General features: G+C 74.2%; 52 protein-coding genes (2 of these 52 running past the window's edge). 16 read left to right on the top strand and 36 right to left on the bottom strand.

Features of this window, described 5'->3' with window-relative positions:
• From ACIBW6_RS23065 to ACIBW6_RS23055, 3 genes are all read left to right on the top strand, one after another.
• Positions 1-909 carry the 3' portion of an ATP-binding protein gene (locus ACIBW6_RS23065; RefSeq protein WP_399062473.1) on the top strand. Its footprint begins 1,329 nt before the window's first position, so 909 of the gene's 2,238 nt are visible here — the last part of the coding sequence; its start codon lies beyond the left edge, outside the window; its stop codon occupies positions 907-909.
• Positions 910-1,138: 229 nt separating this feature from the next.
• The gene (locus tag ACIBW6_RS23060) at positions 1,139-1,342 is read left to right on the top strand and encodes a cold-shock protein (protein ID WP_363193868.1); all 204 of its coding nucleotides are present in this window, start codon (positions 1,139-1,141) and stop codon (positions 1,340-1,342) included.
• Positions 1,343-1,557: 215 nt separating this feature from the next.
• A complete protein-coding gene (locus tag ACIBW6_RS23055) occupies positions 1,558-4,365 on the top strand; it encodes a LuxR C-terminal-related transcriptional regulator (protein ID WP_399062471.1) in 2,808 nt (935 codons plus the stop codon).
• Positions 4,366-4,402: 37 nt separating this feature from the next.
• Here ACIBW6_RS23055 and ACIBW6_RS23050 read toward each other — a convergent pair whose 3' ends face one another.
• Positions 4,403-7,234, bottom strand: a complete 2,832-nt coding sequence (locus ACIBW6_RS23050) for an AAA family ATPase (protein WP_399062469.1) — start codon at positions 7,232-7,234, stop codon at positions 4,403-4,405.
• 93 nt (positions 7,235-7,327) lie between these two features.
• Positions 7,328-7,759, bottom strand: coding sequence for a hypothetical protein (locus tag ACIBW6_RS23045; RefSeq protein ID WP_399062467.1), 432 nt, complete (start codon positions 7,757-7,759; stop codon positions 7,328-7,330).
• 230 nt (positions 7,760-7,989) lie between these two features.
• On the opposite strand from ACIBW6_RS23045, the gene ACIBW6_RS23040 reads away from it, so the two are divergent.
• Complete coding sequence (locus tag ACIBW6_RS23040; protein WP_399062465.1) at positions 7,990-8,565, top strand: TetR/AcrR family transcriptional regulator; 576 nt, start codon at positions 7,990-7,992, stop codon at positions 8,563-8,565.
• A 55-nt stretch (positions 8,566-8,620) separates the two neighbouring features.
• On the opposite strand, the gene ACIBW6_RS23035 is transcribed toward ACIBW6_RS23040, so the two are convergent.
• The 4 genes from ACIBW6_RS23035 to ACIBW6_RS23020 form a co-directional block, all read right to left on the bottom strand.
• Entirely contained in the window at positions 8,621-9,631 is a 1,011-nt protein-coding gene (locus ACIBW6_RS23035; RefSeq protein ID WP_399062607.1) for an alpha/beta fold hydrolase, read from the bottom strand.
• Between the two features lie 145 nt (positions 9,632-9,776).
• Complete coding sequence (locus tag ACIBW6_RS23030) at positions 9,777-9,959, bottom strand: hypothetical protein (RefSeq protein WP_399062463.1); 183 nt, start codon at positions 9,957-9,959, stop codon at positions 9,777-9,779.
• Between the two features lie 47 nt (positions 9,960-10,006).
• Positions 10,007-10,642 (bottom strand): HAD-IA family hydrolase, encoded by a 636-nt coding sequence (locus tag ACIBW6_RS23025; RefSeq protein WP_399062461.1) that lies wholly within the window; start codon positions 10,640-10,642, stop codon positions 10,007-10,009.
• A gap of 165 nt (positions 10,643-10,807) precedes the next feature.
• A complete protein-coding gene (locus ACIBW6_RS23020; RefSeq protein ID WP_399062459.1) occupies positions 10,808-11,677 on the bottom strand; it encodes a Bax inhibitor-1/YccA family protein in 870 nt (289 codons plus the stop codon).
• 341 nt (positions 11,678-12,018) lie between these two features.
• Between ACIBW6_RS23020 and ACIBW6_RS23015 the strand changes: the two genes are divergently transcribed.
• The gene (locus ACIBW6_RS23015; protein WP_399062605.1) at positions 12,019-12,507 is read left to right on the top strand and encodes a TetR/AcrR family transcriptional regulator; all 489 of its coding nucleotides are present in this window, start codon (positions 12,019-12,021) and stop codon (positions 12,505-12,507) included.
• A 69-nt stretch (positions 12,508-12,576) separates the two neighbouring features.
• Here ACIBW6_RS23015 and ACIBW6_RS23010 read toward each other — a convergent pair whose 3' ends face one another.
• Positions 12,577-13,125: a CGNR zinc finger domain-containing protein gene (locus ACIBW6_RS23010; protein WP_399062457.1), complete on the bottom strand. Its 549-nt coding sequence runs from the start codon at positions 13,123-13,125 to the stop codon at positions 12,577-12,579.
• 444 nt (positions 13,126-13,569) lie between these two features.
• Here ACIBW6_RS23010 and ACIBW6_RS23005 point away from each other — a divergent pair, with 444 nt between their 5' ends.
• Both ACIBW6_RS23005 and ACIBW6_RS23000 read left to right on the top strand, forming a co-directional pair.
• Positions 13,570-15,033, top strand: coding sequence for a catalase (locus ACIBW6_RS23005; RefSeq protein ID WP_399062455.1), 1,464 nt, complete (start codon positions 13,570-13,572; stop codon positions 15,031-15,033).
• Positions 15,034-15,142: 109 nt separating this feature from the next.
• Positions 15,143-15,526 (top strand): ankyrin repeat domain-containing protein, encoded by a 384-nt coding sequence (locus ACIBW6_RS23000; RefSeq protein ID WP_399062453.1) that lies wholly within the window; start codon positions 15,143-15,145, stop codon positions 15,524-15,526.
• 28 nt (positions 15,527-15,554) lie between these two features.
• Here the strand turns inward: ACIBW6_RS23000 and ACIBW6_RS22995 are convergent, their stop codons facing one another.
• Positions 15,555-16,433 carry a Bax inhibitor-1/YccA family protein gene (locus ACIBW6_RS22995; RefSeq protein WP_399062451.1) on the bottom strand — a complete coding sequence of 293 codons (879 nt, stop codon included), beginning with the start codon at positions 16,431-16,433 and terminating at the stop codon, positions 15,555-15,557.
• Between the two features lie 189 nt (positions 16,434-16,622).
• Between ACIBW6_RS22995 and ACIBW6_RS22990 the strand changes: the two genes are divergently transcribed.
• Positions 16,623-16,814: a hypothetical protein gene (locus ACIBW6_RS22990; protein WP_399062449.1), complete on the top strand. Its 192-nt coding sequence runs from the start codon at positions 16,623-16,625 to the stop codon at positions 16,812-16,814.
• 160 nt (positions 16,815-16,974) lie between these two features.
• Here the strand turns inward: ACIBW6_RS22990 and ACIBW6_RS22985 are convergent, their stop codons facing one another.
• Positions 16,975-17,289: a WhiB family transcriptional regulator gene (locus tag ACIBW6_RS22985; protein ID WP_399062447.1), complete on the bottom strand. Its 315-nt coding sequence runs from the start codon at positions 17,287-17,289 to the stop codon at positions 16,975-16,977.
• 161 nt (positions 17,290-17,450) lie between these two features.
• Between ACIBW6_RS22985 and ACIBW6_RS22980 the strand changes: the two genes are divergently transcribed.
• Positions 17,451-17,633, top strand: a complete 183-nt coding sequence (locus ACIBW6_RS22980) for a DUF5302 domain-containing protein (protein WP_399062445.1) — start codon at positions 17,451-17,453, stop codon at positions 17,631-17,633.
• 98 nt (positions 17,634-17,731) lie between these two features.
• Here the strand turns inward: ACIBW6_RS22980 and ACIBW6_RS22975 are convergent, their stop codons facing one another.
• The 4 genes from ACIBW6_RS22975 to ACIBW6_RS22960 all read right to left on the bottom strand — a co-directional run bounded on the left by ACIBW6_RS22975 (position 17,732) and on the right by ACIBW6_RS22960 (position 23,414).
• On the bottom strand, positions 17,732-18,526 hold the full coding sequence (locus tag ACIBW6_RS22975) for a SigB/SigF/SigG family RNA polymerase sigma factor (protein WP_399062443.1): 795 nt from the start codon (positions 18,524-18,526) through the stop codon (positions 17,732-17,734).
• A 19-nt stretch (positions 18,527-18,545) separates the two neighbouring features.
• Positions 18,546-18,725: a hypothetical protein gene (locus ACIBW6_RS22970; protein WP_399062442.1), complete on the bottom strand. Its 180-nt coding sequence runs from the start codon at positions 18,723-18,725 to the stop codon at positions 18,546-18,548.
• A gap of 127 nt (positions 18,726-18,852) precedes the next feature.
• Positions 18,853-22,449 (bottom strand): DNA polymerase III subunit alpha, encoded by a 3,597-nt coding sequence (dnaE, locus tag ACIBW6_RS22965; RefSeq protein ID WP_399062603.1) that lies wholly within the window; start codon positions 22,447-22,449, stop codon positions 18,853-18,855.
• Between the two features lie 230 nt (positions 22,450-22,679).
• Positions 22,680-23,414, bottom strand: coding sequence for a helix-turn-helix domain-containing protein (locus ACIBW6_RS22960; protein WP_399062440.1), 735 nt, complete (start codon positions 23,412-23,414; stop codon positions 22,680-22,682).
• 260 nt (positions 23,415-23,674) lie between these two features.
• Between ACIBW6_RS22960 and ACIBW6_RS22955 the strand changes: the two genes are divergently transcribed.
• Genes ACIBW6_RS22955 through ACIBW6_RS22945 form a run of 3 tightly spaced genes read left to right on the top strand, consistent with a single transcriptional unit; the run spans position 23,675 to position 26,143 of the window.
• A complete protein-coding gene (locus ACIBW6_RS22955; RefSeq protein ID WP_399062438.1) occupies positions 23,675-24,343 on the top strand; it encodes a DUF4097 family beta strand repeat-containing protein in 669 nt (222 codons plus the stop codon).
• A gap of 46 nt (positions 24,344-24,389) precedes the next feature.
• The gene (locus ACIBW6_RS22950; protein ID WP_399062436.1) at positions 24,390-25,370 is read left to right on the top strand and encodes an ATP-binding cassette domain-containing protein; all 981 of its coding nucleotides are present in this window, start codon (positions 24,390-24,392) and stop codon (positions 25,368-25,370) included.
• Positions 25,367-26,143 carry an ABC transporter permease gene (locus ACIBW6_RS22945; protein WP_399062434.1) on the top strand — a complete coding sequence of 259 codons (777 nt, stop codon included), beginning with the start codon at positions 25,367-25,369 and terminating at the stop codon, positions 26,141-26,143. The genes ACIBW6_RS22950 and ACIBW6_RS22945 overlap by 4 nt, the downstream gene beginning before the upstream one ends.
• A gap of 117 nt (positions 26,144-26,260) precedes the next feature.
• Here ACIBW6_RS22945 and ACIBW6_RS22940 read toward each other — a convergent pair whose 3' ends face one another.
• The 9 genes from ACIBW6_RS22940 to ACIBW6_RS22900 all read right to left on the bottom strand — a co-directional run bounded on the left by ACIBW6_RS22940 (position 26,261) and on the right by ACIBW6_RS22900 (position 36,747).
• Positions 26,261-26,650, bottom strand: coding sequence for a type II toxin-antitoxin system death-on-curing family toxin (locus ACIBW6_RS22940; protein ID WP_399062433.1), 390 nt, complete (start codon positions 26,648-26,650; stop codon positions 26,261-26,263).
• Positions 26,647-26,841, bottom strand: a complete 195-nt coding sequence (locus ACIBW6_RS22935; RefSeq protein ID WP_399062431.1) for a hypothetical protein — start codon at positions 26,839-26,841, stop codon at positions 26,647-26,649. The genes ACIBW6_RS22940 and ACIBW6_RS22935 overlap by 4 nt, the downstream gene beginning before the upstream one ends.
• 64 nt (positions 26,842-26,905) lie before the next feature.
• A complete protein-coding gene (locus ACIBW6_RS22930; RefSeq protein WP_399062429.1) occupies positions 26,906-27,481 on the bottom strand; it encodes a transcriptional regulator in 576 nt (191 codons plus the stop codon).
• Positions 27,482-29,431 (bottom strand): helix-turn-helix domain-containing protein, encoded by a 1,950-nt coding sequence (locus ACIBW6_RS22925; RefSeq protein WP_399062427.1) that lies wholly within the window; start codon positions 29,429-29,431, stop codon positions 27,482-27,484. It abuts the gene before it with no gap.
• The gene (locus ACIBW6_RS22920; RefSeq protein WP_399062425.1) at positions 29,428-29,673 is read right to left on the bottom strand and encodes a hypothetical protein; all 246 of its coding nucleotides are present in this window, start codon (positions 29,671-29,673) and stop codon (positions 29,428-29,430) included. The genes ACIBW6_RS22925 and ACIBW6_RS22920 overlap by 4 nt, the downstream gene beginning before the upstream one ends.
• 160 nt (positions 29,674-29,833) lie before the next feature.
• Positions 29,834-30,265 carry an XRE family transcriptional regulator gene (locus tag ACIBW6_RS22915; RefSeq protein ID WP_399062423.1) on the bottom strand — a complete coding sequence of 144 codons (432 nt, stop codon included), beginning with the start codon at positions 30,263-30,265 and terminating at the stop codon, positions 29,834-29,836.
• A gap of 606 nt (positions 30,266-30,871) precedes the next feature.
• Positions 30,872-31,564 carry an RES domain-containing protein gene (locus ACIBW6_RS22910; RefSeq protein ID WP_399062421.1) on the bottom strand — a complete coding sequence of 231 codons (693 nt, stop codon included), beginning with the start codon at positions 31,562-31,564 and terminating at the stop codon, positions 30,872-30,874.
• Between the two features lie 268 nt (positions 31,565-31,832).
• On the bottom strand, positions 31,833-34,247 hold the full coding sequence (locus ACIBW6_RS22905) for a WD40 repeat domain-containing protein (RefSeq protein ID WP_399062420.1): 2,415 nt from the start codon (positions 34,245-34,247) through the stop codon (positions 31,833-31,835).
• 328 nt (positions 34,248-34,575) lie between these two features.
• Positions 34,576-36,747, bottom strand: a complete 2,172-nt coding sequence (locus ACIBW6_RS22900; RefSeq protein WP_399062418.1) for a hypothetical protein — start codon at positions 36,745-36,747, stop codon at positions 34,576-34,578.
• Positions 36,748-36,767: 20 nt separating this feature from the next.
• On the opposite strand from ACIBW6_RS22900, the gene ACIBW6_RS22895 reads away from it, so the two are divergent.
• A complete protein-coding gene (locus ACIBW6_RS22895; RefSeq protein WP_399062415.1) occupies positions 36,768-38,252 on the top strand; it encodes an esterase/lipase family protein in 1,485 nt (494 codons plus the stop codon).
• Here the strand turns inward: ACIBW6_RS22895 and ACIBW6_RS22890 are convergent, their stop codons facing one another.
• Together ACIBW6_RS22890 and ACIBW6_RS22885 are read right to left on the bottom strand one after the other, a co-directional pair.
• Positions 38,253-38,819, bottom strand: coding sequence for an NADPH-dependent FMN reductase (locus tag ACIBW6_RS22890; RefSeq protein WP_399062413.1), 567 nt, complete (start codon positions 38,817-38,819; stop codon positions 38,253-38,255).
• Positions 38,816-39,415, bottom strand: coding sequence for a cupin domain-containing protein (locus ACIBW6_RS22885; protein WP_399062411.1), 600 nt, complete (start codon positions 39,413-39,415; stop codon positions 38,816-38,818). Before ACIBW6_RS22885 ends, ACIBW6_RS22890 begins: the two co-directional genes overlap by 4 nt.
• 314 nt (positions 39,416-39,729) lie before the next feature.
• Between ACIBW6_RS22885 and ACIBW6_RS22880 the strand changes: the two genes are divergently transcribed.
• Positions 39,730-39,939, top strand: a complete 210-nt coding sequence (locus ACIBW6_RS22880) for a DUF6059 family protein (RefSeq protein WP_399062409.1) — start codon at positions 39,730-39,732, stop codon at positions 39,937-39,939.
• A gap of 100 nt (positions 39,940-40,039) precedes the next feature.
• On the opposite strand, the gene ACIBW6_RS22875 is transcribed toward ACIBW6_RS22880, so the two are convergent.
• The 5 genes from ACIBW6_RS22875 to ACIBW6_RS22855 form a co-directional block, all read right to left on the bottom strand.
• Positions 40,040-40,804: an SDR family oxidoreductase gene (locus ACIBW6_RS22875; protein ID WP_399062407.1), complete on the bottom strand. Its 765-nt coding sequence runs from the start codon at positions 40,802-40,804 to the stop codon at positions 40,040-40,042.
• A gap of 95 nt (positions 40,805-40,899) precedes the next feature.
• Complete coding sequence (locus ACIBW6_RS22870) at positions 40,900-42,366, bottom strand: FAD-dependent monooxygenase (protein ID WP_399062405.1); 1,467 nt, start codon at positions 42,364-42,366, stop codon at positions 40,900-40,902.
• A gap of 152 nt (positions 42,367-42,518) precedes the next feature.
• A complete protein-coding gene (locus ACIBW6_RS22865; RefSeq protein ID WP_399062403.1) occupies positions 42,519-43,322 on the bottom strand; it encodes an ABC transporter permease in 804 nt (267 codons plus the stop codon).
• Between the two features lie 2 nt (positions 43,323-43,324).
• The gene (locus tag ACIBW6_RS22860; RefSeq protein WP_399062401.1) at positions 43,325-44,368 is read right to left on the bottom strand and encodes an ATP-binding cassette domain-containing protein; all 1,044 of its coding nucleotides are present in this window, start codon (positions 44,366-44,368) and stop codon (positions 43,325-43,327) included.
• 45 nt (positions 44,369-44,413) lie between these two features.
• Complete coding sequence (locus ACIBW6_RS22855; RefSeq protein ID WP_399062400.1) at positions 44,414-44,812, bottom strand: cupin domain-containing protein; 399 nt, start codon at positions 44,810-44,812, stop codon at positions 44,414-44,416.
• Between the two features lie 237 nt (positions 44,813-45,049).
• Between ACIBW6_RS22855 and ACIBW6_RS22850 the strand changes: the two genes are divergently transcribed.
• Positions 45,050-45,832: an alpha/beta fold hydrolase gene (locus ACIBW6_RS22850; protein ID WP_399062398.1), complete on the top strand. Its 783-nt coding sequence runs from the start codon at positions 45,050-45,052 to the stop codon at positions 45,830-45,832.
• A 106-nt stretch (positions 45,833-45,938) separates the two neighbouring features.
• Here ACIBW6_RS22850 and ACIBW6_RS22845 read toward each other — a convergent pair whose 3' ends face one another.
• The 5 genes from ACIBW6_RS22845 to ACIBW6_RS22825 all read right to left on the bottom strand — a co-directional run bounded on the left by ACIBW6_RS22845 (position 45,939) and on the right by ACIBW6_RS22825 (position 52,340).
• The gene (locus ACIBW6_RS22845; RefSeq protein ID WP_399062396.1) at positions 45,939-46,676 is read right to left on the bottom strand and encodes an SDR family oxidoreductase; all 738 of its coding nucleotides are present in this window, start codon (positions 46,674-46,676) and stop codon (positions 45,939-45,941) included.
• Positions 46,669-48,192 carry an FAD-dependent monooxygenase gene (locus ACIBW6_RS22840; protein WP_399062394.1) on the bottom strand — a complete coding sequence of 508 codons (1,524 nt, stop codon included), beginning with the start codon at positions 48,190-48,192 and terminating at the stop codon, positions 46,669-46,671. Before ACIBW6_RS22840 ends, ACIBW6_RS22845 begins: the two co-directional genes overlap by 8 nt.
• The gene (locus tag ACIBW6_RS22835) at positions 48,179-49,615 is read right to left on the bottom strand and encodes an adenylosuccinate lyase family protein (RefSeq protein ID WP_399062392.1); all 1,437 of its coding nucleotides are present in this window, start codon (positions 49,613-49,615) and stop codon (positions 48,179-48,181) included. Before ACIBW6_RS22835 ends, ACIBW6_RS22840 begins: the two co-directional genes overlap by 14 nt.
• Positions 49,612-51,585 carry an FAD/NAD(P)-binding protein gene (locus ACIBW6_RS22830; RefSeq protein WP_399062390.1) on the bottom strand — a complete coding sequence of 658 codons (1,974 nt, stop codon included), beginning with the start codon at positions 51,583-51,585 and terminating at the stop codon, positions 49,612-49,614. The genes ACIBW6_RS22835 and ACIBW6_RS22830 overlap by 4 nt, the downstream gene beginning before the upstream one ends.
• 338 nt (positions 51,586-51,923) lie before the next feature.
• On the bottom strand, positions 51,924-52,340 hold the full coding sequence (locus ACIBW6_RS22825) for an enediyne antibiotic chromoprotein (protein WP_399062388.1): 417 nt from the start codon (positions 52,338-52,340) through the stop codon (positions 51,924-51,926).
• A 263-nt stretch (positions 52,341-52,603) separates the two neighbouring features.
• On the opposite strand from ACIBW6_RS22825, the gene ACIBW6_RS22820 reads away from it, so the two are divergent.
• On the top strand, positions 52,604-53,674 hold the full coding sequence (locus tag ACIBW6_RS22820) for a ParB N-terminal domain-containing protein (RefSeq protein WP_399062386.1): 1,071 nt from the start codon (positions 52,604-52,606) through the stop codon (positions 53,672-53,674).
• Between the two features lie 71 nt (positions 53,675-53,745).
• Here ACIBW6_RS22820 and ACIBW6_RS22815 read toward each other — a convergent pair whose 3' ends face one another.
• Together ACIBW6_RS22815 and ACIBW6_RS22810 are read right to left on the bottom strand one after the other, a co-directional pair.
• Positions 53,746-54,498 (bottom strand): response regulator transcription factor, encoded by a 753-nt coding sequence (locus ACIBW6_RS22815; protein WP_399062384.1) that lies wholly within the window; start codon positions 54,496-54,498, stop codon positions 53,746-53,748.
• A gap of 178 nt (positions 54,499-54,676) precedes the next feature.
• Positions 54,677-54,781 carry the 3' end of a GNAT family N-acetyltransferase gene (locus ACIBW6_RS22810; protein WP_399062382.1) on the bottom strand. The gene runs 300 nt beyond the window's last position, so only the last 105 of its 405 coding nucleotides appear in the window; its start codon lies beyond the right edge, outside the window — the gene reads right to left on this strand; the stop codon is at positions 54,677-54,679.

The raw sequence follows: 54,781 nt of genomic DNA, 5'->3' as shown, positions 1-54,781 counted from the left end.
CCCGGTCTCGACCTGCCCGACCCGCCGGCCGAGGGCGTGATCCGGGTCCCGGTCACCAGCCGCGAGGAGGCGCTGGAGTGGTTCGGCCAGGAGGAGCCGACGGTGGCCGCCGCCCTGCGCTCCCCCGAGGACCCGCGGCTGCTGCGCTACCGCATGAACCTCACCCGGGACTGGGTGAGTTACTACTCGGTCCTCGGCCGCTGGGGCGACGAGATCTCGGCCAAGCGGCGGGACCTGGAGGCGGCCCTCCTCCTGGACGATCCGGCCGCCATCACCAAGAACAGCGCGAACCTGGCCCGCGCGCTCGCCGAGACGGGCCGGCTCGACGAGGCCGAGGAGCAGATCACCCTGCTGCTCGGCCAGTTGGACCGGCTCTCCCCGGCGCTGCGGGCGCTCGCCGAGCGCAGCATCGGCTGGGTACGGGGCCGCCAGGGGCGCCACACCGAGGCCCTCCACCACGCGCGGCGGGCCCTTGCGCTCTTCCAGGAGCTCGGGGACCGCGGCAGCGCGGCGCGGGAACTGAACGCCGTCGGCTGGTACCTGACCCTGCTCGGCGAGCACCGGCAGGCGATCGGCATGTGCGAACAGGCACTGCCGATCCTGCGTGAGACCGGCAACCGCCGCAGCGAGGCGGCGACCTGGGACAGCATCGGCTACGCCCGTCACCGGCTGGGCGACCTGGACGCCGCGATCGAGGACTACGACCGGTCGCTGCGGCTGTACGAGGAGGCCCTCGACGCCTACAACCAGGCCGACGTCCTGGACCACATCGCCGCGGCCCGCCTGGCCCAGGGGGACACGGAGCGGGCGCGGGCGAGCTGGACGCGGGCCGCGGAGCTGCTCGACGGGATCGGCGACCCGCGCGCCGCACGGCTGCGGGCCCGGGCGGAGGAACTGCCCGCCCCCTGACCTCGGCAGGCGTCGGGCGCCCGGTGCCGCCGCCCCCGTCGACGGCGTAAAGGGAACAGTTGCGGATCGAGCGATCCTTAACGGACGGTTCTGTTGTCAACGGCCTGTGGGGCTGGTGTGTGCACACGTCGTCGGGGTAGAACGGTGCTGGGCCCGCCCGTGATCGTCGGGCGGTGCCTTCGGCATCCCAGCCCGGCACCTCGCCGGGCGTCAGTCAAAGGACAGCAGTATGGCCAGCGGTACCGTGAAGTGGTTCAACTCCGAAAAGGGCTTCGGCTTCATCGAGCAGAGCGGCGGCGGACCCGACGTGTTCGCCCACTACAGCAACATCTCCGGCAACGGCTACCGCGAGCTCGTCGAGGGTGAGACGGTCACCTTCGACATCACCCAGGGCCAGAAGGGCCCCCAGGCCGAGAACATCGTCCGGGGCTGAACCACCCCCCGCGACAGCAGGACCAAGGGCGGGCCCGACCTCCACCGGTCGGGCCCGCCCGGTCTGTTCCCGGCCCGTGCCGGCCGGGCGGCGGGGCCAAGCTGCATGCGAACTGCCTGTTGCCGCGGACCGCTCTCCGGTGGGATGGACACCGGCACGAGGGCGCCCCGGGGGCCGGGAGGGGACCGCTCGACGTCCCGGACCAGGGGGCACTGATGAACACTCGGAGCGAGGTCTCCGCCTTCTCCGTCGTGACGTGGGGCCGCGGCCCCCTGCGGCCCACCGCTGCGCCCCGCAGGCCGGCGGGGCGCAGGGAACTCGTCGGCCGGGGCGAGGAGCTGCGCCTGCTGCGGGCGTTCGTCCGGGACGCCGCGACGCACGGTGCCACCCGCGTCGTGTCCGCGGACCCCGGAGCGGGCAAGTCGGAGCTACTGGCCGCGGGTGTCGAGCTGGCGTCCGCCGCCGGGACGGGTGTGCTGCGCTGCGCGGGCAGCCGCGACGGCGCCGCGGGCGAACTCTCCGGCCTGGCGCAGATCTTGTGGCCCCTCCTGGGGTCCGCGCGGGTCCCGCCGGGCGACCGGGACCTCTCTGCCCTGGAGACGCTGCTCGTCGGCGGCGCCCCCGGCCCCCACGAGCGGGCCGCACTGCCCTACACCGTGCTGCGGGTACTGGAGTCGGTCAGCGCCGCACGGCCCCTGCTGATCGCCGTCGACGACTGGGACGCGCTGGACGCGGCCAGCGCGGAGGTACTCGCGTTCGTCGCCCGCCGCACGGCCGGGCACCGCCTCGGCCTGCTGCTGACCACGCGCCCGCACACCCGCCGTACGCCGCTGACCGGCCTGCCCGCACTGCCGCTGCGCCCGCTGACCCCGGCCGAGTCCGCCGCCCTGCTGGCGGCGCGGCGCCCCGGGCACGACCCGCACACCCTGCGCGACTTGATGGCGAGCGCCGCGGGCAACCCCCTCGCCCTGCTGGAACTGCCCACCTGGACCGAGGCCCGTGTCCCCTGGCTGCCGCCGTCCTCGTCCCGGCTCGCGGCCGCCCTCGCGCCCGGGGCGGACCGGCTGCCGGCCGCGACCCGGGACCTGCTGCTCGTGGCGGCGCTCCACCCGACGGCGGACCTGACGCTGCTGCTCGCGGCGGCCGCCCGGCTCCAGGGCGGCGCGCCGGACGTCGCCGCCCTGGAGCCCGCGGAACGCCAGGGCCTCGTCGTCCTCGACGGCGTGCGCCTGGTCTTCAGCCACCCCGCCGGGGCGGGCGCCGTGGTCCGCGGCACCGGCGCCCGGCGCTGCCGGTCCGCCCACGCCGCTCTCGCCGCGGAGCTGGCCGAGGGCTCCGTGCGGCAGCTGTGGCACCTCTCCCAGGCGGCGGAGGGCACCGACGCGGAGCTCGCCGCCCGCGCGGAGGACGCCCACCGTCTCGCGCTGCGGCAGGACGATCCGGCCCTCGCCCTGCGGCTGCTGCGGCGCGCGGCCGATCTGCACGGCCGCCCCGAGGACCGGGGACGCTGTCTGCTGCGGGCGGCCCAGCTCGCCGGGGACGTGGGCTGGGGGCGCACGGCGCGCGCCCTGGCCCGCCGGGCGCTCGCGCATCCGCTGGGGCCGCTCGGCTCCCTGTACGCGCGCACGGTGACGCGGGCCGGCACCCCGGCCGCCCGGCTTCCCGCGGAGCCCGCCGGCTGGCCCGCGCCCGTCGGGGATGCCGAGATCGACAGCGCCCTGGAACTCGCCGGGTCGACGGCGCCCGCCGTCGCCGCCGACACCCGGCGCGCCGACGCGCTCCTCGCCTACCTCGACGCGCTGCCGCCCCGGACCGCGCACGATCCGCGGCTGCTGCACGCGATGGCCACGGCGGCGCCGGTGCGCCGGGCCGGCACCGTCCTCGCGCGGCTGCCCGCGGCCGGCCGGCCTGACAACGTTGCCCTACGCGACCTCGAACGGCTCGGCGAAGCGGCCCTGCGCAGCGGGGACCCGCTGCGCGCCCTGGAACTGCACCGGCAGGCGGAGCGCCGCTGCCACTTCCACGACCTGCCCGCACGGCTGCCCGTCGTCCTGCTCCGGCAGGGTCTCGCGCACCTGGTGACGGGCGACTGGGGGCAGGCCGGAACCGCGTTCCGGCGCTGTGGCGAACATGCCGGGGAGCAGGGGCTCACCGGCGAGGCGACCGCGGCGGAGCTGCTCGCCGGGCTCACCCGCGCGCTGCGGACCGGGACGGTGCCGGCCCCGGCCGACGCCCACGCCGTCGAGGCCGCCCGGCCATCGGTGAGCGCGATCAAGGAAATCATCGCCGTGGGCACCGGCTGGGCCCAGGTGGAGAGCGGCGACGCCGCCGCCGGCCACGCCACGCTCGCCCGGCTGCTCGCCGATCCCGGGCGCTGCACCGCGGTCCTGTTCGCCCTGGTCCCCTTCGCGGAGGCGGCGGGTGCCGTGCACGCGGCGGAGCCGGCCCGGGCCCGGCTGCGGCTGCTGGCGCGGGAGCTGGGTCCGCAGCGGGCCCCGCTGGTCTCGGTCGCGCTCGCCGTGGCCGAGACCGTCCTCGCGGACGACGAGGACGCCGGGGCCCACTTCGAGCGGGCCCTCGCCCTCGGCGTCGACCAGCACCCGTTCCTGGAGGCGTCGTTGCGGCTCGCGCACGGGCGGCGGCTGCGCCGGTGGCACGAGTTCACCGACTCCCGCGTCACGCTGCGCCAGGCCGCGGCCACCTTCACCATGATGGGCGCCGACGCCCGCGTCACGCGGATCACCGAGGAGCTGCGGGCCTCCGGGGAGCGCGCCGACACCGTCACCGCGGGCACGCCCCGCGCCGACGGCACCGGCGGCGCCGCGGGCGTCCTCAGCTCGCAGGAGCTGCGCATCGCCCGGCTCGCCGCCCGCGGCCTGTCGAACCGTCAGATCGGCGCCGAACTGGGGCTCTCCCCCCGCACGATCGGCGCCTACCTGTACCGGATCTTCCCCCGCCTGGGGGTGACGGCGCGGGCGCAGCTGGCCGGGGTGCTCGGAGCGGACGGCCGGCCCCCCGCCTGACACCGTGCCGGGCGGGGCCACGCGGGCCGTACGTACGTCACTGGAGGTCCCTGCGGCCTGCGAGCTGGGCCCGGGAGGTGACGTCGAGCCGGGGGAAGATCTGGTAGAGGTGCGAGGCCACCGTGCGGGCCGACAGGTGGAGTTGTTCGCCGATGGCCCGGTTGCTCAGGCCCCGGGCCGCGAGCCGGGCGATGGTGAGCTGCTGCGGGGACAGGACGCGGGCCGCGGTCTCCCCGGCGGGGGCGGTGGCCGCGCGGCGCGCGGTGTCCGCGCGGCCGGCCGCGCGCAGCTCCGAGGCCGCCAGTTCCGCGCGGGAGGCGGCGCCGAGGGCCAGGAAGAGGGCCTCAGCCGTGGCGAGCGGCCCGCGGGACTCGACGACGCGGCGGCGCCGGCGCAGCCGCACCCCGTAGTTCAGGTGGGTCATCGCGTGCAGCAGCGGCCAGCGCGCGGCGTCGTCGCGGAGCGCGTCCTGGTAGCGGGCCTCGGCTTCGTCGTCGGGGGCGAGCGCGGCGTCGGCGTAGGCGAGGACGCGCCGGAGCATGGGCGCCCGGCCGGTGCGCGTACGGCGCGCGACCTCCTCGACGACGGCCCGGACGTCGTCTCTCTCGCCCGCGGGCAGGGCGGCCTCGACGAGGAAGGCCAGACCCCAGAACTGCTGGAAGGAGTACGGGGTCAGCAGGTCGGTGAAGGACGAGCGCAGCTGCGTGTACGCCTCCGCGTAGCGGCCGGTGCCGGAGGCCGTCAGCACCCGGGTGAGGGTGGCGAGGTTCAGGTGCTGGTCCTGGCCGAGGCGGCGGGAGGCCTCCTCGGTCTCCGCGGCGCGTTCCAGGGCCTTGTCGTGGTGGCCCTGGAGCGCCTCGATGACGCCGAGGGCGCCGATCGCGCGGGCCGCGTAGTCGGCGTGCCCGAGTTCGGCGGCGATCTGCCGTGCCTCGGTCGCCCGGGCCCGCGCGGTCTGCCACTCGGTGCCCAGCCAGATCCCGCCCAGCGCCCTGGCCTCCAGGATCTGCGGCAGCCGTCCGGTGCGGCGGCCCGCGCGGGCGGCCCGCTCGGCGTCCGCGAGGAAGTGCGCGGCCTGTTCGAGGTCGCCGGTGAGGTGGGCGGCCTGGCCGAGGAAGAGCCGCTCGTCGGGGGCGGGCGGTTCGGACAGGCGCAGGGGTTCGTGGCTGATCGACAGGGCGTCGGCCAGCGCCAGGGTGACGAGGTCGCGGGCGCTCCACGGCGGGGTTCGCAGCTCGCGCACGGTGCGGGCGACCCGCTCCCGCTCGGCGTCGTCGGTCTGCTGCCACCAGCAGCGGCCCGCGGCGGTGTGCAGGAGTTTCTGCGCGAGGAGCGGGTGGGTGGCGGCGACGGACCTGGCCGCCGAGCAGAGCTGGCCGATCCGCTCCTGTCCGGCCGGGGAGCCGCCGGGCAGCACGTCGTGCAGCCACAGCAGCATGGCGCGGCCGAGGTCGCCGAGTTCGGCGGGGTCGATGCCGCGCGCGTACCGGCGGGCCTGGGTGTCCAGGCCGTGGTGGCAGGCGAGTTCGGCGGCGCGCAGCAGGCGCTCGGCCCGGCTCCGCGGGTCCGGGGAGAGGCGCGCGGCGCCTTCGAGCGCGGAGAGGGCGACCAGCAGGGTGGTGCCCGGCCAGGGCCCGGCGGCCCGGGCCGCCAGGCACCGCGCGCGCTCCTCGTCGGCGCCCGCCGCGCGCTGGGCGGCGTGCCAGGCGGCGTGCGCGGGGTCCGTGGCGCTGCGTTCGAGTGCCGCGTGGGCGGCCATGCGACGCGCGGTCGGCTCCCGGTGCAGGACCGCCACGCGGATCAGCGGCTGGGGAAAGTACGCGTGTCCGACGGGGGCCCTCACGGCGGGGGCCTCACCCTCAAGGGCCTGCCCCTCGGGGGCCCGCTCGGCGATGAGCCCGTGGGCCATGGTCTCGGTCAGCCCGGTCCGTGCGTCCTGTGCGGTGCCGAGCAGCCGCTCGCCGGCGGCCAGGATCTCTCGCAGCGTCGCGGAGGTGCTCAGCGCGGCGACGAGCAGCATGCTGGTGCCGCGGGCGGACAGGGCCTCCAGCTCCTCCTCGTACGCCTCGGCGAGCCGTGCGGAGGCGGGGAGCAGGCCGAGGCCGGCCGCTTCGCCGAAGCCGGTGCCGTTCACGGACAGTTCGGTGAGCGCGAGCGGGTTGCCCCGGGCCACGGCGAGGACGAGTTCCTCCTCCGTGGGCGCCGCGGCCAGGCCGTGCCGCCGCATCAGTTCACGGGCCTCGGCGGCGGGCAGCGGCCGGAGGACGGTGGCGTACGCGGACGCGGGGAGCCAGCCGGCGGGGGCGGCCCGCTCGGCGACGGCCATGCGCACCTCGCTGTCGCCGCACAGGTGGGCCATCGCGCGCAGGGTGGCGCGGCTCGCGCCGTCGAGCCGGTCGAGGTCGTCGACGCAGAGCAGGACGGGACCCGGGGCGGCCCGCAGCAGCCGCAGGGCGGCGCGGGCCAGGTCGGGTGGCGTCGGTGCAGTGTGCGGGGTGGGTGCGGGGCCGTTACCAGGTGTAGGCGTCGGTGCGGCAGCGGTTGTGCCGAAGGCCGCTTCCAGGAGGGCGCGTTCCTCGGGGGGCAGGGTGCCGAGCCGGGGCAGGCAGGAGTGGAGCAGGCCGTGCAGCGCGGCGTGCGGCAGCATCCGTTCGGCCGGGGCCCAGGACGTCGACAGGACCGCGACGCCCCGCCGGGCCGCGGTGTGCGCGGCGAACCGCAGGACGGCGCTCTTGCCCGTGCCCGGGCCGCCACCGAGGTGCAGGACGCGGCTGCTTCCGGGCGGACCGGCCAGGAGCGCGGCGACCAGGTCCCGTTCGTGCGCGCGGCCGATCAGCTCATCGTCGTCGGGCCGCATGTGCGTATCCATGTCGTTCTCCCCCGCCAGGCCCGGCGCGTGCTCACGGGCCACACGTGCACCCCACCCGGTGCACACCCCGGACCGGGTCCGGGATCGAGAACTTTAACATTCAGGTTTCTCTGCCGGGCGACTCTCGCCCTGTCCGGCCTGCGCGTACAGGGCGAGAATGCTGACGCCGGGGCCCTGTTCGAGGCGGCGGAAGACCCAGTCGATCGGCGAACACCGGCCCGCGCCGGGCACCTCCACGACCAGCGGGACGGTCCGGGCCCCGCCCGGGGTGTGCCGCCAGGCCCCGCCGCCGTGCCGGATCAGGACCTCACCGACGTAGCAGCCGAAGGAGACGAGCGACTCGGCCACCTCGCCACCGGTGACGCCGTCGCTGCGGAAGCCGTCGACGATCTCCTCGACCAGGCCGATGCTGTCCGGGCTGTAGTCGAGCTCCGCGTCGCTGATGTCGGATGCGGCCGCGACGACATCGGCCGCGAGCCGCGGCGCACTGGCCGGCTCCAGCAGATATTTCATGTGCAGCTGCATGTTCGTCCTCGGACCGTACGTGTCATCGACGCTGTCGAGGCTAGCCGCAGATGTGCCGCCGGACGGGCTCACGAACATAAGTATTTGGTCACTGCCCGTGCGGCGCCCGGGCGTGCCGCCCCGGCCGCGCGGCCGCCTCGTCGCGGACCGTGCAGTCGATCGACTCATGCCTGCCGCCCGCGGGCCTGCGAGAGTCTTGACACCTGCGAACCCGAGAAGGGGACCTGACCATGGCGCGCCCTCGCGCATTCGACACGGACGTGGCGGTGGAGCGGGCCACCCGTCTCTTCGCGGAGCAGGGTTTCGGCGCGACGCCGCTGCCCCTGCTGACGGCTCGGTTGCACATCGGCAGCGGCAGCCTGTACGCGGCGTTCGGCTCCAAGGAAGGCCTCTACGCGCGGGCCCTCGGCCACTACTGCGCGGAGCTGGTCCAGGCCCTCACGGAGCGGATGGCAGGCGCCACGGACGTGCGCGCCGCGGTGCGGGAGCTGCTGCTCGCCCTGGCCGCGGCCGACGTCGCGGACCCGGAGCGGGGCTGCCTGCTGGTCAACGCGGCGACCGAGCGGGCGGCCCACGCGCCCACGGTCGAGCGGGTGCGGGCGACGATGGCGGCGGTGGAGTCGGTGCTCGCCGACGCGCTCCAGCGGGCCCGGGACCGCGGCGAACTGCGGCCCGAGCAGCAGCCGGTGGAGCTGGCCCGCTTCCTCACCACGTTCGTCCAGGGGCTGCACGTCATGGGCAACGCGCGCGCGGACCACGCCTTCCTGGCGGCCGCGGTGGCGGGCGCGCTCCGGGCACTGGACTGAGCGCGCCTCTTCCGGCCGGTCCGGGGGACGGCGGGCCCCCGGACCGCTGCCGGGGTCAGCGCAGGCCGTGGGCCTCGGCGACCGCGGAGACGAACGCGTCCGGGCGCTCCTGCGGCAGGTTGTGGCCCGCGCCGGGGACCACGTGGTGGGCGAAGGGGCCGGTGTAGTGCGGCTGGTAGGAGCTGCCGTCAGTCCAGGGCGTCACGCCGTCGGCCTTGCCGTCCAGGGTGACGGTGGGCGCGGAGATCGTCGGCTGGGCGAGCAGGCGGCGCTCCAGCTCTTCGTAGCGGGGCGCGCCGGGGGCGGCGGCGAGGCGGTGGCGGTAGCTGTGCAGGGTGACCGCGACGTAGTCGGGGTTGGTCCACAGGCGAGCGGCCTGCGCGAACTCCGCCTCGGTGAACTGCCATTCGGGCGAGTTGTGCTGCCACACGACGCGGCCCAGCTCCTCCCGGTTGCGCTCCAGGCCCTTCGCGCCGCGCTCGGTGAGGAAGTAGAAGAAGTACCAGAAGCCCAGCTCCTGGGCGGGCGACAGCGGCTCCTGGGCGCGGGCGATGTTCTGGATGAGGTAGCCGTTCACGCAGACCAGGCCCGTACAGCGGTGCGGCCACAGGGCCGCGGCGACGTTGGCGGCGCGCCCGCCCCAGTCGTACCCGGCGTACAGGGCCCGCCGGATGCCGAGCGCGTCCATGAACGCGATCAGGTCGGCGCCCAGGGCGGCCTGCTGCCCGGAGCGGACGGTGTCCCGGTGGCGGAAGCGGGTCTCGCCGTGGCCGCGCAAGTAGGGGATGTAGCAGCGGAATCCCTGGTCGGCGAGCGGGGGCGCCACCTGCGCGTAGGAGCCCACCGGGCTGAACGGCCAGCCGTGCAGCAGGATCACCGGCACCCCGTCGGCCGGACCGACGGCGTGGTAGGCGATGTCCAGGACGTCGGTCCGCACGTGGCGCACCGGCCCCAGCCCCTGGGGCGGCTGCGCCTGGGCGGCGGCCCGGGCCCGGGCCGCCCCCGACAGGCCTGCCGCGCCCGCCGCCGTCGTCATCGCCTGGGAGACCCTGCGTCTGCTGATCACGTCGTTCCTCTCGTCGCCGCGGCGGGCATCTGTTTGACGCACACCCGCCACCGTGACCGCATGGTCACCGTTCTGATCGGTGATCAGCTTCCTCTCCCTTGACACACGTGTCAAGCAGGTGTGTCAGGGCCGGCCGGCCGTCGCGTCAGAGGAAGAGGCCGAGGCAGGTGACGGCCGACAGGACACGGGAGCGTCTGAGGGTCTCCTCGATCGCGGCGGTCTCCTTGGCGGGCGCCCGCCGGTCGGTGCAGTTCACCCGGGCGAGGAGGTCGTCCAGGGCCTGCTGCTCCCTGCTCGGGCGGCCGGTGGAGGAGGCGTACGGGTCCATGGGGCGCTCCTTGGTCGAGAGGGTGGGGGCGGTCCTCGGCGGACGGGTCATGCCAGGCCCAGCAGGGCCGTGACCTCGGCGACCGTCCGCCGCGGGTCCTGGGCGTGCACCGTGGCGAAGCCCAGCGCCGCCGCGGGCGAAAGGTGCTGCGGGGTGTCGTCGACGAAGACGCACTGGTCGGCGGTGAGTCCGAGCTCCTTCAGCACGAGCTCGAAGATCTCCGGTTCCGGTTTGCGCAGGCCGTGGTCCTCGGAGATGACCACGGCGTCGTACGCCAGGTCGTACCCCTCGTACAGGTTCCACGGCGTCCTGCCGACCGAGTTGGAGAGGATCGCGACCTTCACCCCGGCCCGGCGGGCGGCGTCGGCCACGGCGACGAGGGCGGTCTCCGGGCGCAGGTCGGCGAAGATGCGGCCCATCAGGTTCTCGGCCGCGATGCCGAGCCTCCGGCCCGCTTCGGCGTTCCACCGGCTCTGGGTGATCGTGCCGCGTTCCAGGTCCTCGGTGTGCCGGACCATCTCCGGGTCCAGGTAGAGGGTGTGGAGCAGGGTGCCCTCCGCCAGCCCCGCGCGCTTCTCGAAGGCGAGCGCGGCCGGGAGCAGCGGCGTGGTGAGCACACCGCCGAAGTCGAGGACGAGGCCCTTGCGGGGGGCGGTGGGCGGCGTGGTTGGGGTGGTAGTCATGGGTGTCTCCGTGTCCGGACGTGGCGGGTGGGCGGGGCCGCGGCTCGTCGGCGCCGGGCGCACACCTGATGATCCCCGACGGGCAGCCACGTGTGTCCGTCGGGCCCGGCGGCGCATGACGATCAGCGAGCGTCCCGGTCACGTGCGCGGTGCGGGGAGGCGTGCTCAGTTGTCGCCCTGGAGGATCGACAGGAGCTGGAGCGCCTGGAGGTAGATCCACACCAGGGTGGTGGTGAGACCGAACGCCGCGAACCATGCCTCGTCGCGCGGGGCGCCGTAGGCGATGCCGTCCTCGACCTGCTTGAAGTCCAGGGCCAGGAAGGCCCCGCCGAGCGCGATGCCGGCGATGCCGAACACGATGCCGAGGGCCCCGCTCTGGAAACCCAGGCCGTTGCCCGCGCCGAACGCGGAGAACAGCAGGTCCGCCACGAGCAGCAGCAGGAAGCCCGACGCCGCGGCCAGGACGAAACCCTGGAAGCGCCGGTCGACACGTATCCAGCGGCGCTTATAGGCGATCAGCACACCCGCGGACACCGCCATCGTACCCAGCACCGCCTGGACGACGACGCCGGGCGCGAGCCATGCCGAGGTGGCACTGGAGACGGTGCCGAGGAAGACACCTTCGAAGGCCGCGTAGCCGAGGATCAGAGCCGGCGAGGGGGTGCGTCGGAAGGCCTGGACCATGGAGAGGGCGAACGCGACCAGGGCGGCGAGCAGCCCGATGCCGTAACTCCGGCCGATCCCGGCGCTGTCGACGGGCAGCAGGATCCAGGAGAGCGCGGCGGTGAGCACGGCCGTGCCGAGCGTGGCGGCGGTGCGCACGACCACGTCGTCGATGGTCATGGCGGCCGGGGCGGTGTCCCGTGCGGCGGCCGGACCGGGGCCCGCGGCATAGGGGTTGGTGAGGTCGGGGCCGGCCTTGCGGAGGTCGATCGCGGTGCCGGCCGGCACCGGTTCGGGGCGCTGGACCGCGCGGGAGGCAGGGCCGTCGCCGCCGCGGCCCCATCGGGAGAAGACCGGATTGCTGCTGCGCATGACGTTCCCTCCGGGGCCGCGAGGTGCGCGGCCGGTGTCGTGGGTCGGTGGACCGTGCGACGTACGGCTGCCGTCCGGGACGAGCGCCCTCCATCGCGTCACCACTCTGACAGGTTACTTTCCTGCCCGCAAGCCTCCATGGGGGAACACCGGCCGTGCGCGACCGCACGAAGGGGAGCGTGCGGGGCGCGAACCGGCCCGGGTGTGAGGTGTTTACCGCCCTTATCCGCCCACACACGTGCTGCTTACCGCCGTTACGTCCACAGGGCTCGACTAGACTGGCGCCCATGAGGGCCGACGCCGCACGCAATCTCGAAGCCGTCCTGACCACCGGCGCCCGCATGCTCGCCGCCGATCCGGGCGCGAGCATCGCGAGCATCGCCGCGGAGGCCGGTGTCGACCGCAGGACCGTCTACCGGCGGTTCGACACCCGTGAGGAGCTGCTCGCCGCGATCTACGTGTCACGGCTGGAGGCCATCGAGCGGGCCATCGCCGACGCCCGCCTGCGGGAGGCCCCCGTCGCGGTGGCCCTGCACCGCTATGTGGAGAACATCATCGCGGTGAACCGCACCTGGCCGGTCGACCTCACCCGCATGCTCGCCGACGACGCGGTCCGCGAGCGGCGGGACGTCTCGGTCCGCGAGGTCGACGCGTTCGTGCAACGCGCTGTGGACGAGGGGACGTTTCGGGCCGGGGTGCCCGAGGGGTGGGCGCAGGCGCTGCTGCCCGAGCTGATGCATCTCGTCGTCCGGAGCATGCCCGGGCTGACCGACGGACAGGCCGCGGACCTCGTCGTCGACACCCTGCTGAAGGGCCTCGGACCCGCCTGACCGTGCTGGAGTTCAGCGCCGGGCGGGAGAACCCCGGCGCCGGGCGCGGGGCTGTGGTGGTGCGGAGGCTCAGCTCTGGGCGCTGTGCTGGCGGGCGCGGTAGGTGGCGGCCTTGACCCGGTTGCCGCAGGTCCGCATGGCACACCACTCCCGGCGGTGGCCGCGCGAGCGGTCGAGGTAGGTCTGGGTGCACTCGGGCCGGGCGCACTCGCGCAGCAGGTCCCCGTCCTCACCGCCGATGATCTCGACCGCTTCCCGGGCGAGGGCGGCGAGCCCCTGCGCGACCGAGCCGGTGCGGGTCGCGCCGTGCGGGCCGAGCCGCAGCGTCACGGGCATGCCGGACGCCTGGAGGTTCAGCTCGGCGACCGCGGCGGTGGGCAGTGGCGTGCCGTCCATCCGCGCCACGACCAGGGAGTAGATGGATTCGCGCAGGTCGACGGCGAGCGCGAGGTCCACCTCGCTCGCGCCGGGCGCCAGATCGAGCATCCCGGACTCGACGAACCAGTCGTCGAGCAGCTCGGGGGTGGCGAGCTTCTCCGTCGGCAGGTCGTTGCGGCGGGCCCGCAGCGTCCCGACGAAGTCGAGCGGGAGCGTCCCGCAGGGAAAGGCATGATTCACGTAACCATACTGACCGGTGAGCGGCCGGAACGCAACCCTGTGCCGCGGGTGCCCCGCCCGTCGTCACGGCCGATGTCACGGCCGCCCGTCGGCCCTGCTCCGCGTCGAACTGGGTCGGCCAGACCTGTACGTCCCCGTCGCCGACGTCCTCCGACAGACTCCGAGTGCAGGAGCGCCGTCTTCGAGCTGCCCGTCGCGCCGCTGGCCCAGTGGATCGAGGCCACGTACCTGCCGGTGCCGGCGGAGGCCGAGGCGGACGCCCCGGGTGTGGGCCGGTGGCCATCGGCTCCCCATGGTGTCCGGGCCTGCCGCCGGGGACATCAGCCACTTGACGGTGGCACACACACCCGCGCTTGACTTGGATTCTGTCTAACATAGGGTGTTTTCCAGACAGGCCGCATGTGCCGGACCCTCGCACAGCGGACACCCATGGAGGAGCGCGCCTTGCCCGAGAACAACCAGAAGCCGCTGACCACGGTCGCCGGCGCACCGGTGCCCGACAACCAGAACTCGGTGACCGCCGGAGCGCGCGGGCCGATGCTCCTTCAGGACGTGTGGTTCCTGGAGAAGCTCGCCCACTTCGACCGTGAGGTGATCCCGGAGCGCCGGATGCACGCCAAGGGCTCGGGCGCGTTCGGCACGTTCACGGTGACCCACGACATCACCCGGTACACCAGCGCGGCGATATTCTCCGAGGTCGGCAAGGAGACGGGCATGTTCGCCCGGTTCTCGACCGTGGCGGGCGAGCGCGGCGCCGCCGACGCGGAGCGGGACATCCGCGGCTTCGCCCTGAAGTTCTACACGGACGAGGGCAACTGGGACCTGGTCGGCAACAACACCCCGGTGTTCTTCTTCCGCGACCCGCTGAAGTTCCCCGACCTCAACCACGCGGTGAAGCGCGACCCGCGCACCAACCTGCGCGACCCCGAGAACAACTGGGACTTCTGGACCAACCTCCCCGAGGCCCTGCACCAGATCACCATCGTGATGTCCGAGCGCGGCATCCCGGCCTCCTACCGGCACATGCACGGTTTCGGCTCGCACACCTACTCGCTGGTGAACGCCGAGGGCGAGCGGTTCTGGGTCAAGTTCCACCACCGTACCCAGCAGGGCGTCAAGAACCTCACCGACGCCGAGGCCGAGGCGCTCATCGGCAAGGACCGCGAGTCCCACCAGCGCGACCTCTTCGACGCGATCGAGGCCGGCGACTTCCCGAAGTGGCAGCTGTTCATCCAGGTGATGCCGGAGGCCGACGCGGAGCACTACCGCTTCCACCCCTTCGACCTCACCAAGGTGTGGTCGAAGAAGGACTACCCGCTGATCGAGGTCGGCGAGTGGGAGCTGAACCGCAACCCCGACAACTACTTCGCCGACGTGGAGCAGGCCGCCTTCACCCCGGCCAACGTGGTGCCGGGCATCGGCTACTCCCCCGACCGGATGCTCCAGGGCCGCCTCTTCTCCTACGGCGACGCCCAGCGGTACCGGCTCGGGGTCAACCACCACCAGATCCCGGTCAACGCCCCGAGGAACCCGGTCAACTCCTACCACCGCGACGGCGCCATGCGGGTCGACGGCAACCAGGGCGCGACGCCGGGCATCGAGCCCAACTCCTACGGCCGCTGGCAGCAGCAGCCCGGCCACCGCGAGCCGGCCCAGGCCGTGGGCGGCGTCGCCGACCGCTTCGACTTCCGCGCGGACGACGACAACTACTTCGAGCAGCCCGGCGACCTGTTCCGGCTGATGAGCCTCGAGCAGCGGCAGGTGCTCTTCGAGAACACCGCCCGCGCGATCGACGGGGCGTCCCGGCGGACCGTCGAGCGCCACATCGGCAACTGCGCGCAGGCCGACCCCGCCTACGGCGAGGGCGTCCGCAGGGCGATCGAGGCGCTGGCCGCCGGCCGGCTCTGACCGCGGGCGGGCCCGCACCACGGCCCGCGGACAGCCGCGCCCCGCACACCTCCACCGGTGTGCGGGGCGCGCCCGCGGGCCACTCGCACCGACGCCGAGGAGAGACCGTATGACCCCGCTGACCGCCGAGCAGAGCGCGCGCGTCGTCGCCCTGGCCATGGAGCTGGCCCGCGCCGGGCGGACCGCGCAGCTGACGGAGTTCGTGGCGCACGGGCTGCCGGTGGACACGGCCGACGCACAGTCCAACACGCTGCTGATGCTCGCCGCATACCACGGCCACGCCGACACGGTACGGGCCCTGCTGCGGCTCGGTGCCGACCCCGACCTGCCCAACGACCGCGGCCAGGTCGCCCTCGCCGGGGCCCTGTTCAAGGGCGCGGACGACGTCAGCGCCGTCCTGGTCGAGGCGGGCGCGGACCTGGACGCGGGGACGCCGACCGCGCGCGCGGCGGCGGCCCTGTTCGGCCGCGCCCACCTGCTGCCCGGCCGGTAGGCCCCGCCCCTTTCGGCACACGTGTGCCTCAGCAGGCGTCGTCCTCGCGTACCAGGGTGAGCAGCCGGACCGTCTCGACGTAGAGCCACACCAGTGTCAGGACGAGGCCGAAGGCGGCCGTCCAGGCCCGGTCGGCGGGGACGCGGCCGGCGACGGCGCGCTCGACCTGGCGCAGGTGCAGGGAGAGGAACGCGGCCGCCAGGCCGGCGCCGACGACGCCGAGGACGAGGCCGGGCACGCCGCTGCGGAAGCCGGTCCCCGCGCCGTCCGTGAGGAGGGTGAGCGGCACGTCCGCCACCGCGAGCAGCGCCACCCCGGCCACCGCCGCCCCGGCGAAGGCCCGGACGCGGTGCGGGGCGCGCAGCAGGCCGCGCCGCGACGCCAGGAGGACGACGGCGAGGACGGCGAGCGTGCCGAGGACCGTCTGGCCCAGCGCGCCGGGCGCGAAGTGCGTGGAGACGGTGGTGGCGAGGGTGGCGAGGAAGAGGCCCTGGAACGCCGCGAAGACGAGGATCAGCGCGGGTGCGGGCCGCCGCCGCAGGTACTGGGCCGCGCCCAGGGCGAGGGCGGCCAGCCCCGCGCCGCCGGCCAGGCCGTACGAAGCGCCGAGGTGGGCGGGGTCGATGGGCGGGGCCGCCAGCGCCCAGACCGCGGTGAGCGCGGCGGCACCGGCCGCGGCGGCCGTCCGGCCGAGGACGGCGTCCACCGTCAGGGCGGGACCGGACGCGACGGCCGCGGCGGCGGACCCGGCCTCGCGCCGCGGGGTCAGCCGCCGCGACAGCACCGGGTTGCTGCTGGCGAGCGCGCGCTCCTCCATCAGCCACGCCCGGTAGGCCTCCGCCGCCTCGTTCGCGACGGTCCGGCTGTCCCGGACCGGTACCTGGGTCTGCTTCTCATAGGTCTGCACGCGCTCGCCCGCTTCGGTGAGTGGTTCCTGGTGGGAGCCTCAGCCTCACATGAGATACGTAACCCGTCAAGATGGTTATCCCACGCAGCTAACCCTCTTGACTGGTTACGTGTGTGGCGGCATGCTGAAGCAGCCGCCTCGGCACCCGAACACACCCACCGGGAACCCACCAGACAGGCAGGTCTCACCATGTCTCCTACGTCCGCACCCGCGACGGAGCTCGACCGGCCGGGCCCCCGCCAGCGGGCGGAGCGGCCTCCTGTCCGGGGCGGCGCGGTGCACGGCGGCCCGCCGGAGCCGCCGGACGCCGTCCAGGTGTGGGCCTGGTCCCAGTCCGCGACGCTCTTCGGGTACGGGCCCGCGAGCAGCGCGTTCCTGTGACCGCACGGATCGGCCGGGGCAGGTGTGGTTCGCGCCGGACGGGAAACCCCATCAGCACGGCGCGCGCAGCAGTGAAACCCTCCGGGGGTCTGCCGCGTCGAGGCCCTCCCGGTTCAGGCTGTAGCCAGGAGGGCCGCCCCCGTCCCCCGGCCCGCCCCCGTCAGGAGGCGGCCGCGTCGTCCTCGTACCGGGGGCGCCGTCCGTGCTCGGCGCGGGCCGTCTCCAACAGCAGGCGCCAGGAGGAGACGGTCGGGCGGCGGCGCAGCAGGGCGCGGCGCTCGCGCTCGGTCATCCCGCCCCACACCCCGTGCTCGATCCGCTGGTCCAGCGCGTGGGAGAGGCACTCGGTACGCACCACGCACGCCGCGCAGATCCGTTTCGCGCCCGTCTGGGCCGCGCCCTCGACGAACAACTCCTCGGGGTCCGTCGTCCGGCACGCCGCTCGTTCCCACCAGGTGCCCCGGCTGTCAGTCACAGTCCCGCCCTCTGATCGTCTCTGGTATCTCGATGCAGTCGGCGGGTGACAGTACGCTACCTGCCCGAGGTCAAGCAGCCCATCACCATTGGTTGAACAGGGAGTTACGTGCGAACCGCGCGTAAGTTCGGCTCTCGTACGACCACGACAAGGAGGACCGGATGACGCAGACCCCGAAGGACAACCGCCCCGAGGACGAGGTGCGCGCCAAGTTCAAGGAGGCCCTGGAGCGCAAGTCCCAGGCCTCGCAGGCCAAGCAGGCCCACGAAGAGGGCCGCGGCAAGGTCGCGAACATGAGCGGCCCCGCGGGCCGCAAGCGCAACTTCCGCCGCAAGTCGGGCTGAGCGCCCGCACGAGCCGCACGACCGCACGGACCCGTACGCGCAGAGCCGCGGCGCCCTGTTTCCGGGGCGTCGCGGCTCTCCGCGTCAAGGCCGGCTCGTCAGGCGGCGACTCGCCTGCCGGGCGGGGCGTCGGCGCAGGCGCGGACCTGGGCGCAGCTGCGGGTGATGAGGCGCGAGACGTGCATCTGGGAGAGGCCGACCCGTTCCGCTATCCGGCTCTGCGTCATGTCCTCGAAGAAGCGGAGGTAGAGGATGTGCCGGTCGCGCTCGGAGAGCTTGCTGAGGCCGTCCTTCGCGGCTTCCCGGCGGGCGACGAGGTCGTAGCGCGGGTCCGTCTCGCCGAGGGTGTCGGCGAGGCTGAACGGCTCGCCCGCCGGGCCCGTCCGCGCGTCCAGCGACAGCGCGCTGTAGCTGTCCATCGCCTCGAGCCCCTCCAGGACCTCCTCGGTGGTCAGGCCGGTGTGCGCGCTGACCTCGGCGACGGTGGGCTCGCCCGGGCGGCCGGGCCGGTCCAGGAGTTCGCGGCGCGCGAGGCGGACCTTGCCCCGCAGGTTCTGCACCCGGCGGGGGACGCGGACGTCCCAGGCGTGGTCGCGGAAGTGGCGTCTGATCTCGCCGGTGATGGTGGGCACGGCGTACGGCGCGAACGGGCCGCGGTCGGGGCAGTACCGCTGTACGGCCTTGAGCAGCCCGATCGCCGCGACCTGCCTGAGATCCTCCAGGTCCTCTCCCTTGTTGCGGTAGCGGGCGGCCAGGCGGTCCGCCATCGGCAGCCAGGCGGTGACCAGTTCCTCGCAGAGCGCGTCGCGCCCGGGGCCCGGGTCGCTCGCGGCCAGGCGCCGGAACGCCTCGGTGGTGTCGGGGGCGTCGTCGTGGGTGTGTGCGCGGGGCATGGGCGTGCGCTCCCGCGTCTCAGGCGGCGTCGCCGGGCACGGCCGCCCGGACCGGCCCGGACATCGCCCGGCCACCGCCTCGCCCCCGGCCGGCCCGCGGCAGCACGTCCCGCCCGGCGGCCTCGCCGCGGCGCGTCGGGGCCCGGCGCGGTCCGCCATCCGTGGGGAGCAGCACGGTCGGCACGGTCGGCTCTGTCATCGGCTCGTTCTCCTTACACCCGTCCGTCGGGCTCCGGCGGACGCGGAGCCTGTCTGCCAGAGGGTCTGCCCCCGCCCCGACGGTTACATATCGGGACTTTCGTCCCTTTCTGTCCGGGAGTGCGGTGTCACGCCACCCCCTGCCACGCGTCGGGGCCGAAGGAGCCCTTGATGTCGGAGGCGATGGTGGTGGCGTTCACCATGGACGGCAGCTGGTAGACGGTCGTCTTGCGCGGGCCGCGCACGGCGACGTAGACCGGGTTCTGGCCGGGATGCGCGCCCATGATCCGCTTGAGTTCGCCGACGAACTGCTCCGTGATGCGGTGGTACGGCAGCTGGAGGCGGACCGGGGCCGCGCCGTCGCGCTCGGCGGAGCTGACGTCGAGGACCTGCAGCTCCTGCCCGAAGATGCTGATGGCGCCGTCGCGGTCGTTGATCCGGCCCTGGACGGTGATGACGCTGTCCTCCACGAGGGCGGCGGCGACCAGCGGGTAGGTGGCGGGGAAGAAGAGCACCTCGGTGGTGCCGTCGCGGTCGGCGAGGTTGACGATCGCCCACGCGTTGCCCTGCTTGGTCATCTTCGGCTGGACGCTGGTGATCAGGCCGGAGAGGCGCACCATGCCCTCGGTGCGGCCGGAGGCGAGCAGGTCCACGATGGTGGTGTCCCGGTGCGCGGAGAGGATGTGCTCGGTACCGTCCAGCGGGTGGGCGGAGACGTACATGCCGAGCATCTCCCGCTCGGTGGCGAGGAGTTGCTTGCGCGGCCACTCGTCGTCGCTGATCGGCACGTCCAGGCTGAAGCCCCCGCCGTCGCCGCCCGCGCCGCCGAGGTCGGCGAAGAGGTCGTCCTGCCCGTAGGCCGCCGCCTTCTTCAGCGGGACCACCGCGTCGATGGCGCTCTCGTGCGCGGCGGACAGCCCCTTGCGGGTGTGGCCGAGGGAGTCGAAGGCGCCGGACTTGATGAGGGACTCCACGGCCCGCTTGTTCAGGGCGGGCAGCTCCACCTTGTCGAGGAAGTCGCCGAAGGAGGTGTACTTCCCCGCCGACTTGCGGGCCTCGATGATCGACTCGATGACGTTGTCGCCGACGTTGCGCACCGACAGCAGGCCGAAGCGGACGTCGTCGCCGACGGCCGCGAACTCCGCGAGCGACTCGTTCACGTCCGGCGCGAGGACGGTCACGCCCAGCTTGCGGGCGTCGGCGAGGTAGATGCCGGCCTTGTCCTTGTCGTCGCCGACGGAGGTGAGCAGGGCCGCCATGTACTCGGCCGGGTAGTTGGCCTTGAGGTAGGCCGTCCAGTACGAGACGAGCCCGTACCCGGCGGTGTGGGACTTGTTGAAGGCGTAGCCGGAGAACGGGAGCATGACGTCCCAGATGGCCTTGATGGCCTCCTCCGAGTAGCCGTTGGCCTCCATGCCGTCGTGGAACTTCTGCCACTCGGCGGCCAGCACCTCGGGCTTCTTCTTGCCCATCGCGCGGCGCAGCATGTCGGCGCCGCCCAGGGTGTACCCGGCGAGCGTCCGGGCGATGGCCATGATCTGCTCCTGGAAGATGAGCAGGTGGTGGGTGGAGCCGAGGATCGGGTCGAGGACCTCCTTGAGCTCGGGGTGGATCGGGTCCGGGTTCTGCTTGCCGTTCTGGCGCAGCGCGTAGTTGGTGTGCGCGTTGGCGGCCATCGGGCCCGGCCGGTACAGGGCGAGGGCGGCGGCGATGTCCTCGAAGCGGGAGGGCTCCATCAGCTTGAGCAGGGCGCGCATGCCGCCGCCGTCGAGCTGGAAGACACCGAACGTGTCGCCCCGGCCCAGGAGTTCGAAGGTCTTCTTGTCGTCGAGCGGGATGACGGTGACGCCGTCGTCGCCGTTGCCCGGGTCGACGGTGGCCAGCCGTACGCCCCGGTTCTCGCGGATGTTCTTCAGCGCGTGGTCGATCACGCCCAGGTTGCGCAGGCCCAGGAAGTCCATCTTGACCAGCCCCATGTTCTCGCAACTGGGGTAGTCGAAGCCGGTGATCTTGACGCCGTCCTTGGCGCGCATGTGCAGCGGGATGCGCTCGGTCAGCTTCGTCTTGGACAGGATCACCGCGGCGGCGTGCACGCCGGTGCCGCGGGTCAGGCCCTCCACGCCCTTGGCGGTGTCGATGACCTTGCGGACGTCCGGCTCGTTCTCGTACATCTGCCGGATCTCGCCGGCCTCGCCGTAGCGCGGGTGCGCGGAGTCGAAGATGCCGTCGAGCGGGATGGACTTGCCCATGATGTCCGGCGGCAGCGCCTTGGTGATGCGCTCCCCGTGCTGGAAGGGGTAGCCGAGGATGCGGGAGGAGTCCTTGATCGCGTTCTTGGCCTTGATCTTGCCGAACGTGTTGACCATCGCGGTGTACTCGTCGCCGTACTTCTCGGTGACGTAGCGGACCATGGCGTCGCGCCGGCGGTCGTCGAAGTCGAGGTCGACGTCCGGGGGGTTGATGCGCTCGGGGTTGAGGAACCGCTCGAAGAGCAGGCCGTGCTCCAGCGGGCACAGTTCGGTGATGCGGGTCGCGTACGCCACGATCGAGCCGGTGGCCGAGCCGCGGCCCGGGCCGACCGGGATGCCGTTGTCGCGGGCGTGCCGGCAGATGTCGGCGACGACGAGGAAGTACGAGGAGAAGCCCATCGGCCCGATGACCGTCATCTCGGTCTCGAACCGCTCGGTGACCTCGGCCGGCAGCGGAGTGCCGTAGCGCATCTCCAGCCCCGCCAGGCACTCCTTGCGCAGCCAGGACTCCTGTGTCTCGCCCTCCGGCACGTCCGGGTACTGCGGCATCTCGTCCTCGTTCTCGAAGACGCTGTCGTAGGAGCCGATCCGCTCGGCGATCAGGAGGGTGTTGTCGCAGGCCTCGGGGAGTTCGGCGAAGAGTTCGCGCATCTCGGCGGCGGTCTTGAGGTAGTAGCCGTTGCCGTTGAAGCGGAAGCGCTTCTCGTCGGCCTTGTTCTTGCCGACGCCGATGCACAGCAGGTTGTCGTGGGCGTCGGACTGGTCCTGGTGGACGTAGTGCGCGTCGTTGGTGGCGAGCAGCGGGATGTTCAGGTCCCTGGCGAGGCGCAACAGGCCCTCGCGCACGTCCCGTTCGATGGACAGGCCGTGGTCCATCAGCTCCAGGAAGTAGGAGTCCTTGCCGAAGATGTCCTGGTACGCGGCGGCGACCTCGCGGGCCTCGTCGTACTGGTTCAGGCGCAGCCGGGTCTGGACGGCGCCGGAGGGGCAGCCGGTCGTGGCGATGATGCCGGCAGCGTGCTCGGAGATCAGCTCCCTGTCCATCCGCGGCTTGCCCGCCGGGAACTGGCCGGTGTAACTCGCCTCGGTGGACAGGGAGAAGAGGTTCTTCAGGCCCTGCACGTTCTGCGCCCACATCGTCATGTGGGTGAAGCGGCCGCCGCCGGAGACGTCCTTGGAGCCCTCACCGTCGTCGGACATGGCGCGCTGGCCGCCGGGGCCCCAGAACTCCTGCTTGCGGTTGCGGCGGGAGGACGGGGCGACGTACGCCTCGATCCCGATGATCGGCTTGACGCCGTCGAAGCCCTTGGACACCTGATGGAACTCGTACGCGCCGAACATGTTGCCGTGGTCGCTCATGGCGACGGCGGGCATGGCCTGCCGCTCCACCTCCGCGAACATCGGCTTGAGCTTCTGCGCGCCGTCGAGCATCGAGTACTCGGTGTGATTGTGCAGGTGAACAAAGGAATCCGGCACCGGGAGGGCCACCTCCGAAGGGTCGTGGACGGGAGCGTGAAGCCAGCACCCTAACCCCGGACGATGATCGGATCGCCGCTCCGCGGACGGCTGCGGACCACCCCGCCCCGGCCCCGCCCGGGTGACCTCCCGGTCTCACGGAGAGAAGTCGCCGCACCGCCCGGCGTGGCGCTGTGTCGCGTGGAGCGGATGATCTTCAAAGGGGCGGCACAGCTGCCGGGCGGGGCGCGTCAGCCGGTCTCCTCGGGGGGCGTCGCCGACTGCGTGTGGAGGACGTCGCGGGCCTGGTCCGCGGCGCGGACGGTGCTCTCGGAGACGTAGTCGAGGAAGCGGGCCACGTTCTCCAGGCGGACCGCGGCGGGGGTGCCGGCGCCGAGCGGGCCGACGCCCTGGCGCGCGGTGTCGGCGAGCTGGGCGGTGGCGACGGCGCTGGCGATCATCGACTGGTACATGACGTCGTTGTCGACGACGTAGCGCTCGCGGCGACGCTCGTCGCGCTCCCGGCGGACCAGCCCCTGGCTCTCCAGGAACGTGATCGCCTTGGAGACGGAGGCGGGGCTGACGTGGAGCCGCTCGACCAGCTCGGCCGCGGTGAGACTGCCCTCGTCGGTGACGAAGAGGCAGGCCAGCACCCGGGACATCATCTTGGGCGCGCCCGAGGCCATCATGACGGTGGTGAACACCTCTTCGTACTCGCGCACCGCCTCGGGGTCGCGCCCGTAGGGCAGTTCGGCGGCCTGCGCCCCGCGGGGGGCCGCCTGGCGGCGGCGGTGCGCGCGGTGCCCGGTGGCGCGGTGAGCGATCTCCGCGCGGTAGGCGGTGGGGCCGCCGTTGCGCATGACCTCGCGGGTGATGGTCGAGGTGGGGCGGTCCAGGCGTCTGGCGATCTCCGCGTAGGCGTGACCGTCGGCCAGGCCCAGCGCGATCTGCTGGCGTTCCTGCTGGGTGAGCCTGCCTCCCGGCATGCGCGGTCTCCTTCGTGTCGCGGGCGCCGCCGGGGCGCCCGGGGCCGTCAGCATAGCGTTCACCGCCAGTCCATTGCAACGAACGCGCATCCGGCGTTGCATTAAATCGGCATTCATTGCAATGAAATTGCCGCCTTGAGCTGCAATTACTGGGTTGTAGCGCAACAAGCTCGTTGCCAACATCGTGAATGCAACGTAGCGTTTCACTCATCAGAAACGGCGAGCCGCACCGAATCGGCTCCCTGACGAAGGAGCACACGATGCAGAAGTTCGCCACCGCCGCCCCGGTCCTCGCCGTCGTCGAGATCCCCGCGGGCCGCATCCAGTTCATCGCCGCCGACCGCGCCGACACCACCGTGGAGGTCCGGCCCGCGAACGCCTCGAAGAGCCGGGACGTGAAGGCCGCCGAGCAGGTCACCGCCGGCTACGACGACGGGGTGCTGCGCGTCGAGGCGGCGCCCGCGAAGAACCGGCTGCTCGGCGGCTCCGGTGCCGTTGAAGTGACCGTCCAGGTGCCGGCCGGCTCCCGGGTCGCGGCGAAGGCCGCCGCCGCCGAGTTCCGCGGGGTCGGACGCCTCGGTGACGTCGCCTTCGAGGGCGGCTCCGGCCAGGTCAAGATCGACGAGGCGGCGAGCGTGCGCCTGACCGGCCTCGACGCCGACATCACCGTCGGCCGGCTCGCCGGCTCCGGCGAGATCAGCACGATGCAGGGCGACCTGACCGTCACCGAGGCCCACGGCGGGACGCTCACCCTCAGCACGCAGCAGGGCTCCGTCACCGTCGTCGCCGCCCCCGGCGTCAGCGCCGCGCTGGACGCCGGCACCACCCTCGGACGGGTCGTCAACTCCCTGCGCAACAGCGGCGGGACGCCCGAGCTGACCATCAAGGCCACCACCCAGCAGGGCGACATCAGCGCCCGCAGCCTCTGAGCGACCCGCCGCCCCGACCTCGTACGCCCTCGAAGGAGCACTCCTCATGACGAACCCGGCCATCCTGGCGAACGGGCTGCGCAAGTCCTACGGCGACAAGGTCGTCCTGGACGGCATCGACCTCAGCGTCCCCGAAGGCACGATCTTCTCCCTGCTGGGTCCCAACGGCGCCGGCAAGACCACGGCCGTCAAGATCCTCTCCACCCTGGTCCCGGCCGGGCCCGGCTCCGGCACCATCCGCATCGCCGGCCACGAACTGCCCGCAGGGGCGCAGGCCGCCCGCGCGGCGATCGGCGTCACCGGCCAGTTCTCCGCCGTCGACGGGCTGATCACCGGCGAGGAGAACATGCTGCTCATGGCCGACCTGCACCACCTGTCGAAGAGCGAGGGGCGGCGGGTCGCCGCCGAACTCCTCGCCCGCTTCGACCTGGTGGAGGCCGCGAAGAAGCCCGCCTCCACCTACTCCGGCGGCATGAAGCGCCGCCTCGACATCGCCATGACCCTGGTCGGCGGCCCGCGGATCATCTTCCTCGACGAGCCGACCACCGGCCTCGACCCGCGCAGCCGCCACACCATGTGGGGCATCATCCGCGAACTCGTCACCGACGGCGTCACCGTCTTCCTCACCACCCAGTACCTGGAGGAGGCCGACCAGCTCGCCGACCGCATCGCGGTCCTGCACGACGGCAAGATCGCCGCCGAAGGGACCGCCGAGCAGCTCAAGCGGCTCGTCCCCGGCGGCCACATCCGGCTGCGCTTCACCGACCCGGCCGCCTACCGCGACGCCGCCGGCTCCCTCGCCCAGGCCGCCGCGCACGACGAGGAGGCGCTGACGCTCCAGCTGCCCAGCGACGGCAGCCAGCGCGATCTGCGCGCCGTCCTCGACCAGCTGGACGCGGCCGGCATCGAGGCCGACGAACTCACCGTGCACACCCCGGACCTCGACGACGTCTTCTTCGCCCTCACCGAGACCACCGCCGGCTCCGGCGCCACCGTCCCCGCCCCGTCCAAGGAGACCGTCCGATGAGCACCCTCTCCCTCGCCGTCCGCGACTCGTCCACGATGCTGCGCCGCAACCTCCTGCACGCCCGGCGCTACCCCTCGCTCACGCTGAACCTGCTGCTCACCCCGGTCATGCTGCTCCTGCTGTTCGTCTACATCTTCGGTGACACCATGAGCGGCGGCGCGGGCCGCTCCGCCTACATCGCCTACATCGTGCCCGGCATCCTGCTGATGACCGTCGGCTCGACCACCATCGGCACCGCCGTCTCGGTCTCCACCGACATGAGCGAGGGCATCATCGCCCGCTTCCGCACCATGGCCATCCACCGCAGCTCCATCCTCTTCGGCCATGTGGTCGGCAGCGTCCTGCAGACGATCCTGAGCGTGGTCCTGGTCGGGGCCGTCGGGGTCGCCATGGGCTTCCGCTCCACCGATGCGAACCTCCTGGAGTGGCTGGCCGCCCTCGGCCTGCTCGCCTTCTTCGCCCTGGCGATGACCTGGATCGCGGTCGGCATGGGCCTCGGCAGCCCCACCGCCGAGGCGGCCAGCAACAACGCGATGCCGCTGATCCTGCTCCCCCTGATCTCCAGCGCCTTCGTCCCGCTGCACTCGATGCCCGGCTGGTTCCAGCCGATCGCCGAGTACCAGCCCTTCACCCCGGCCATCGAGACCCTGCGCGGCCTGCTCCTCGGCACCGAGATCGGCAACAACGGCTGGATCGCCCTGGCCTGGTGCCTGGCCCTGACCCTGCTGGGCCACCGCTGGTCCAAGTCCCAGTTCGACGCCGACCAGAAGTAGCCGCCCATGACACGCCGGAGGCGGCGTACCCCGACATCCTGGTCGGGGTACGCCGCCTCATCGGTGTGTACGGGCACAAGCGACCCGTCCGGCACCCGCCCGCATGCCGGCCCGACGTCAGCCGACGGGGAACCACGCGTGCAGCTGCTTGGCGATCGCGGGCACGTCGAGGTGGTCTTGGGCGACGTCCTCGACGAACGGGCCCGCTTGCCGGGCCGGCGGCACCGGATGCCCGGCGGGCAGACCGTTGACCCGCAGGAAGAAGCGCATCGCGAGCCAGGCCGTGCGCTCGTTGCCGTCGATCAGCGCGTGATTGCGCGCCACGGCGTGCAGCAGCGCGGCGGCCTTCTCGTGCACGGACACATACATCTCCGTGCCGAACACGTGGATGCGGGGCCGCTCGACGGCCGAGGCGAGCAGCCCGAGATCGCGCACGCCGTGCTCGGTGCCGTTGACCGCGGCCGCGATGGCCAGGATCTCGTCGAGCTGGACGTGGCGGACGCTCACTTCAGATAGTCCAGGATCTCCGCGTCGGTCTCCGTCAGCTCGGCCAGAACGCTGTGGACGCTCAGGTCGGCGCGCTCCTCGGCCTCACGGATCGCCTCGATCGCGAGGGCCTGCTTGCTGCGCCCGGTCGCGGCGGCGCGGCGGCCGAGCGCGGCGTCGAGGTCGTCGGGGAGTCGCAGAGTCATGGCCATGGGTGGATGATACCGCGCTGGTATCTGGTGGCAACCTGATACCAGCCGGCGGCGGGCGGCACGGTCAGGCCGCGAAGCCGATGTTCGTGACGTATTCGTACTCGCCCCACTGCGAGCCGAGGTCGACGACGACGTCGTTGATCCAGGCGTCGTCCAGGGCCCTGCCGTCGTCCGCGGCCCAGGCGTCGACGATGCGGTCCCAGCGGCGGACGTTCAGGGTGCGGTAGTCGACGACGCGTTGCAGGGGGCGGGGGACCTGGGACTGGTTCAGGGGGTGGAACTCGACGCGGGTGCCGCGGCCCCGGCGGTTGAGGCGGGCCAGCAGGTGCCGGGAGACGTTGGCGCGGCGGACCGTGCGGTACGCGGTGTCGATGCGCTCCAGGTTCTTCGCCGTCGGGTTGCGCCGGCCCGTCAGCCACGCCTTCAGGGTGCGGTCGGTGACGGTCAGCCCCGCCCGGCGCGCGGCGGCCTTCGCGCTGTCCGTACGGGTCAGGTAGTGCAGCCGCGCCATGAGACCGCGGCGCTGGGTGACGGGCGTGGCGATGAAGCCGGCCAGCCGGTCCAGCTGCCGGGCCACCGCCTCGTGGCCCTTGATGCCCTGGGCCCCGAACTTCCCGAACTCCTTGGTGCGCTCCGGCACTTACTCCTCCGTGTCCGTCGTGCCCTCGTCCGCGGCTTCACCGGCCGTGTAGACGTCCTTGACCTTGACCTCGGTGACCCCGCGCCCCTCGGGGAAGACCCGGCGCCAGTCGCCGATGAGGTGCAGCTCGTCGGTGCCCATCGCGCGGACCACGGTGAGGCCCTCCTCGTACGCCTTGAGCGCCTTCATCCAGAGGTTGGCGAAGGCCTGGGAGCGTACGAGGTGCATCCAGTCCGGGCGGTACAGCTCCCGGTTGTAGTTCGACTCCCCCATCGTCGAGACGAACTTGGAGTACATCGCCTTCACGTACTCCAGGGTGACGTCGTCCTCCTCGGCGAGCGCGGTGTCCCGGGCGTCCTTGAGCGCGATCCGGAACTTCTCCAGCAGGTTCTCGGTCGCCCCCGAGGTGTACGACTCGTGGATCTCGGGCGGCTCGCACAGCCCGTACTTGGGCCCCGACACCCGCTGGAGCAGGCGCAGCGTGGGTTCGGTGACCCACAGCGGGCCCGGTTCGTCGCGCTGCCCGAGCGGGTTCGGCAGGACCTCGTCGTGGAGCCAGGGCGCGGGGGTGATCAGGTGGACACCGGCGCGGCGGCGGTCGTGGTCGAAGCCGGTGGAGTGTTCCAGCTGGCCGATGGGGAGGTGGGTCTTGAGGGCCGAGAGGTAGGCGCCGTTGATGTCGAGCGCGGTCACCTCGTGCTCGCCGGGCGGCAGTTCGGCCCGGGTCCACTTCGGCCGTCCCTCCCAGATCTGGTCGGCGCCGCGCGAGGTCTGCTTCTTCAGGATGTCCGGCATCCACGGGTGCGCGATCACGTCGTACCTGGCGCCCTTGCGGGTCTCGTCCAGGAGCGCCATCGCGTCCGGGATGGCCCGCTTGACCAGCGCCGCCGTCGCCGCCTCCACGTCCCCCTCATGAGCGGCGAGCGCGGCCCGGACGGCCTGCCCGATGAGGTCCCCCGGCTCATGGGAGGGCTGGAAGGCACGCCGGGTGGGGGGCCCTCCGGGGGCGGTGCGGGTGCGGGTGCCGCCTGTGCCCGTGGTGGGGTGGGGGGCGCGCCTGCCGGGCCGCTGGGGGGCGCCCCCGGCGGACGACTGCGCGGCTCGCCCCGCGGATGGCTGAGGCGCGCCCCCGGCGGGCGGCTGGGGGGCGTCTGCGGCGGGCGGTCGCGCGGACCCTTCGGCGGACGGCTGGAGGGCGCCCCCGGCGGGCGTCTGCGGGGCCCGCCCCGCGGGTGGGCCGGCCGGGGGCTCGGCGGTCTCCGCGGCAGCGCCGGCCGCCGGGGCCGTCCGGCCGCACTCCGCCGGGTCCAGGTGCTGGGTGAATCCGGCTACCCGCTGCGCCGCCGGTTGCCCGCACAGGACGCAGGGCTCGGGTGCGGACAGGTACTCCACGTCGTCGTCGGCCCCGTCAGCACCGGCACCCGGGGCGGCAGCACCCGCGCGCGGGCCGGCCGAGGCGTGCGTCCCCCCGGCTTCGGCGCCCCCGACGGCAGCCCCCGAGGACCGACCCGCCACGGGGGCGGCACCCTCGGCACCGGCACCCACCGGGGCGTCAGCCCCCTCGGCACCGGCACCCACCGCAGCAACAGCACCCTCCGCACCGGCGCCCCCCGCAGCACCCGAGGACCGACCCACCGGGGCGGCAGTCCCCGCAATGCTCGAAGGCGGCTCCGGCGGGGCGTCGGCCCGCGTCTCGGTCGGCGTCGCCGCCGCGAACTTCGTGGCCAGGCCGTCAAGGAAGTACGCGTACTTGCGGCGGATGTCGCCCGCCGGGTCGCGGCCCGTCTCCCAGGCGGTGAGCGTCGACGGGCTCACGCCCAGCGCCCGCGCCACCTGCGCCTTCGACAGGCGGGCCCGGGCACGCAGGTCGCGGCGGACCTCGGGCGCGGGGAGCGCGGCCTCGGGGGCCACCGAGTCGAGCAGCGAGTCGATGGCGTCGAAGTCACTCATGAACCGGTCGCCTTCCGCTTGGCCCGGCGACGCTCCGCCAGGGCCGGGGTGACAGTCTCCTTCACCCGCTGCTCCCCCCACCCGGTGAGACGCGCCGCGCGTCCGATCCGGCCGTGGGCGGGGCGGCCGGTCACCGGGTCACGGGACAGATAGCCGCGCAGGGCCGCGGCGACCCGCTCCTCGGCGGCCCGCAGGGCGGCCACCGCCTCGGCGAGTTCCCGCTCGTCGTCCCTGTCCGTCACGCCCGCATTGTCGAAAGTTCCGCGACGCAAGTCAATTCACGGACGGTCCGTGAAATGCGGCGGAGCGAGGCCGCCGGGTACGGGTACACGCAGGACAGCCGTTCCCGCCCCGGTGCGGGGGCGGGAACGGCTGTCGGTGGGACCAGTGGTGCTCTGGCGTTCAGGCCGCCGCCGCGCTCGAGACCTCCGGCGCGGCGCTGTGCGTCGCCTCCACGTACGCGCGCGCCGCGACCATGACGTCCCGGGCGCGGTCCTCGGCGATACACAGGGCCGGGGCCATGTCCTCCAACTGCGGGTTCATCCCGATCATCCACGCGCGGGCCGTGTACACGGAGTCCGCGGCCTGGATGAGGTGGAAGATCTGGATCGCGTCGAGCAGCCGGGCCTCGGCCTCGGGCCTGGGCCGGCTGGTGCCGGCGGCCCAGCGGCCCACCTGCTTGGCGTCGTTGATACCGGCCATCCGCGCGGTGAGCCGCTGGCCGAGGTTCTCCTGGAGGAAGCGCGCGATGTCGGCGATGGGCGTGCTGACGGCAGCGCTGTGCGCCTTGAGGGCGGCGGACGCGCTGCGGGGCTCGGCCTTGATCGGGGGCATGTCAGTCTCCCTCGCTGGCCCGGGTCGTCACCGTGAACTCCACGAGGGGACGGCGCGCCGGACGACGAATGGTGGGACCCGGCGCGGCGCCGGTAACGCGGCGCGGCCGACCGGGCAGGAAACGCTTCGGGGAAGGACGCGCGCCCGCGGGGAAGCGTGACCGCTGCGGGGCGCGGCGGAGCCGCTCGGGCGCGGGGCGGAGAGCAGCGCAGCGGGACGGCCCGGTCCGCTCGATGGCCGCGTCGACCCCACTCCGTACCGCTTCATGATGCCCTCCCCTCGGATGTCAGTAACCAAAAGCGTACCCAGAGTGGTAGGTCAACTCCACCTGTAGACGGCGACTTTGAGGAAACGTCATATGCCCGGCATGGCGCCGGACTCCCCGCTTCCACCTTCCCCACCTGCGACTTCGCTCGCTCCTTGCGGTTTTCGGCCATCGTTCGCGCCACCATATTTGGCTGCTTTCCACCGTCCGGCAGGCGCCTTTACGGGTTAGATTCCGGTGTGTTGAAGGTGGGCTTTCGGGTGGATCCTGCGGGTGGATCCAGTCAGGACCGGTCGGGTCCGGTCGGGCCGGTCGCATCCGGCCGGAGCCGGGGCGCCGGGTCAGAGCAGCTGGAGACCGTACTCGTGGGCGACCGTGCGCAGGGGGAGCGACTCGGGAAAGACGTAGGTCGATTCGAGCCGTTCGACCGTCGTGTTGTCGAAGACCGCCCAGCACTGGCGCATGCCGAAGCGGGACTTGTACGCGATCCCGTGGATGCTCGGGGCGCCCTGGGGGGTGCGCTGTTCGTGGGCCCAGCGGGCGATCGCGCGGGTGAGTCGGCGGTGGGAGCCCTGGGTGTGGTCGCGGGTGAGTGCGGGCGGGGTGACGCCGAGCCCGGCGAGCCGCGGTTCGAGCGCGGCGGTCAGCGCCTTGAGCGTGGTGTCGTCGTCGATGTCCAGGAAGCGGCTTCCCTTGGCGGGCTCTAATCGCACCAGCGTGTGCTTGGCCGACCAGTCCCGCACGATCTTGCCCGGGCCCACGAAGTACGGCTCGTGCCAGTCGACGTCGACGTACTCGCGCAGCTCGGGGTGGACCCGCAGCGGCGCGAGCGCCTCGGCGAAGCAGCCGTCCTGCTGGGTGGCGCAGTAGAGGGTGCCGTGGGCGATGCCGCTCCAGGCGTTGCCCGCCGGGCTGCGCTCGTCCGCGGGCGTGAGCCGGTCGTAGCGGAGCGGGTCGGGTTTCTTGCCCAGTCGCCAGACGCCGTCGGCAGGGGCCGGTATCAGTCTGACGTCGGCTGCTGGGCTGGTGCTCATACGTGCGGCTCCGGTCGTCGTCCGCTCAGGCCCTCTGAACGGGGCGGCCCGCCGGCTCCGGCCGGCGGGCTCCAGGGGTGGTCTGCTGCGCCGCCTGTCCTGACCAGGTGGGCGGGGACAGGGGACAATTGATCAATTGTGGTGGCCGGACGGCCGGGACGCGAGTCACTTGCGAGACATCCGGGGGGCGCACGAAGCATTCCGGGGGGCGCATAGACCGGCAGCATGTGTCGGGGGCGGGGGTGCGTGCGATCGGCGTGACAGGCTCTCAGCCCGCCAGGGCCGGGTGGGCGAGGTCCAGGCTGGTCAGGGCCGCGCCGGCCGGGCCCGCCAGAGCCAGGTCGGCGGTGGCGGTGCCGGGGTGCGGGGTGGCGTCCAGCCAGGTCAGCGGGGTGGCCGTCGCCACGGTGAGCAGGCACCTGGCGGTGGCCGCGTCCCACAGCCGGACGATGCCGTCGCGGGCCGCGCTGACGACGTAGGTGCGGTGCTCGGCGGTGAAGGTGGCCAGCGCGTGCACCGGGGCGTGATGGCCCGTCAGGCGCGGGCCGATCGGGCGGGTGGTGGCCAGGTCCCAGAGCCGGATGTCGGCCTGGTCGCCCGCGGTGGCCAGGAACGGCGGCAGGCCGTCGCCGGGGGCGGTGTTGAGGGCGAGCGCGTGCAGGATGCCCTGGTCGCAGCGGATCCGGTCGGCGCTGTCCGCGGCGCGGGCGGGGTCCCACAGGTGGACGACGCCCTCGGTGCCGCCGCTGGCCAGCCAGGGCCGGCCCTCGGGCGTGCAGGCCGCGGCGAGCGCCTTGACGCTCATCGTGTGGCTGGTCCAGTCGCGCAGCAGGGTGGTGGTGTGCAGGTCCCAGAGGCGGACGTGGCAGTCCTCGGAGGCGGTGAGGAGCAGCGACAGGGCGCCGTCCCGGCTCGCGCAGGCGGCGACGGTGCGGGTCGGCACGGTGCAGTCCAGCAACGGCCGCGGGTCGAGCTCGGGGGCCGCCGGGTCCCAGCCGTGGACGGTGCCGGTGGCGTCGGCGCACAGCAGCAGCCGCTGGGTGGCGCGGCGGGCCCAGGCGACGGCGAGGACCGGTTCCGTGCCCGAGAAGGCGAGGGTCGTGGCGCCGGTGCGGGTGGCCGTGAGGCGGACGGTGGTGTCGTGGGCCGTCGCGAGGAGCGGGCCGCTGTCGCTGTGCCACAGCGCGGTGCCGGCGCCCGGGCGCGGGGCGGGGGCGTCGCCCCCGGTGAGGGCGCGGCCGACGTCGGCCGCGGTCCACAGCCGCAGCGTCGCGTCGGCGGCGCCGGACAGCAGGGCGCCGGGGCGGTCCGGGCTCTGGGGCAGCGCGGTGAGCGCGGTGACGGTGTCGGTGTGGCCGCGCAGTTCGGCCACGGTGGCGGTGGCGGGCGCCCAGAGGGTGACGGTGCGGCCGCGGGCGGCGGCGAGAACGGGGCCGCCGGTGCCCGCGGTGCCGCCGGTGCCCGCGGTGCCCGCGGTGCCGCCGGTGCCCGCGGTGACCTCGTCGGCCAGGGTGAGCAGGCACAGGTCGGTGACGGGCTCCCCGTGGCCGGGCGCGGCGGCGGGCAGCCGGCCCGCGTTGACGGACCAGGCGGTGAGGCTGCCGTCGGCGTGGCCGCAGTAGAAGAGGCCGGGCCTTTCGCCCGCGGTCACCGTGCGGGCGTGGGTGGGCAGCGGGTGCGTGGCGCGGACGGTGCCGTCGAGGAGGTGCACGGTCAGTTCGTCCGCGGCGTGCACGACGACGCGTTCGCCGTCGGTGTCGACGAGCGTGGCCAGGGCGCCGCGCAGCACGGGAGGTGCGGTGGCGAGGACGCTCGCCCCGGCGGGCGGCGCCCAGCCGGTCAGCTCGCTGCGGCCGTTGACCGCCCGGACGGTGAGCCGGCCCTCGTCGTCGTGGCAGCACAGGGCGGCGTCGAACCACGTGGAGTCGGTGTGGCAGCCGAGCGCCGCGTGCCGGTGCGCGTCCCACAGCCGTACGGTGCCGTCGGTGCCGGCGCTCACCAGGTACTGCCGCCGCGCCGCGTCGGGCGGGCTGACGTGCAGGGCGCGGATCTCGCCGGTGTGGGCGGCGAGCGGGGCGCCCACGGGGTGCGCGGTCGCCGCGTCGAGGAACTCCACGGTGCCGGTCGCGGTGGCGACGGCGACCTGCGGGCCCCGCTGCGGGTGGGCCAGGGTGAGCAGCCGGGTGGGGGTGGCGGGCAGGGTCGCCCACACGTTCGCGGCCAGCCGCCAGTCGGCGAAGTGGGCGGTGAGCGGGCTGTCGGCGGGCGGCGCGGCCTCCGGCGGCATCCGGGTGCGCGGGGTGGCCGGCCAGGTCAGCGCGGTGTGGGCGAGGTGCAGGCTGGCCATCCGGGAGGGCAGCGGGGCCTCGCGCAGGTAGGGCTCTATGGCGGACCAGGCCGTCAGCCACTGGCGGGGCCCGCCGGCCGGGGTGTGGTGGAGCAGCGCGCGGATGCCGCCGCCGGTGTCCCAGGCGAGCGCCTGCGGCGGGACCCGCGCGTCGTCCAGGACGTGCCCGAGCGCGGCGTGCCGGGCCAGGTGGCGGCGGGCGTAGGGCGGGGGCACGCTGCCGGGCTCGGTGCTCAGTGCGGCGAGCCGCGCGGCGATCCGGGCGTGCACGGCCGCCTCGGTGTCCCCGTCGTCCTCCAGCGCGTGCCCGCGCGCGACGTCCTCGGGCCCGGTCACGAGCACCCCTGCGCGGGCCGCACCGAGCAGGCGCGGCCCGCACGGGAGCGCGCCGCGCCGAACGCCGGACAGGTACACGCCGGCCCCACCGCCGGACGGGTGCACGCCGGAGGGCGCACCACACAGGTGCACCCCGGGCCCGCCTCCGGACGGGGACGCGCCGGGTCACGTACAGCACCGGCGCGCACCCGACCGAACACCGGACGGGTGCGCACCGGACCCACCACCGAAGAAGCGCACGCCGGCCCGCGTGCCGTCCGGCCGGGGCCGGCAGGCGTGGGCGCGGGTCGGCGGGGCCCGGTGGCGGCGCGGGCGGGGCAGGGGTGCGTCAACGTGGGGGCCTTTCCGGGGGCGGCCAGTGGCGCAGGAGTTGGGCCAGCTGTTCGTGGGCCGGGCGGTAGACCACGCGGTCGTCCTCGTGGTCAGAGGTGAGATACCCGGCCAGGCGGCTTTTCAGCAGGCGGCGGATCTTTTGGTCGGGGTCACGCAGGGGCGCTTGGAGCACGGCGTGGGTCAGCGCGGGCCACACGTCCCCCCATGCGACCCCGCGCCCCAGCGCGAACGCGCTGGCGCGCAGCAGGCCGATCGCCTCGGTGGCGGTCAGGCCGCTGCCCGGGGCGGCGGCGAGTTCGATGTCGGTGCGCAGCAGCCCGGTGATGCCCTGGCCGACGCGGCCCAGCCAGGCCCGGTCGGCCAGCAGCCCCGGGCCCTCGGCCCGCAGTTGCTCCACGGCGAGGCGGGCGTGGAGGAAGGAGCCCGCGGCGTTCGTGCCGACGACCTGCACGGCCTGCGCGACGGCCCGGGCGGTCCACGGTTCCTGGTCGCGCAGCAGGACGCGGACGTAGGCGGCGATGTCCTTGTGGGGGTGGTCGTCGCAGCGCACCGTGCGCGCGTGCGGGAAGCGCTCGGCCAGCTCGGCGAGCAGATCGTCCGCGGCGGGCCGGGCCGCGCCGTCGTCCGTGGTGGGGCGGGCGCTGCGCACGCCGAGCAGCAGCCGCACCCGGCGGCGGCGCGCGGCCGGCCCCGGCCGGGCCTGCCCGGGCAGGTCGAGCAGGTCGGTGCGGTCGCCCGGGGCGTCGGCGGCGGGCCGGGTGACGGTGACGAACGGGGCGAGGGCGGTGGTGATGAAGTGCGTCGGGTCGTACGCCTCGTCGAGGCTGTCCACGACGACCGTGACGGGCGGCCCGGGGCGGGCCAGGAACTGCTCCAACGCGCTCTGCCAGTCGCCGAGTTCGTCGCCCTCGGCCGGGCGGCAGCCGAGCGCCCGGCCCAGCTGCCGCAGCGCCGTCAGGGCGGTGTGGTTGCGGGCCGAGACGGCGGCGCTGACCGCGCCGGACGGCGGGAGCGTGTCGGGCGGCCCGTCGAAGGCGGTCCGGTAGCGCTCCTCGCTCTGGAAGAGCGGGTCGCTGAGCGTCACCATGCGGCCCAGCAGCGCGGACTTGCCGGTGCCCGCGCCGCCCGTGACGATCATGGTGCCGCGGTGCTGCTGGACGAAGTCCACCAGCCGCCGGTTGAGCGCGGTGCGCCCGGAGAAGTACCAGCCGCCGTCGGCCTTGTCGAGGCGGCCGCTGGCCTTCTCCAGCCAGTACTCCAGCTCGTCGAAGGTGGCCGCGACATCGCTGACCTCGGCCGTGGCGACGCGCGGCGCCGGTTCGTAGCCGGGGTTGGGCAGGGCGCGCGAGCGCTCGAACTGCCACTGGGTCAGCAGCGGCTGGGGGATGTTGAGGCGGGCCTGGGGGCGGCGGCCGCGCCGGCGCGCGGGCCGGTCGTCCTCCAGCGCCTTCGCGGCGCGGTTGAGCAGCTGCGCGAACTCGCTCATCGTCAGGTACGGGTGGGCGATCTGCTCGCTGGTGGTGGCCAGCAGATGAGCGCGGGCGAGCACCCGGGCCAGTTCCAGGCCGAGCACGGAGCGGCCGCGCTCGGTGGTGGCCAGCACGTTCAGGCGGGCCTGCTGTCTGCGGGCGGGCGACAGGTCGTCCTGGAGGGAGACGAGTTCGCTCTGGACGGCCGCGGACTCGCACATGTTCAGGATGACCAGGACGTCCTCGGCGTGGGAGTCCAGGGCCGCGTAGGCGAGGGCGGAGGTGGGCACGGCGGTGGCGAGCAGGCGCTCGTCGCTGGTGTCCGGCAGCCGCAGGTAGTGGCGGGTGGAGGTGGCGGCGAGGCCGTGCCCGCTGACGAACAGCACGAGCGGGGTGGTGGCCCCGGCCGCGCGCACCCCGCTGCTCTCCAGATACGTCTCGACCTCGTGCCGCGTGGACAGCGGTGTGCCGTCCGGGTTCGCGGACAGCAGCCACCGGAAGGCGCCGTCCCCGCGCGGCCACCACAGCTCCAGCGCCTCCAGCTGATGCCGCAGCGCCGCGTCGAAGCCCGGGTCCCCGTCCGGGACGACCAGGCCGACCAGCAGCCCGGGCGGCCCCGTCGCCACCGGTCCGTGCGGCCACGGCCGTGCGTCCTCTTCGGCAGCAACAGCCACGACCGGCCCCCGTTGCTCGCTCATCTTCCCTATTGTTCCCGTCCATGAGCCCACAGCGACAGGCCGGCGGCGCGACGCCGGCCCCGGCGGAACCCGAGGTCCCCCTTCATGTGACGCAGGACGCGGTCGTCATCGTTCCCGGGATCATGGGCAGCGAACTGCGCTCCACCGTCACCGGCGACGTCCTGTGGGGGCTGTCGGGGGCGGGCTGGCTGCTGCGGGCGTGGACGCGCCGCGACGGCCTGGCCGAACTGCACCTGACCGAGGACGAACTGACCGGGAGGACCGGCCGCATCGAGGCGACGCGGCTGCTGCGCCACGGCACGTGGACGCCGTACCTGCGCGGCCAGGAGCCGTACACCGACCTGCTCGACACGGTGCGCGAGTACGTCGCCGACCCGGCCGCCGTGCTGCCTTATCCCTACGACTGGCGGCTGCCGGTCGCCACGAACGGCAAGCTGCTCGCCGCGCGGGCCCGGGAGCATCTGACCGCCTGGCGCGCGCACCCCGCCCACCGGGCCGCGCTCGCCCACCGGGCCGACCAGCGCCCTGCGCGGCTGGTCTTCGTCGCCCACTCGATGGGCGGCCTGGTCACCCGCAGCGCGCTGGACGGCTCCCACGGCGACGACCTGGCCGCGGACACCCGTACGGTCATCACGCTCGGCACGCCCTTCCACGGTTCGGTGAAGGCGGCCGTCATCCTCAACAGCGGGCGCGGCGCGCCGGTCCCGCTCCCCCACGCCAAGCTGCGCGCGCTGTGCGCGACCATGCCGGGGCTGCACGACCTGCTGCCGCTCTACCGCTGTCTGCGCGAGGGCGACGACGTCCGCAGGCCCGGCGCGGGCGACCTCGCCTCGCTCGGCGGCCATCCGGACCTCGCCCGCGAATCGCTCGCCTTCCACGCCCGGCAGCAGGGTGTGGAGCTGCCCGACCACCGCACGGTCGTCGGCACCCGCCAGCCCACCTGGCAGAGCCTGTCGGTGACGGACGGCCAGATCACGGCGTACGAGGACGGGCCGCGGCCGCACAGTGACGGCACCCTCATCCGCGACCGCGACGGCCACGTGCGGTACTTCGCCGTGCACGGCGACGGCACGGTCTACCGCGACGCCGCCACGCTCGCCGGGCACGTGTCCACGGTCCCCGTCCAGCACGGCGACCTGGCCCGCGCCGACAGCGCCCTGGACGCGGTCGCCGACATCCTCCTGGAGGACCTGCCGCACGGCGTCCCGCTGGGCGAGCCGGGGTGCGGCCTGAGCGTGCCGGACCTGGCCGAGGCGGGCACGGCCTGGCGGGCGGTCGCCGAGCACGTCGACTCGGTGCAGGGGCTGACCTGCACCCTCACCGACACCGCGACGGGCACGGCGCTGTCCGCGCCGCTGCGCATGGAGGACGGCCGCCCCACGGCCACGCTGACCGCCCCGGCGCCTGGCCTGTACCGGGTCGCGCTGCACACCTACGACCGGTACACCATCAGCCAGTTGGTGCTGGTGACCCAGCCGGGCGTGGCCGTGGAGGAGGCGCCGTGATCAGGCACGTACGGTCTTCAGGGCGGCGGCCCAGGACTCCAGCTGGTCGAAGAGCGTCGTCGCCAGGGCGTCGTGCCGGCCGTCGGGCTTGAACAGGGACCAGTTCTCGAAGTCGCTGAACATCGAGAACGCCAGCTGCTGGCGGACGTGGGCGAGTTGCAACTCGCTGGCGACGGCCCGCAGGTGTTCGACGGCGCGGACGCCGCCGAGCGTGCCGTAGGAGACGAAGGCGGCGGCCTTGTCGGCCCACTCCTTGTGCAGGTAGTCGATCGCGTTCTTCAGCACGCCGCTGGTGGAGCGGTTGTACTCGGGGGTGACGAAGACGTACCCGTCGAACTCGGCGATCTTCGCGGCCCACGCCCGGGTGTGGTCCTTCTGGTACGGCACCCCGCGCGAGGGCGGGACGGGCTCGTCCAGGTGCGGCAGCAGATAGTCGGCCAGGTCCACGAGTTCGTAGCTCGCGGCGGTGCGGGCGCCGGCCCGGTCGATGACCCAGTCGGCGACGGCCTTGCCGTTGCGGCCCGGGCGGGTACTGCCCAGGATGACGCCGATGCGCAGCTCGCTCATGACTGCCCGGCCTTCTCGTAGAAGCCGTCCTCGTGGATGGGCTGGACCTCGGCCTCCTGGCCGTTCTCCGTCAGCCACGCCGCGCGCAGCGCCGCCGCCTCGTCGTCGGCCTGGGAGGCGGGCACGAGCCGGCCGTCGGGGGTGAGCCGCACCGGCTTGTCGCCGGCCGGCCGCCAGTCGAACCGGGCGGCGATCTTGAAGAGGTCCTCCTGGGTGAGGGGGCCGCCGTTGTCCTTCTCCGCCTGGAGCGCGGTGGGGTGGTAGTTCTCGTACCCGCCGGGCATGTGCAGCGTCAGGAAGTGCGCGCCCTCGCCGGGCGGGGTCGCCCAGGTGTGCCGGGTGCCGCTGGTGATGTGCGCCATCGAGCTCGGGCCGAGCTCGACGACCTCGTCGTCCAGGGCGACGACGAGCCGGCCGGAGACGACGAAGTACGTCTCCGTCGACTCCGCGTGGGTGTGCAGCGGCGGCCCCGACCAGGCCGGTCCCTGACGCGTCTCCACCAGCGAGGCGGCCCCGTCGGTCGCGTTGGTGGACAGCACGATCTCGAAGCCGCGGCGGCCCTCGGGCCGGTCCCCCGGGTGAACGATGTGCGTCATGGCGTCCTCTCTTCGGCGTACGGCGGCGCGTCGTCCGATTCAAGCGGCCCGCTCCGGCGTGCGACTGCGGCCGCCGGGGCGCAGTTGAACGCCCGCGCCGCACCCCGCGCGGGGCGTCCGGACAGCTCACGCGGGGCTCCCGGGCCCGCCGCGAGCGGGCTCCCGGCGCGGCCCGGGCGCGGTGCGAGGCGGGGTGCGGCGGGAGTGCGGCGGGGCTCGACCGGTGCTGCGGCGGTCGTCCGGCGTTTCTCCGCCGGACGCCCGGATGGTGGGCCCAACGGCCCGTCACCACGGCCCTGAAGTGAGGTCGGACAATGCTGCGTTCACTTGCCCGCCGTTGCCTGCGCGAGGTGTATTGCGCCTTGAAGGCCTACGGCAGCTACTACACGGGGCTGGATCCCGAACGCCCGGACCGGGTGCTCTGCCTGGCGGACCCCGTGCCGGGGCATCCGGAGCGGTTGTGCCACGACGTCCCGCTCACCCCGGTGGAGCGGGCCCTGGTGAAGGAGTTGCAGTCACGCTGAGAGCCTCTGCTTGACCGCGCGCCCGCCCACACGTACGAGAACGCCGCTGCCGGGGCTCCGGCAGCGGCGTTCTCGTCGTTCTCGTGCTCGCGTGTGAGGCTCAGGCCGCCGTGCGCTCGGCGACGAAGGCCTCCCAGGTGCGCCGGCCCGTGTCGTTGTCCTTCAGGGCGAGGTTCTCGCCGGCGCGGTAGGCCTTGCCCGCCTTGCCGGGCATCCGCATCGGCATCAGCGGGCGCCGCTTGTTGTGCGCCTGGAGGTAGCTGCGCAGCAGGTCGCCCAGCGGGTAGACCTTCGGCCCGGCGAGGGCGGGGACGAGCCCGGCGGGCTCCTGGAGCGTCAGCTCCACGAGGCGGGCCGCCACCTCGCGCGAGTCGACCGGCTGGAACTGCAGGCCGGGGACGGGCACGACCGGCATCTTCGCCATCTTCTCGGCCATCGACCAGACGATGTCGTGGAACTGCGCGGCCCGCAGGATGGTCCACGGGATGCCGGACTCCGTCACGGCCTTCTCGGCCTCCAGCTGCACCCGGAACCAGCCCATCGGCATGGTGTCGGTGCCGATGACCGAGATGTGCACGATGTGGCGGACGCCGCCGGCCTGCTGCGCGGCGCGCACCAGGTTCTGGGTGATCTTGTCGTCGCCCTTGGGCCCGCCCGCCAGGTGCAGGATGGTGTCGACGCCGCGGACGGCGTCCGTCAGCTTCTCGCTGTCGGCCAGGTCGATGGCGTAGTGCGTGATGCCTTCGCTGTTCTCGTGGGAGTGGCGGCTCAGGACCCGGACGTCGCGGCCGGCCGCGCGCAGCAGAGGCACGACGTGCCGGCCCAGGTTGCCCGTGCCACCGGTGACCAGAATGGGGGAGGTCATCGCTGCCTTGTCTCCTTCATTGGGGGGCAGGGCGGTTCCCTGCCGTTCTTCTTGGTCGCCGCTCCGGTGCGCCTCGTGGGCGCCGGAGCGGAGGGTCAGCCGCGGGCGGGTCCGAACCACCGGCCGAGGGCGGCGCCGAGGTCGCCCTCGCCGCGCGCGTCCCAGGCGATGTGCCCGTCCGGCCGCACCAGCAGCGAACCGTCGGCGTCGTCCTTGACCCAGCGGCCGGTGACGACGTCGACCCGGTCCGCCCAGCCGTCCGCCGCCCCCGCGTCCGGGGCGCCGTCGGCGCCGTCGGCGAGGACCAGCAGGCCGCGTCCCGCGTGCAGCAGTTCGGCGATTCGCACCCGGGTGCCGTCGGGCCGCTCCAGTTCGCGCTCCGGGTCCAGCCGCAGACCCAGCGGGCCGCCGCCGCTCTCTCCCAGGTCGTAGCGGACGCCGAGGCCGCTGACCATGCCGGCCAGGTGCCCGGCGGCGCCCTCGTCGGTGACCAGCTCGCGCATGAGCGCGCGCAGCGGGTCCGCCTCGGCGCCGCTGAGGTAGAGCATGGTCGCCGCGTGCGTGTTGCGCATCAACTGCTCGCCGAGCGGGTGCCGTTCGGCGTGGTAGGTGTCGAGCAGGCTCTCGGGGGCCGTGCCCCGCGCCACCGCGGCCAGCTTCCAGCCGAGGTTGGCCGCGTCCTGGAGGCCGGTGCTGACGCCCCAGCCGGCCAGCGGGGGCGTGTCGTGGGCGGCGTCGCCCGCGAGCAGCACCCGGCCGCTGCGGTAGGTGTCGGCGAGGGCCGCGCCGTTGGCGAAGGCGGCCATCCAGCGGGCGCTGCCGTCGTGGATGGACTCGCCGGTCAGCCGCTGCCAGGTGGCGGCGATCTCCTCGAAGGTGAGCGCCGCCGAGTCCGGGTGCGGGGGCAGGCTGCGGTCGTGCATGAGGACGCGGTGGTAGCCGTCGCCGAGGCCGACGGAGAGCACCATGTTCCCGTCCGGCACGTACTCGCCGGTGGGACGCGGGCGCGGCGCGCAGCCGGTCACGTCGGCCATGTACATCCCGCGGGTGGACTCCCACCCGGTGGTGGTGATGCCGCTCAGCGCACGCACGGTGCTGTGCGCGCCGTCGCAGCCGACGAGGTAGGCGGCCCGCTCCCGGTGCCGGCCGTCGGGGCCGTCCAGGACGATCTCGACGCCCTCGGCGTCCTGCTCCAGGCCGACCAGCTCGTGGCCGCGCCGCAGCTCGACGCCGAGCTCGGCGAGCCGGTCGGTGAGCATCTGCTCGGTACGGGACTGCGGCAGGCCGAGGACGCCGTGGTGGTCCTCGGGGAGGAAGTCCAGGTCGATGCCGATGCCGCCGAAGTGCCCCCGCTGACCCCAGCGGAAGGTGCCGAGGCGGGACAGCAGGCCGCGCTGCTCGAAGAGTTCGGCGACCCTCTTGGTGAATCCGAGGGCGCGGGATTCCCCGGAGGGGGCGGGCAGGGCGTCGTAGACGGTGACGTCGGCCCCGCCGAGCCGGAGTTCCGCGGCGAGAAACAGCCCGACCGGACCCGCTCCGATGACTATTGTGCGAGTTTCCATAATTCGCTCTCCGCTGATTGGACAACGCGGCCTGCGAGATCGAGTGTCAGCTCAGATTCCATTGACCAGGATGGCACAGTCCGGCTGTCGGATAACCGTTTTGCGAGGGAGCCTCGACCGCTTCTGTAGCGGTCTTCAGGCGGGCCACCGGGTCAGCTCGGGGTGGCCTTGCGATAACGGCGTACGGCGAGCGGTCCGAAGACCGCGAGAATGCCGGCGGTCCAGGCGAGCGAGCCGAGCACCGGGGTCAGTGTCTCGCCGCCGAACAGCAGCGCGCGTACGGCGTCGGCGGTGTAACTCACCGGCTGGTGGGCGGCGAACGCCTCCAGCGGGCCCGGCATGGTGGAGGTCGGCACCAGCGCGGAGGAGACGAAGCCGAGCGGGAACAGCACCGGGAAGGCCACGATGTTGGCCGTCTCCGGGCTGGAGGCGACCAGGCCCACCAGGCAGAAGACCCAGGACATGGCGAAGGCGAAGGCGAGCACGACGAGGCCGGCGGCCAGGTAGCGCCAGAAGCCCTCGTCGATGCGGAAGCCGACCAGGTAGCCGAGGCCGGTCATCCAGGCGAAGACGAAGACGTTGCGCAGGAAGTCGGCGCTGGTGCGCCCGGCCAGCACCGCCGAGCGGGCCATGGGCAGCGCCCGGAAGCGCTCCAGCAGGCCGCTCTTGAGGTCGGCGGCGAGCCCGACGGCCGTCGCGGTGGCGCCGAAGGCCAGGCCGATGGTGTAGGCGCCGGGCATCATGTAGTCGGCGTAGGTGACGCCCTCGGGCAGGGCCCGGGCGATGGCGCCGCCGAACACGTAGCGGAACAGCAGGACGAACATGACCGGCTGGAGGCTGGCGAAGAAGATCGCCTGCGGCACCCGGACGTAGCCGAGCAGGTTGCGCCAGGTGATGGTGGCGGCGTTGCCGAGCGCCAGCGCCCGGGGGCGGACGGAGTCCACGGTGATGGCCATCGCTACGCCGCCTCCTTCGAGTCGGGCGCCTCGGTGGAGGCGCGGCCGGTGAGCGAGAGGAACACGTCGTCCAGGCTCGGTTCGCGCAGGACGAAACCGACCGGTGAAAGACCCGCGTGCTGGAGCGCGCCCAGCACGTTCATCGCGGAGTCGCTCTCGGCGCCGACCGGGATCTCGATCCGGTCGCCGTGCCGGACGGCGCGGTGGGCGGAGCCGAGGGCGGTGGCGGCGCGGGCGGCCTGGGCCTCGTCGGCGAACCGGGCCTCCGCGACGGACGCGCCGAGGTCGGCCTTGAGCTGCGCGGGGGTGCCCTGCGCGATGACCCGGCCCCGGTCGAGCACCACGAGGTGGTCGGCGAGGTGGTCGGCCTCCTCCAGGTACTGGGTGGTCAGCAGGACGGTGGTGCCGTCGGCGACCAGCTGCTCCAGGACGGCCCACAGGTCGCGGCGGCTGCGCGGGTCGAGCCCGGTGGTGGGCTCGTCGAAGAAGAGGATGCGCGGCCGGTGCACCAGGGCGGCGGCCAGGTCGAAGCGCCGGCGCTGGCCGCCCGAGTAGGTGCGGCTGGGCCGGTCGGCGATCTCGGTGAGCCGGAACTGCTCCAGGAGCTGGCCGGCGCGGGCGCGCACGTCGGCGCGGCCCATCCCGGTCAGCCTGCCGACCATGACGAGGTTCTCGCGGCCGGTCAGGTTGGGGTCGACGGCCGCGTACTGGCCGGCCATCCCGATCAGCGGGCGGACCCGCTGCGGGTACTTGACGGCGTCGATGCCGTCGATCACCACGCGCCCCGCGTCGGGGGCGAGCAGCGTGGTGAGCATGCGGGTGGTGGTCGTCTTGCCGGAGCCGTTGGGGCCGAGCAGGCCGACGACCGAGCCGTGCGGGACGGCCAGGTCGACGCCGTCCACGGCGGTGTGCTCACCGAACCGCTTGACGAGGCCCTCGGCGCTGATGGCCGGCGCCTGGGGAGCGGCGGGCCGCGGCGTCCGCCCGGCCGGCCCGCCGGCGGGCGCGGCCGGCGGCGCCCCCTCGGCCGAAATGGTCTGGCGCATGTCGTGCACCTTTCTGTCGGGTCGACGCGGCGGGGCCGCGGCCTGCTACTGCGCCCAGGGCGGGGTGAAGGACTCCTCACCGGGGACGTGGGCCACGCCGCCGACGGGCAGGACCACGACGAACTCCACGGAGGCGTCGTGGGGGTTGCTGATGCCGAAGGTGGTGTCCGGCGGAACGATGAGGGTGTCGCCCTCCGCGAGGTGGTGCAGGTCCTCGGCGAGCTGCACGTCGGCCGCGCCGGAGAGCACGTGGAAGATCTCCTCGTGGTCGACCGTGCCGAACCGCGGCGGGGTGCCGCCGGCGATGGTCAGCCGCCACACGCAGGTCTGCGTGGAGCCGCGGCTCGGGGCGGCGAGGCCGCGGACCGACAGGTGCGGGGTGTCGCCCACGGTGGCGACACCGGGCATCGAGTAGCTGAAGACGGGCGAATCGGCACTCTGCACAACAGGCACGGTGTACCTCTCTCGGATTCACGTCTGAAAAGCCCACGAAAAGGGCTGGCCTGTTGCGAAGAATAGGGCGGGCCGGGCGGGCCGACAACGGTTCAGACACCTATCTGAACGCCCGCCCGAATGCTGTCGTACGCATTTGGACAGGGGGATCGATAAACGGCCTTTGACGGTGCGGAAAGGGCGTGGATACTTTTCCGGAAAAGGCATCGATTCGACGGGAGCTGTGCGATGCAAAAGGTCGTTTCGCGGGACGGTACGACGATCGCCTACAAGAAGGCCGGTCAGGGCCCGCCGCTCGTCATGCTGGGCGGTGGATTCCGCGACCACTCGATCTTCGACTCACTGGTCCCGCTGCTGACGGCGCACTGCACCACCTACGTCTACGACCGGCGCGGGCGCGGCCAGAGCGGCGACTCCCCGCACTACGCGATCGCCCGCGAGGTCGAGGACCTGACGGCGGTGATCGAGGAGGCGGGCGGCGGTGAGCCGGTCGCGGTGTTCGGCGGTTCCACCGGCGGCATCCTGGCGCTGGAGACGGTGCTCGCGGGCGCGCCCGTCGGCAAGCTGGCGGTGCTGGAGCCGCCCTACCGGATGCCCGGTTTCCGGCGCCCCGCCGAGGACTTCACCGAGCGGCTGACGTCCCTGCTGGCGCAGGAGCGGCGCGGTGAGGCCGCCGAGTTCTTCCTCGCCAACCTGGTCGGCTTCTCCCAGGAGGAGATCGACCAGTGGAAGAACGGCCCGATGTGGGCGGCGAACGAGGCGCTCGCGCACACCCTGCCCTACGACGCGGCGCTGTGCGGCGACGGCCGCCTGCCGGCGGAGCGGTTCGCCACCATCGGCGTGGAGACGCTCGTCATCGGCAGCGACCACACCGGCGGCTGGCTGGCCGCTGCGGCCGAGGCCACCGCGGCCGCGGTACCCGGCAGCCGGCTCCAGATCCTGCCCGGCGTCTGGCACAAGGTGCCGCCGGAGGTGCTGGCCCCGGCGCTGGTGGAGTTCGTCACCGGCTGACCGGGCCCGGACGGCGAGCCGACCCCGGGCGGTGCCCGGGGTCGTTCAACCGCGCGCGGGCCGCAGTTGGACAGGCCCGCTCAGCCGCCCGCGCCCGGACAGGCTCTCACCAGGGCACGGGGCCCGCGTCGTCCTGGGAGGTGCCGGTCGGCCCGTCGGGGCCGAGCGTGGCCAGGCGGACGGCGACGACGGCGCCCTGCTCGACGCTCTGGTGGCCGCGGTGGCCGTTCATGTCGGTGGCGGTGAACCCCGGGTTGGCCGCGTTCACCTTGATGCCGGTGGCGAGCAGCTCCCTGGCGTAGGCGACGGTCAGCGCGTTCAGGGCCGTCTTCGACGACTGGTACGTGACGAGGTTGTAGTCCTTGAAGCCCGGCGCCCCGGCGTCGAGGTCGGCGGTCAGGGCCAGCGAGCCCACCGTGGAGGACATGTTGACGACGCGGCCGGCCGGGGAGCGGCGCAGCAGCGGCAGCATCGCGTTGGTCACGGCCAGCACGCCGAAGACGTTGGTCTCGTAGACCTCGCGCAGGTCGCCCGGGGTCGCCGCGCTCGGCGGGCCGAAGAAACCCCCGGTGATCCCGGCGTTGTTGACCAGGATGTCGAGCCGGCCGTGCCGCTCGCCGAGCGCGCGGGCCGCGTCGGCGACGCACTCCGCGTCGGTGACGTCCAGGCGCAGCGGGTACGCCGCGATGCCCTCCGCCGTCAGCTGGGCCGCGGCCACCCGGCCCCGGCCCGCGTCCCGCGCGCCGAGGTGGACGACGATGCCGCGCCGGCCCAGCTGGCGCGCGATCTCGAACCCGATGCCCTTGTTGGCGCCCGTGACCAGGGCGACGGCCGGCTCAGACATGGCGCTCGCCACCGTCCGCGGCCGGGGCGCCGAACCAGCGGGTGAGGGCTTCGGCCAGTCCGTCGGCGCCCTGGCCCGCGCGCGCCGCCCAGGCGACGTAGCCGTCGGGGCGCACCAGCAGGGCGGCGGCCCCCTCGAAGGCGTCGTCGTCCTCGGGGTGCGGCCGCGCGGCGACGACGTCGACCCGGTCCGTCCAGGGCGCGGCGGCCGCGCGCACCGCCGGGTCGCCCCCGAGGCCGAGGGCGATCCCGCGGGCGCCGTGCAGCAGCGCGGTGGTGGAGGTCTTGCCGGTGTCGCGGCCCTCGGCGTCGGAGACGACGAGTTCGCGGTGCGGCAGCCGCCGGCCGAGCAGCGGATGGTCGCCGGGGCCGACGTCGTAGCGGATGTCGAGTCCGGTCACCATGCCGATGAGGTGCTTGCGCACCTCCTCGTGCGCGGCGAGTTCGCCGAGCAGGTCGCGCATCGGCTGCATCTCGTCGCCGCTGATGTACAGGGCGCGCTGGCTGAGCGTGTTGATAAGGACGCGGGCGCCGACGGGGTGGCGCTCGCTGTGGTAGCTGTCGAGCAGCGCCTGCGTGCCGTGTCCGTGGACGGCCGCGGCCAGCTTCCAGCCGAGGTTGACGGCGTCCTGCACGCCCGCGCTCATGCCCTGCCCGCCGATGGGCAGGTGGATGTGGGCGGCGTCGCCGGCGAGGAAGACCCGGCCGCTGCGGTAGGCGGCGGCCTGGCGGCTCTGGTCGGTGAAGCGGCCGATCCACCGGGGCGTGCCGGTGCGGATGTCCTCCCCGGTCAGCCGCTCCCAGGCGGCGGCGACCTCCTCGAAGGAGGGCGCCTCGTCGCCGGGGCGCGGCACGGCGCCGCGGTCGTAGTAGGTGACGCGGAAGGTCTCGGGGCCCTGCTGGAAGGCGAGGACCAGGCCGTCCGCGACCCGCTCGCCGTTGGGGCGCGGGCGCACCTGGCAGCCGACGACCTCGGCGAAGCACATCTCGATGCGCGCGTCGTGGCCGGGGAAGGCGATGCCGGCCCTCTTGCGCACGGTGCTGCGGCCGCCGTCGCAGCCCACCAGGTAGCGGGCGCGCAGCCGGTGCGCGCCGTCGGGGCCCTCGGCCTCGACCTCGACGCCGGTGTCGGTGGCGTCGAAGCCGGTGACCTCCCAGCCGCGCCGGATGTCGGCGCCCTCCTCGCCCGCCCACGCCTCCAGGACGGCGGTGGTCAGCGACTGGGGCACGCCCTTGGCGCCGTACGAACCGCCCTCGACCTCGCGGTAGTCGAGCGGCACCCCGCCGAAGTGGCCGATGGGGATGGTGTCGAAGCCGCCGAAGCGGGGCAGCAGCCCGCGCTGGTCGAACGTCTCGATGGTGCGCGCCGTGAAGCCGAGCGCGCGGGACTGGTCGGTCGGCTCCGTCGACTTCTCCAGGACGACGCAGTCCACGCCGGCCAGCCGGAGTTCGCCGGCGAGCATCAGGCCTACCGGGCCCGCTCCGACGATGACGACATCGGTGTCAGTGCTGCCCATCTTCGACCTCTGTGTGTGAGTGGGTGGGTGCGAGTGCCCGGTCGACCAGGGCGCCGGCCGCGCCCGTGTAGCCGGCCGGGTCGGTCAGCGAGGCGATCTGCTGCGGTGTCAGCACGCCGACCAGCGCCGCGTCCTCGGCGAGGACCGCGGTGAGGACCTCGGCGAGCGGGCGCGCCGTCCGCGCGGCCCGCGCCGAGACCTCGGTGAGCAGGTCCCGGGCGGCCGTGCGGCCGAGCCGGGGGGCGAGGACCGCGCTGACGCGCTCGGAGACGAGCCGGCCGCCGGTCGCTTCGAGGTTCGCCCGCATCCGCGGCGGGTGGACGCGCAGGCCGCCGACGAGTTCGCGGGCGGTGTGCGCCGCGCCGCCGGCCAGCCGCAGGCACTCGCGCAGCGGCTGCCACTCCGCGTGCCACAGCCCGGCCGAGCGTTCGTCCTCGGTGGCCAGGCACTGGGCGAGGACGGCGGCCTGGGCGGGCACCTGGAGCGCGGCCGAGCGGATCAGGGTGGCGAGGACGGGGTTGCGCTTGTGCGGCATCGCCGAGGAGACGCCCCGGCCGGCGCCGCCCGGCTCCGTCACCTCGCCGAGCTCGGTGCGGGTCAGGACCAGGACGTCGGCGGCGATCTTGCCGAGCGCGCCCGTGGTGTGCGCGAGGGCCGCGCCGAGGTCGGCGACCGGGGTGCGCAGCGCGTGCCAGGGCAGCGCGCCGGCGGCGAGTCCCGTCTCGGCGGCGAACGCCGCGGTGAGCGCGCCGGGGACGGCGCCTTCGGGGTCTTCGGGGTTCTCGGTCGCGTACTGGAGGTAGCCGGCGAGGGTGCCCGCCGCGCCGCCGAGCGAGACGGGCAGCGTGTCCGCGACCCGTTCCAGGCGCGTCACCGACTCCAGGACGAGCTGGCGCCAGCCCGCCGCCTTCAGCCCGAACGTGGTCGGCACCGCGTGCAGCGCGAGGGTGCGGCCCGCCATCACCGTGTCCCGGTGGGCGGCCGCGACCTGCGCCAGCGTCGCGGCGACGGCCCGCAGATCGGCGCCGAGCGGCAGCAGCGCCCGGCGCGCCACCAGCATCGCCGCGGTGTCGAAGACGTCCTGGCTGGTGGAGCCGCGGTGGACGTACTCGGCGGCGTCGGGGGCCCGGTCGGCCACCACCGCGGTCAGCGCCGCGACGAGCGCGACGACGGGGTTGGCCGTCTCCCGCGCGGCCACGGCGATCGCACGCAGGTCGAGCAGGTCCGCGCGGGCGAGCGCGGTGATCGTCGCGGCGGCGGCCGGCGGGACCGTGCCGCAGCGGGCCTGGGCGCGGACCAGGGCGGCCTCCGCGTCGAGCATGGCCTGGAGCCAGGCGAGGTCGCCGACGGCCTCCTCGGCGGGGGTGCCCGCGCGGACCGGGGCGAGCAGGCCGACGTCCGCGTACGGCGGCGGCGTGCTCACGCGCTCGCTCCCGCGTTCGTCCCGGCGGCCGTCGGGGCCTGCTCCGCCACGGGTGCGGGCAGGGCGAGCACCGCCGCCGCGATGGCGTCGGAGTCCTCCAGGGTCACCGAGCCGACGCCGGGTCTGATGCCGGCCGCCGTCACCCAGTGCACGGACTCGGTGGGCACCCCGTAGGCGAACCGGCGCGGGTGGGGGCGGCCCGCGGCGTCGCGCAGCCGGAACGGGCGCTCGGTGACGTCGAGTCCGCCGGTCTCGTAGTCGCCGCCCTCGTCCCCGGTGACCCGGAACGGGCGGCACTGGCCGGTGCGCTGCAACTGGCGCATCAGGGGGTCGCCGGTGCGGCGCAGGGTGATGTCGGGCAGCCGGCTCTCGATCAGCGTCGTCGCGGTCACCCGGGAGCCGGGGACGCGGGGCGAGTCGGCGGTGAAGCACGCGCCGTCCGGGCCGCTCTCCTCGGCGCTCACCCGCATGCCGGGCCCGACGACGTCCAGGACGCCCGCCTCGATCAGCGCGGCCATCTCCTCGATGCGGGAGGCGGGCGGACCGATCGACAGGTGTGCGTTGAGCCGCGTGTACCAGCCGTCGAGTTCGTCGCGGTGCGAGGCGGCGTCGAGGCCGCCGTGGTCGACGCCGAGCCGGATCTCGTTGCGCAGGTCGCGCAGGACGTCCAGGGCCGCCTTGAGGGGTCCTTCGACGTTGCCGGCCCGGGCCTCGCGCAGGTCGTCGCCCAGGTGGGCGAGGAGCCAGCCGCGGAAGGCGCCGGGACCGGCGAAGGTCAGGTCGCCGAGCGGGGCCCGCACCCGGTCCCAGTCCCAGCGCTCCGCGCGGCGCACGCCCGCCGCGTCCAGGAGCGCGTCCTCGGCGGGGCCCGGCTCGGCCCGCAGGAAGGCTTCGGTGAAGCGGGCCACGGCGGGCGGGGCGGCCCGCGCCGACAGCAGCGTCTCGTAGTAGACGCTCTGCACTTCCTTGGAGATCAGCGGCCACAGGTCGCGGCCGAAGCGGATGCGGCCCGGCGCCGCGCGCAGCCGTGCCAGGTGCGCGGCGGTCAGCAGCCGGGGCAGGTACCGGCCGTCGGCGCCCTTCTGGTTCTCGCCGCGCGCCTGGTAGGGCACGCCCCGGCGGGAGCCCGCGTACAGCCGCGGCTCGCGGCCCGAGGGGCGGTAGACGAGGCGCCCCTCGACGCGCTCGAAGACGCCACCGCGGGCGTGCGTGAACAGCGCCATGTAGTCGAAGAAGTTGAGGCCGAGGCCGCGCAGCAGCACGCGCTCGCCGGGCGCGACGCACGTCAGGTCGGTGTCGGCGGGGTTGGCGGGCTGGATGTACGTCAGGCCGTGCTCGGCCGCGAAGACGGCCAACTGCCGTACGGCGACGGTGGGGCGGGCCGGTACGTGGCCCTGGGCGAGGACCACGGCGCCGAGGCCGGTCAGCCGGGTGCCGTCCTCCAGGGTCACGCTCTGCGCGCCCTCGGTGGCCTCCGCGTCCAGGGCGACGGCCCGTACCGGGTGCACCTCGACCGTGACGTGTGCGGCGGCGTTCGCGACGACCTGCCGGAACACCCAGTTGAGGTACTGGCCGTACAGGGCGCGCGTCGGATAGGTGTCGGGGCCCAGGTCGCGGGCCTCGGCGAGCGTCTCGTCGTCGTAGGGCCGGCCCGAGTCCGCGGTCAGGGCGCTCGGGCCGAGGGCCTTGGCCCACTGGTACAGGCTCGGCCCCTCCTCCCGCGGGCCCGCGATGCGCACGCTGGCGTCGGTGTAGACGGTGACCTGGGAGGCGACGGTGTTCATCAGCAGGTGCCGGGACTGGTCGGCGCGCCACACCCGGCCCGAGCCCGGCGGTCCCGGGTCGACGAGGTGGATGACCAGGTGGGCCCAGCGCGGGGCCCGGCGTTCCTGCGCGCAGAGGCGTTCCAGTACGGACAGGCCACGCGGTCCGGCGCCGACGAGGCACACTTCGAGACGTCCGCTGCTCACAAGGACACTCCGCTCGGCAGATCGGGGACCGCGGCCGTCGAACGCCGCGCTCCGCCACCGTCGGACGGGGCGCTCGACCAGGGCTCGGATCCGGCTAGGGCGTGGCGCGGATGCGGGCGGGCGCGGGGCTGGGGCACCCCGGGACAACGCGAGCACCCCTTCTGCGGCGGGGGTCTCCGCAGAAGGGGTGCTGGTCGCGCGCGGGGTCTCCGCGCTCGTCGGCCGCCGGCGCCCGGGCGGCCCGCCGCGGCGCGGGGTCACCGCGCGTGCGGCCCGCGGGCGCCGGCCTGTCGGGACCGCGCGAGGTCGCCACGCGGTCCGGCCGTCTCCCGGCCGGGTCAGCCGAAGGAGATGTCGGTGCCGAGCTGTCCCCGCGTCTCGTTCCACGCCACCAGCTGGCACTGCGCGACCGCGCAGTCGACCGAGCTGACCGCGCCGGTACCGAAGTCCGTCGCCTGGAACGCCTTCTTGACGGTCTGGGTGACCTGGAAGGAACCATTGGCGTCGGCCGTGGCGACGACGTAGCCGTCGGCACACTTGGTGTTCTCGACGCACTCCGCGACGGCGACCTGCTCGCCCGCGGAGTAGCCACTGCCGCTGACGGTCACCGTCTGGCCGTCGGAGAGCCCGGAGGACGGCGACACGGACACCGCGGGGGCCGCGGACGCCGGGCCGACCGCGAGGGCCAGACCGGCGGCCACGCCGGCACCGATGACGCCGATCCGGGACAGACGCGAACGGGTGGTGAGCTGCATGGGGGAACTCCACATCGTGTATGGGGGGTGATCGGTCCGTGACGGGTGGTCACGCCCCATCAGATTCGGGGCGATCGGCGGAGGATCGCTCGAGAAATCCTGGACGTCCGGTGGAGGACGCGCTCCCACGGGGGCGGCGGCCCGCGGATGTCAGGCGGCGGTCAGCCGTGTGTCAGCGGCCGCGGGGAGGATGAGGGGCGGGCCGTCGCGCCCCGGCGCGCCCCTCGGGGCCGGCCGACCGAGTCCAGCGAGGAGCCGCCCCGATGGTTCAGCACGTCGCGCTCGCCCAGCACCACGACGCCAGCTCGGACACCCTGCTCGTCCCGCGCCACGAAGGCGGCTCGGACACCCTGCTCGCCCTGCGCGAGGCGGTCCGCGCCGCTGCGGTCTGCCGGGTGCGCACCGGCGATGTGGTGGTGTCGTTCACGCCCCGCTCCTGCGGGGTCGACGGCGACTGGGCGCTGGCCCTCGCCGAGCTGGGCACCGAGCTGCCGCCGATCCTCGTGCACCGCCCCACCATGACCGTCATCGACGGGGTGCACCGGCTGCGGGCCGCCCGCATCAAGGGCCGCGACCACATCGACGTCCGCTTCTTCGACGGCTCCCAGGAGGACGCGGCGCTGCTGGCGGTGGCCCTGAACGTGGTCAAGGGCCGCACGCTGCCGCAGGCCGACCGGGTCGCCGCCACCGAGCGCATCCTCGCGGCACGGCCGCACTGGTCGGACCGGGCCGTCGCGGCCGTGGTGGGGCTCTCCGCCAAGAAGGTCTCCGCGATCCGTACGGGGCTGCGGGGCGTGCCGCGCGTCGAGCGCCGGGTCGGGCTCGACGGGCGGGCCCGTCCGCTGAGCACCGCCCAGGGCCGGGAGCTGGCCGGGCGGTTGCTGCGCGCCGATCCCACGGCGTCGCTGCGCACGGTGGCCCGGCAGGCGGGGATCTCCCCGGCGACGGTGGCCGACGTGCGGGACCGGATCTCGCGCGGCGACGACCCGGTGCTGCCCGGGCAGCGCACCGCGGGAGCCGAGCGGGTCCGCGGGCCCGAGCCGCAGCAGGCGCCCGAATACGGTCCTGAGCGCGCCTTGGACCGCCCGGCCGAGCAGCGCTCCCCCGACGAACTGGCCGCGCTCTTCGAGGCGTTGCGCCGTGATCCGTCGCTGCGGCTGAACGAGATGGGCCGGGCCGTGCTGCGGATGCTGGACGCCTGCTCGCTGATCGCCCGCGACCGGGAACGGGTCATCGCCAACCTGCCGCCGCACTGCACGCGTCAGCTGGCCGAGCTGATGGACGGCCACTCGGAGCTGTGGCGCGTCTTCGCCGACGAGCTGCGCGCGAGCTGAACGAGGGCCCCGCCGCGGCCGTGTCCGGCGGCGACGGGGCCCGGGTCGCGGCGCGCGTCGGGCGCTGGACGTCAGGCGCCCCGGGCCTCGCCGAGTTTGAAGCCGACGCCGCGCACCGTCACGATCCAGCCGCCGTCGCCCAGCTTGCCGCGCAGGCTGCTGACGTGGGTGTCGACCGTGCGGCGCGACCAGGTCTCGCCCCACACCTGCTTGAGCAGCTGTTTGCGCGAGATGACCGTGCCGGGGTGCGCCGCGAGCAGGCTCAGCAGGTCGAACTCCTTGCGGGTCAGGGTGATGTGCGTGCCGTCCACGGTGACCTCGCGGGAGCCCACGTCGATGTGGAGCCGGCCGTGCCGGATCTCCGGGACGACGCTGGGCTGCCAGTGGGTGCGGCGCATGACCGCCTCGATGCGGGCCATGAGTTCGCGCAGCCCGTACGGCTTGGTGACGAAGTCGTCGGCGCCCGCCTGCAGCCCGAGGACGCAGTCCAGTTCGGAGCGGCGGGTGGTGACGATGATGACCGGCACCCGGCTGACCGCGCGGATGGCGCGGCAGACCTCCAGGCCGTCGAGGTCGGGCAGTTCGAGGTCGAGCAGGACCACGTCGGCGTCCTCGTGCGCCTGCAGGGCGCCCGCGCCGTGCCGCACGCACGTCGGCAGGTGTCCGTGCCGGCGCAGCTGGGCGGCGAGCGTGTCGGCGGGCCCCGCGTCGTGGTCCACCACCAGGACGCGCCGCCCGGCGGGCGCGGCGGGTGTCTCCTGCGGTGGGCGGGCGGGATGCGGTGAGCGGGGTTCAAGGAGCGCCGGTGACGCGTTCTGAGTCATGTCTCCCCCGGGAGCCTGCACCGCCCGGGGGGCGGTCGCCGACGGTTGAGCGGGCACGGTGCGCGCGGCGGCCATCGGCCTGCCGCGCCCGCGTCCGCCGACCACGCTAGTGCCGGGCGGTCGCCGGGCGGTCGAGCCCCGGTCCAGGCCCGCCCGGCCGCCGCGCCGGTCCGTGGAGTCACGGGTTGAGCACCCACGCCGAGTGGTGGGCGGTGAAGCCGATGTGCGGGTAGTACTCGGCGGCGGCGGGCGCCGACAGGAGCACGATCTTCGCCGTCGGCGC

This window comes from Streptomyces sp. NPDC049813 (genome assembly GCF_044465085.1).
In the GTDB taxonomy this organism is placed as follows: domain Bacteria; phylum Actinomycetota; class Actinomycetes; order Streptomycetales; family Streptomycetaceae; genus Streptomyces.
The sequence above is the reverse complement of the archived record's forward strand: the minus strand, read 5'-3'. Positions and strand labels throughout refer to the sequence as shown.

What these genes read in the sequence shown, in the direction of transcription:
- ACIBW6_RS23060 (WP_363193868.1), top strand. Translation starts at nt 1,139, where the DNA reads ATGGCCAGCGGTACCGTGAAGTGGTTCAACTCCGAAAAGGGCTTCGGC.
- ACIBW6_RS23055 (WP_399062471.1), top strand. Translation starts at nt 1,558, where the DNA reads ATGAACACTCGGAGCGAGGTCTCCGCCTTCTCCGTCGTGACGTGGGGC.
- ACIBW6_RS23050 (WP_399062469.1), bottom strand. Translation starts at nt 7,234, where the DNA reads ATGGATACGCACATGCGGCCCGACGACGATGAGCTGATCGGCCGCGCG.
- ACIBW6_RS23045 (WP_399062467.1), bottom strand. Translation starts at nt 7,759, where the DNA reads ATGCAGCTGCACATGAAATATCTGCTGGAGCCGGCCAGTGCGCCGCGG.
- ACIBW6_RS23040 (WP_399062465.1), top strand. Translation starts at nt 7,990, where the DNA reads ATGGCGCGCCCTCGCGCATTCGACACGGACGTGGCGGTGGAGCGGGCC.
- ACIBW6_RS23030 (WP_399062463.1), bottom strand. Translation starts at nt 9,959, where the DNA reads ATGGACCCGTACGCCTCCTCCACCGGCCGCCCGAGCAGGGAGCAGCAG.
- ACIBW6_RS23025 (WP_399062461.1), bottom strand. Translation starts at nt 10,642, where the DNA reads ATGACTACCACCCCAACCACGCCGCCCACCGCCCCCCGCAAGGGCCTC.
- ACIBW6_RS23020 (WP_399062459.1), bottom strand. Translation starts at nt 11,677, where the DNA reads ATGCGCAGCAGCAATCCGGTCTTCTCCCGATGGGGCCGCGGCGGCGAC.
- ACIBW6_RS23015 (WP_399062605.1), top strand. Translation starts at nt 12,019, where the DNA reads ATGCTCGCCGCCGATCCGGGCGCGAGCATCGCGAGCATCGCCGCGGAG.
- ACIBW6_RS23000 (WP_399062453.1), top strand. Translation starts at nt 15,143, where the DNA reads ATGACCCCGCTGACCGCCGAGCAGAGCGCGCGCGTCGTCGCCCTGGCC.
- ACIBW6_RS22990 (WP_399062449.1), top strand. Translation starts at nt 16,623, where the DNA reads ATGTCTCCTACGTCCGCACCCGCGACGGAGCTCGACCGGCCGGGCCCC.
- ACIBW6_RS22980 (WP_399062445.1), top strand. Translation starts at nt 17,451, where the DNA reads ATGACGCAGACCCCGAAGGACAACCGCCCCGAGGACGAGGTGCGCGCC.
- ACIBW6_RS22975 (WP_399062443.1), bottom strand. Translation starts at nt 18,526, where the DNA reads ATGCCCCGCGCACACACCCACGACGACGCCCCCGACACCACCGAGGCG.
- ACIBW6_RS22970 (WP_399062442.1), bottom strand. Translation starts at nt 18,725, where the DNA reads ATGACAGAGCCGACCGTGCCGACCGTGCTGCTCCCCACGGATGGCGGA.
- ACIBW6_RS22960 (WP_399062440.1), bottom strand. Translation starts at nt 23,414, where the DNA reads ATGCCGGGAGGCAGGCTCACCCAGCAGGAACGCCAGCAGATCGCGCTG.
- ACIBW6_RS22955 (WP_399062438.1), top strand. Translation starts at nt 23,675, where the DNA reads ATGCAGAAGTTCGCCACCGCCGCCCCGGTCCTCGCCGTCGTCGAGATC.
- ACIBW6_RS22950 (WP_399062436.1), top strand. Translation starts at nt 24,390, where the DNA reads ATGACGAACCCGGCCATCCTGGCGAACGGGCTGCGCAAGTCCTACGGC.
- ACIBW6_RS22945 (WP_399062434.1), top strand. Translation starts at nt 25,367, where the DNA reads ATGAGCACCCTCTCCCTCGCCGTCCGCGACTCGTCCACGATGCTGCGC.
- ACIBW6_RS22935 (WP_399062431.1), bottom strand. Translation starts at nt 26,841, where the DNA reads ATGGCCATGACTCTGCGACTCCCCGACGACCTCGACGCCGCGCTCGGC.
- ACIBW6_RS22925 (WP_399062427.1), bottom strand. Translation starts at nt 29,431, where the DNA reads ATGAGTGACTTCGACGCCATCGACTCGCTGCTCGACTCGGTGGCCCCC.
- ACIBW6_RS22915 (WP_399062423.1), bottom strand. Translation starts at nt 30,265, where the DNA reads ATGCCCCCGATCAAGGCCGAGCCCCGCAGCGCGTCCGCCGCCCTCAAG.
- ACIBW6_RS22910 (WP_399062421.1), bottom strand. Translation starts at nt 31,564, where the DNA reads ATGAGCACCAGCCCAGCAGCCGACGTCAGACTGATACCGGCCCCTGCC.
- ACIBW6_RS22900 (WP_399062418.1), bottom strand. Translation starts at nt 36,747, where the DNA reads ATGAGCGAGCAACGGGGGCCGGTCGTGGCTGTTGCTGCCGAAGAGGAC.
- ACIBW6_RS22895 (WP_399062415.1), top strand. Translation starts at nt 36,768, where the DNA reads ATGAGCCCACAGCGACAGGCCGGCGGCGCGACGCCGGCCCCGGCGGAA.
- ACIBW6_RS22890 (WP_399062413.1), bottom strand. Translation starts at nt 38,819, where the DNA reads ATGAGCGAGCTGCGCATCGGCGTCATCCTGGGCAGTACCCGCCCGGGC.
- ACIBW6_RS22885 (WP_399062411.1), bottom strand. Translation starts at nt 39,415, where the DNA reads ATGACGCACATCGTTCACCCGGGGGACCGGCCCGAGGGCCGCCGCGGC.
- ACIBW6_RS22880 (WP_399062409.1), top strand. Translation starts at nt 39,730, where the DNA reads ATGCTGCGTTCACTTGCCCGCCGTTGCCTGCGCGAGGTGTATTGCGCC.
- ACIBW6_RS22875 (WP_399062407.1), bottom strand. Translation starts at nt 40,804, where the DNA reads ATGACCTCCCCCATTCTGGTCACCGGTGGCACGGGCAACCTGGGCCGG.
- ACIBW6_RS22870 (WP_399062405.1), bottom strand. Translation starts at nt 42,366, where the DNA reads ATGGAAACTCGCACAATAGTCATCGGAGCGGGTCCGGTCGGGCTGTTT.
- ACIBW6_RS22865 (WP_399062403.1), bottom strand. Translation starts at nt 43,322, where the DNA reads ATGGCCATCACCGTGGACTCCGTCCGCCCCCGGGCGCTGGCGCTCGGC.
- ACIBW6_RS22860 (WP_399062401.1), bottom strand. Translation starts at nt 44,368, where the DNA reads ATGCGCCAGACCATTTCGGCCGAGGGGGCGCCGCCGGCCGCGCCCGCC.
- ACIBW6_RS22850 (WP_399062398.1), top strand. Translation starts at nt 45,050, where the DNA reads ATGCAAAAGGTCGTTTCGCGGGACGGTACGACGATCGCCTACAAGAAG.
- ACIBW6_RS22845 (WP_399062396.1), bottom strand. Translation starts at nt 46,676, where the DNA reads ATGTCTGAGCCGGCCGTCGCCCTGGTCACGGGCGCCAACAAGGGCATC.
- ACIBW6_RS22840 (WP_399062394.1), bottom strand. Translation starts at nt 48,192, where the DNA reads ATGGGCAGCACTGACACCGATGTCGTCATCGTCGGAGCGGGCCCGGTA.
- ACIBW6_RS22825 (WP_399062388.1), bottom strand. Translation starts at nt 52,340, where the DNA reads ATGCAGCTCACCACCCGTTCGCGTCTGTCCCGGATCGGCGTCATCGGT.
- ACIBW6_RS22820 (WP_399062386.1), top strand. Translation starts at nt 52,604, where the DNA reads ATGGTTCAGCACGTCGCGCTCGCCCAGCACCACGACGCCAGCTCGGAC.
- ACIBW6_RS22815 (WP_399062384.1), bottom strand. Translation starts at nt 54,498, where the DNA reads ATGACTCAGAACGCGTCACCGGCGCTCCTTGAACCCCGCTCACCGCAT.